Origin of the sequence: Streptomyces sp. NPDC051172 (assembly GCF_040682555.1) — a bacterium.
Classification (GTDB): Bacteria; Actinomycetota; Actinomycetes; order Streptomycetales; family Streptomycetaceae; genus Streptomyces.
Window position 1 is genome coordinate 1 of the sequence record NZ_JBFBBE010000077.1, and the last position, 45,507, is coordinate 45,507.

The 45,507-nt window shown below is 70.1% G+C and carries 45 protein-coding genes and 2 pseudogenes; 32 read left to right on the forward strand and 15 right to left on the reverse strand.

Annotated elements, in window-relative coordinates:
* Positions 1-90 precede the first annotated feature (90 nt).
* Complete coding sequence (locus tag AB0N07_RS34430; protein ID WP_365841917.1) at positions 91-1,206, reverse strand: glycoside hydrolase family 6 protein; 1,116 nt, start codon at positions 1,204-1,206, stop codon at positions 91-93.
* Positions 1,161-2,306 carry a S8 family serine peptidase gene (locus AB0N07_RS34435; RefSeq protein WP_365841919.1) on the reverse strand — a complete coding sequence of 382 codons (1,146 nt, stop codon included), beginning with the start codon at positions 2,304-2,306 and terminating at the stop codon, positions 1,161-1,163. The genes AB0N07_RS34430 and AB0N07_RS34435 overlap by 46 nt, the downstream gene beginning before the upstream one ends.
* Before the next feature lie 484 nt (positions 2,307-2,790).
* Between AB0N07_RS34435 and AB0N07_RS34440 the strand changes: the two genes are divergently transcribed.
* From AB0N07_RS34440 to AB0N07_RS34475, 8 genes are all read left to right on the forward strand, one after another.
* A complete protein-coding gene (locus tag AB0N07_RS34440) occupies positions 2,791-3,123 on the forward strand; it encodes a GtrA family protein (RefSeq protein WP_365841921.1) in 333 nt (110 codons plus the stop codon).
* Positions 3,123-4,415: a glycosyltransferase gene (locus AB0N07_RS34445; RefSeq protein ID WP_365841923.1), complete on the forward strand. Its 1,293-nt coding sequence runs from the start codon at positions 3,123-3,125 to the stop codon at positions 4,413-4,415. The genes AB0N07_RS34440 and AB0N07_RS34445 overlap by 1 nt, the downstream gene beginning before the upstream one ends.
* Entirely contained in the window at positions 4,405-6,075 is a 1,671-nt protein-coding gene (locus AB0N07_RS34450) for a glycosyltransferase family 39 protein (protein ID WP_365841925.1), read from the forward strand. Before AB0N07_RS34445 ends, AB0N07_RS34450 begins: the two co-directional genes overlap by 11 nt.
* Before the next feature lie 24 nt (positions 6,076-6,099).
* The gene (locus AB0N07_RS34455) at positions 6,100-7,560 is read left to right on the forward strand and encodes a hypothetical protein (protein WP_365841927.1); all 1,461 of its coding nucleotides are present in this window, start codon (positions 6,100-6,102) and stop codon (positions 7,558-7,560) included.
* Positions 7,561-7,623: 63 nt separating this feature from the next.
* Positions 7,624-8,061 carry a hypothetical protein gene (locus AB0N07_RS34460; RefSeq protein ID WP_365841929.1) on the forward strand — a complete coding sequence of 146 codons (438 nt, stop codon included), beginning with the start codon at positions 7,624-7,626 and terminating at the stop codon, positions 8,059-8,061.
* Positions 8,058-9,944 carry a PAS domain S-box protein gene (locus AB0N07_RS34465; protein ID WP_365841931.1) on the forward strand — a complete coding sequence of 629 codons (1,887 nt, stop codon included), beginning with the start codon at positions 8,058-8,060 and terminating at the stop codon, positions 9,942-9,944. The genes AB0N07_RS34460 and AB0N07_RS34465 overlap by 4 nt, the downstream gene beginning before the upstream one ends.
* A complete protein-coding gene (locus AB0N07_RS34470) occupies positions 9,941-10,666 on the forward strand; it encodes a response regulator transcription factor (protein WP_365841933.1) in 726 nt (241 codons plus the stop codon). The genes AB0N07_RS34465 and AB0N07_RS34470 overlap by 4 nt, the downstream gene beginning before the upstream one ends.
* Before the next feature lie 18 nt (positions 10,667-10,684).
* Positions 10,685-10,822: a hypothetical protein gene (locus AB0N07_RS34475; RefSeq protein WP_365841935.1), complete on the forward strand. Its 138-nt coding sequence runs from the start codon at positions 10,685-10,687 to the stop codon at positions 10,820-10,822.
* Positions 10,823-10,919: 97 nt separating this feature from the next.
* Here the strand turns inward: AB0N07_RS34475 and AB0N07_RS34480 are convergent, their stop codons facing one another.
* Complete coding sequence (locus AB0N07_RS34480) at positions 10,920-11,147, reverse strand: hypothetical protein (RefSeq protein ID WP_365841936.1); 228 nt, start codon at positions 11,145-11,147, stop codon at positions 10,920-10,922.
* Positions 11,148-11,150: 3 nt separating this feature from the next.
* Positions 11,151-11,369: a hypothetical protein gene (locus tag AB0N07_RS34485; protein WP_365841938.1), complete on the reverse strand. Its 219-nt coding sequence runs from the start codon at positions 11,367-11,369 to the stop codon at positions 11,151-11,153.
* Positions 11,370-11,640: 271 nt separating this feature from the next.
* On the opposite strand from AB0N07_RS34485, the gene AB0N07_RS34490 reads away from it, so the two are divergent.
* The 4 genes from AB0N07_RS34490 to AB0N07_RS34505 all read left to right on the forward strand — a co-directional run bounded on the left by AB0N07_RS34490 (position 11,641) and on the right by AB0N07_RS34505 (position 13,907).
* A complete protein-coding gene (locus AB0N07_RS34490) occupies positions 11,641-12,195 on the forward strand; it encodes a sigma-70 family RNA polymerase sigma factor (protein WP_365841940.1) in 555 nt (184 codons plus the stop codon).
* A 32-nt stretch (positions 12,196-12,227) separates the two neighbouring features.
* A complete protein-coding gene (locus AB0N07_RS34495; RefSeq protein WP_365841942.1) occupies positions 12,228-12,488 on the forward strand; it encodes a zf-HC2 domain-containing protein in 261 nt (86 codons plus the stop codon).
* Between the two features lie 424 nt (positions 12,489-12,912).
* The gene (locus AB0N07_RS34500) at positions 12,913-13,389 is read left to right on the forward strand and encodes an Hsp20/alpha crystallin family protein (protein WP_365841944.1); all 477 of its coding nucleotides are present in this window, start codon (positions 12,913-12,915) and stop codon (positions 13,387-13,389) included.
* Positions 13,390-13,493: 104 nt separating this feature from the next.
* Complete coding sequence (locus AB0N07_RS34505) at positions 13,494-13,907, forward strand: DUF5133 domain-containing protein (RefSeq protein WP_365842005.1); 414 nt, start codon at positions 13,494-13,496, stop codon at positions 13,905-13,907.
* 465 nt (positions 13,908-14,372) lie between these two features.
* On the opposite strand, the gene AB0N07_RS34510 is transcribed toward AB0N07_RS34505, so the two are convergent.
* Together AB0N07_RS34510 and AB0N07_RS34515 are read right to left on the reverse strand one after the other, a co-directional pair.
* Positions 14,373-14,699, reverse strand: coding sequence for a hypothetical protein (locus AB0N07_RS34510; protein WP_365841946.1), 327 nt, complete (start codon positions 14,697-14,699; stop codon positions 14,373-14,375).
* A complete protein-coding gene (locus tag AB0N07_RS34515) occupies positions 14,696-15,247 on the reverse strand; it encodes a sigma-70 family RNA polymerase sigma factor (protein ID WP_365841948.1) in 552 nt (183 codons plus the stop codon). The genes AB0N07_RS34510 and AB0N07_RS34515 overlap by 4 nt, the downstream gene beginning before the upstream one ends.
* A 252-nt stretch (positions 15,248-15,499) precedes the next feature.
* Here AB0N07_RS34515 and AB0N07_RS34520 point away from each other — a divergent pair, with 252 nt between their 5' ends.
* The 12 genes and pseudogenes from AB0N07_RS34520 (at position 15,500) to AB0N07_RS34575 (ending at position 25,529) form a co-directional block, all read left to right on the forward strand.
* A complete protein-coding gene (locus AB0N07_RS34520; protein ID WP_365841950.1) occupies positions 15,500-15,946 on the forward strand; it encodes a sigma factor in 447 nt (148 codons plus the stop codon).
* Positions 15,943-16,245 (forward strand): zf-HC2 domain-containing protein, encoded by a 303-nt coding sequence (locus AB0N07_RS34525; protein ID WP_365841952.1) that lies wholly within the window; start codon positions 15,943-15,945, stop codon positions 16,243-16,245. The genes AB0N07_RS34520 and AB0N07_RS34525 overlap by 4 nt, the downstream gene beginning before the upstream one ends.
* Positions 16,246-16,414: 169 nt before the next feature.
* A complete protein-coding gene (locus tag AB0N07_RS34530) occupies positions 16,415-16,996 on the forward strand; it encodes a hypothetical protein (protein ID WP_365841954.1) in 582 nt (193 codons plus the stop codon).
* 7 nt (positions 16,997-17,003) lie between these two features.
* Positions 17,004-17,148, forward strand: a pseudogene (locus tag AB0N07_RS34535) (class E sortase); the annotation flags it as partial.
* A gap of 425 nt (positions 17,149-17,573) precedes the next feature.
* Positions 17,574-18,047 (forward strand): pentapeptide repeat-containing protein, encoded by a 474-nt coding sequence (locus tag AB0N07_RS34540; protein WP_365841956.1) that lies wholly within the window; start codon positions 17,574-17,576, stop codon positions 18,045-18,047.
* 897 nt (positions 18,048-18,944) lie between these two features.
* Complete coding sequence (locus tag AB0N07_RS34545) at positions 18,945-19,202, forward strand: anti-sigma factor (protein ID WP_365841958.1); 258 nt, start codon at positions 18,945-18,947, stop codon at positions 19,200-19,202.
* A 505-nt stretch (positions 19,203-19,707) separates the two neighbouring features.
* Positions 19,708-21,054 carry an MFS transporter gene (locus AB0N07_RS34550; protein ID WP_365841960.1) on the forward strand — a complete coding sequence of 449 codons (1,347 nt, stop codon included), beginning with the start codon at positions 19,708-19,710 and terminating at the stop codon, positions 21,052-21,054.
* Between the two features lie 26 nt (positions 21,055-21,080).
* Positions 21,081-21,740 carry a response regulator transcription factor gene (locus AB0N07_RS34555; protein WP_365841962.1) on the forward strand — a complete coding sequence of 220 codons (660 nt, stop codon included), beginning with the start codon at positions 21,081-21,083 and terminating at the stop codon, positions 21,738-21,740.
* A gap of 18 nt (positions 21,741-21,758) precedes the next feature.
* Positions 21,759-23,159: a HAMP domain-containing sensor histidine kinase gene (locus tag AB0N07_RS34560; RefSeq protein ID WP_365841964.1), complete on the forward strand. Its 1,401-nt coding sequence runs from the start codon at positions 21,759-21,761 to the stop codon at positions 23,157-23,159.
* Positions 23,156-23,461, forward strand: a complete 306-nt coding sequence (locus AB0N07_RS34565; protein WP_365841966.1) for a hypothetical protein — start codon at positions 23,156-23,158, stop codon at positions 23,459-23,461. Before AB0N07_RS34560 ends, AB0N07_RS34565 begins: the two co-directional genes overlap by 4 nt.
* Positions 23,462-23,476: 15 nt before the next feature.
* Positions 23,477-24,190, forward strand: a complete 714-nt coding sequence (locus tag AB0N07_RS34570; protein ID WP_365841968.1) for a TAXI family TRAP transporter solute-binding subunit — start codon at positions 23,477-23,479, stop codon at positions 24,188-24,190.
* A 214-nt stretch (positions 24,191-24,404) separates the two neighbouring features.
* Positions 24,405-25,529 carry a hypothetical protein gene (locus AB0N07_RS34575; protein ID WP_365841970.1) on the forward strand — a complete coding sequence of 375 codons (1,125 nt, stop codon included), beginning with the start codon at positions 24,405-24,407 and terminating at the stop codon, positions 25,527-25,529.
* Here the strand turns inward: AB0N07_RS34575 and AB0N07_RS34580 are convergent, their stop codons facing one another.
* Together AB0N07_RS34580 and AB0N07_RS34585 are read right to left on the reverse strand one after the other, a co-directional pair.
* Positions 25,530-25,991: a hypothetical protein gene (locus AB0N07_RS34580; RefSeq protein ID WP_365841973.1), complete on the reverse strand. Its 462-nt coding sequence runs from the start codon at positions 25,989-25,991 to the stop codon at positions 25,530-25,532.
* Between the two features lie 107 nt (positions 25,992-26,098).
* Positions 26,099-27,853, reverse strand: coding sequence for a serine hydrolase (locus AB0N07_RS34585; protein WP_365842007.1), 1,755 nt, complete (start codon positions 27,851-27,853; stop codon positions 26,099-26,101).
* 158 nt (positions 27,854-28,011) lie between these two features.
* On the opposite strand from AB0N07_RS34585, the gene AB0N07_RS34590 reads away from it, so the two are divergent.
* The 3 genes from AB0N07_RS34590 to AB0N07_RS34600 all read left to right on the forward strand — a co-directional run bounded on the left by AB0N07_RS34590 (position 28,012) and on the right by AB0N07_RS34600 (position 31,653).
* Positions 28,012-29,121 (forward strand): nitronate monooxygenase family protein, encoded by a 1,110-nt coding sequence (locus AB0N07_RS34590; RefSeq protein WP_365841975.1) that lies wholly within the window; start codon positions 28,012-28,014, stop codon positions 29,119-29,121.
* Positions 29,118-30,671: an acyl-CoA synthetase gene (locus AB0N07_RS34595; protein WP_365841977.1), complete on the forward strand. Its 1,554-nt coding sequence runs from the start codon at positions 29,118-29,120 to the stop codon at positions 30,669-30,671. The genes AB0N07_RS34590 and AB0N07_RS34595 overlap by 4 nt, the downstream gene beginning before the upstream one ends.
* A gap of 91 nt (positions 30,672-30,762) precedes the next feature.
* The gene (locus AB0N07_RS34600; RefSeq protein ID WP_365841979.1) at positions 30,763-31,653 is read left to right on the forward strand and encodes a hypothetical protein; all 891 of its coding nucleotides are present in this window, start codon (positions 30,763-30,765) and stop codon (positions 31,651-31,653) included.
* A 20-nt stretch (positions 31,654-31,673) separates the two neighbouring features.
* On the opposite strand, the pseudogene AB0N07_RS34605 reads toward AB0N07_RS34600, so the two are convergent.
* Positions 31,674-34,081, reverse strand: a pseudogene (locus AB0N07_RS34605) (penicillin acylase family protein).
* Between the two features lie 100 nt (positions 34,082-34,181).
* On the opposite strand from AB0N07_RS34605, the gene AB0N07_RS34610 reads away from it, so the two are divergent.
* Positions 34,182-35,678, forward strand: a complete 1,497-nt coding sequence (locus AB0N07_RS34610; protein ID WP_365841981.1) for an acyl-CoA synthetase — start codon at positions 34,182-34,184, stop codon at positions 35,676-35,678.
* Here the strand turns inward: AB0N07_RS34610 and AB0N07_RS34615 are convergent.
* Positions 35,675-36,379 carry a DinB family protein gene (locus tag AB0N07_RS34615; protein WP_365841983.1) on the reverse strand — a complete coding sequence of 235 codons (705 nt, stop codon included), beginning with the start codon at positions 36,377-36,379 and terminating at the stop codon, positions 35,675-35,677. The genes AB0N07_RS34610 and AB0N07_RS34615 overlap by 4 nt on opposite strands.
* A 198-nt stretch (positions 36,380-36,577) precedes the next feature.
* On the opposite strand from AB0N07_RS34615, the gene AB0N07_RS34620 reads away from it, so the two are divergent.
* Complete coding sequence (locus AB0N07_RS34620; RefSeq protein ID WP_365841986.1) at positions 36,578-37,246, forward strand: Type 1 glutamine amidotransferase-like domain-containing protein; 669 nt, start codon at positions 36,578-36,580, stop codon at positions 37,244-37,246.
* A 23-nt stretch (positions 37,247-37,269) separates the two neighbouring features.
* On the opposite strand, the gene paaK is transcribed toward AB0N07_RS34620, so the two are convergent.
* Positions 37,270-38,559 (reverse strand): phenylacetate--CoA ligase PaaK, encoded by a 1,290-nt coding sequence (paaK, locus tag AB0N07_RS34625; RefSeq protein ID WP_365841988.1) that lies wholly within the window; start codon positions 38,557-38,559, stop codon positions 37,270-37,272.
* Positions 38,560-38,732: 173 nt separating this feature from the next.
* Between paaK and AB0N07_RS34630 the strand changes: the two genes are divergently transcribed.
* Complete coding sequence (locus AB0N07_RS34630) at positions 38,733-39,590, forward strand: alpha/beta hydrolase (protein ID WP_365841990.1); 858 nt, start codon at positions 38,733-38,735, stop codon at positions 39,588-39,590.
* 131 nt (positions 39,591-39,721) lie between these two features.
* On the opposite strand, the gene AB0N07_RS34635 is transcribed toward AB0N07_RS34630, so the two are convergent.
* Positions 39,722-40,099, reverse strand: a complete 378-nt coding sequence (locus AB0N07_RS34635) for a peptidoglycan-binding domain-containing protein (protein ID WP_365841992.1) — start codon at positions 40,097-40,099, stop codon at positions 39,722-39,724.
* 326 nt (positions 40,100-40,425) lie between these two features.
* On the opposite strand from AB0N07_RS34635, the gene AB0N07_RS34640 reads away from it, so the two are divergent.
* Both AB0N07_RS34640 and AB0N07_RS34645 read left to right on the forward strand, forming a co-directional pair.
* Positions 40,426-41,172: a peptidoglycan-binding protein gene (locus AB0N07_RS34640; protein WP_365841994.1), complete on the forward strand. Its 747-nt coding sequence runs from the start codon at positions 40,426-40,428 to the stop codon at positions 41,170-41,172.
* A complete protein-coding gene (locus AB0N07_RS34645; protein ID WP_365841996.1) occupies positions 41,169-41,942 on the forward strand; it encodes a helix-turn-helix domain-containing protein in 774 nt (257 codons plus the stop codon). The genes AB0N07_RS34640 and AB0N07_RS34645 overlap by 4 nt, the downstream gene beginning before the upstream one ends.
* 18 nt (positions 41,943-41,960) lie before the next feature.
* Here the strand turns inward: AB0N07_RS34645 and AB0N07_RS34650 are convergent, their stop codons facing one another.
* The 3 genes from AB0N07_RS34650 to AB0N07_RS34660 form a co-directional block, all read right to left on the reverse strand.
* Positions 41,961-42,131 carry a hypothetical protein gene (locus tag AB0N07_RS34650; protein WP_365841998.1) on the reverse strand — a complete coding sequence of 57 codons (171 nt, stop codon included), beginning with the start codon at positions 42,129-42,131 and terminating at the stop codon, positions 41,961-41,963.
* Between the two features lie 50 nt (positions 42,132-42,181).
* Positions 42,182-44,179: a sulfatase gene (locus AB0N07_RS34655; RefSeq protein ID WP_365842000.1), complete on the reverse strand. Its 1,998-nt coding sequence runs from the start codon at positions 44,177-44,179 to the stop codon at positions 42,182-42,184.
* Between the two features lie 175 nt (positions 44,180-44,354).
* A partial coding sequence (locus tag AB0N07_RS34660) for an AMP-binding protein (protein WP_365842002.1) occupies positions 44,355-45,507 on the reverse strand: 1,153 nt, incomplete at its 5' end.

Consider the following 45,507-nt stretch of genomic DNA (forward strand, 5'->3'; position numbering starts at 1 on the left):
GTCTACCTCCATCGAGGTAGACCGAATTCGGCCGTTTGGTAGGTTATGTCTCTTATATGGAGTGCGTGAAGATATGAGGTTGCAGCGGCGTCATCGGGTCAGACGGTAGGCGTACTGCGCGTCGAAGGTCCCCGCTGTCGCCGCACAGCCGTCGGCCTGGCCGGGCGGCTTCACCCACAGATAGGCATCGACGCCGGAGACGCCCGTGTCGAGGGTCGGGGCGTGTCCCAGCCGACGGCCCGGTGGATCGCAGGCACGGTGGCCCGGGGACGGGCCGGCGCCGTTTCGGCTGGTGTCGATCACCATGCCCAGTCGGGAGTTGCCCAGCCTCCGGATGACGGAGCGGCCGTAGCTGACTTCGTCATGGGTCCTGTTGAAGTTCGACACGTTCAGGGCGATGCCGTCGGCGTACCGGGTGGCACCGGCACGCCGGAGGCGATCGGCCATGGTCCGGGCGGGGTGCCAGCCGGAATTCCCCGCGTCGTAGTAGACCCGGGCATGGGGGGCGTCTCGGCGCAGCACACGGCCCGCGTAGGAGAGGGCGGTGAAGCGGTCGTGCTGCTCCGGGCGGCTGAGGCAGTCGGCGAGCCCGAGGGCGTCCGGTTCGAGGATCACCAGTGCCTGGGCCGGGCCGATGCCCTGGGCGAAGCTCTCGATCCAGGTGCGGTAGGTGGCGAGGTCGCCGGTGCCGCCCGTGCTGTGTCCGGAGCAGTCGCGGCGGGGCACGGCGTATGTGACGAGCACGGGCAGCGTGTGCTGCGCCCGCGCGGCGTCGACCAAAGCGTGCACCTGGCCCGCGACCGTCATGGGATCGGGGTCGGTGAACCAGGACGCCTGCGGCCGCGAGGCGATGCGCCCGGCGATGACCGCTGCCCAGGAGGCCCCGGGGTGTTCGCGTACCCACAGGGCGGCCGGGGCGTCGGGGGCGGTGTAGAGGCGGGTCCTGGCGGGGAAACGTGGCTCCGCCAGGGCCGCGCTGCCGTGATTCACGTCCTGGAGGAACGAGGTGTTCGTCACCACCGTGGCGACAGCCACGAGGAGCCCGAGGGCGGACAGCAGCGCCGCCAGCCGTACTCTCCATGGACGCGGCTGCGCGCGCCCCGGGGCCGGTGTTTCGGGGCGCGCGCGCTCGGGGGCGGGGGCGTTCAAGCGGCCCGCCGTCAGTCGTCGTCCGACGGGGTGATGCGGCGTCGGATCAGGAGCCATGCGATGACGGTCAGCACAAGGAGTGTGCCGGTCACGGCCGCCACCACCAACGCCGGGCCGGTATCCGAGGACCGGGTGGTGATGCGGCTCTGGGTGTCCACCTGCGAGGAAGCGCGGTCGGTCAGTGCCTTCGCCGGGTCGACAACCCCGTAGCCGTGGTGGACGTCGTAGCGGGGCGGTGCCTTTCGGTCCGCCGTGTCGGTCAGTTTCTGGATGACCTCGGCCACGTTCCAGCGAGGATGTTCGGCGCGCACCAGCGCGGCGGAGGCAGCGACCCAGGACGCCGCGTACGCCGTGCTGGAGCCCGTCCAGTAGTCCTCGTTCCGGGCCGTGGTGAGGATGCCGACGCCCGGTGCGGTCAGGGCCACGTCCCGGCCGTAGTGGGAATCCGGCCAGACGTCGCCCTGCTTGTTGCTGGCCGCGACCGCGACCACTCCGGGGTAGGCGGCGGGGTAGGACGCGGCGTTTCCGGTCCGGCCGTCGTCGCCCGCGCCGGCCACTACCAGGGCGTCGCTCTGGGCCGCGTACTCGATCGCCGACCTGAGCTCCTCGCTGGGCCGGGGAAAGGACACGGCGACGTCGATGACCTTCGCTCCCTGGTGGGCCGCGTACCTGATGCCCGCAGCGGTCGCCGCGGCCACGGGGGCGTCGTTCCGGTAGACCCGCACGGGAAGCACCCGAGCCTGAGGAGCCAGGCCGTACAGGCCGTCGCCGCCGTAGTTGCGGCCGGTTCCGGCGATGATGCCGGCCACGTGGGTGCCCTGTACCTCCGCCATGCCCTGATCGCGGGTGCCGTTGCCGGTCGAGTAGTCCGCGAGATCCGCGCCCTTGACGACGCGTCCCTTGAGGTCGGGATGGGAGGCGTCGACTCCGGTGCCGATCACCGCGACGGTCACGCCCTGCCCCTGGCTGGTCTCCCAGGCCTGGTCGGCCCTGAGCGCGGACAGCGCCCACTCCGACCCACGCAGCGCCGAATCGGCAGGAGCCACGCGGTAGCCGGCCGGAGCCGTGGTGACCGACGCCGCGACAGTGAGCGCGAGGGCCGCAGCGCCGACAAGGGCGCGCCCGGCGAACACGCCCGGATTGGTGGGACCTGGCATGGTGACGCCTCCTAACCCCTTGGTTGGATGCGACGTGAGCCGCCTCTACGGGAAGAGGCCCGGACTCCTCATGGTCTGCTGGCCGTGCAGGGCGTAGTACCCGCCAATAGGGGAGAGGAGGATCCCCCCTTCGGGGGAGGCGCTTCGCGCAGCGGCCCAGCGGAGGGGCGCTCCCCCATTTGGGGGAGAAGGGGACTTCCCCCGAAGGTGGGAGCCGCGCTCACGAATTCGTGTGATGTCTGCGGCTACCAACAAGCGCAGGCTGAACGGTGAGGTCCCTGTTGACAGGGCCGGGGGCGTTCTCGCGCTTGGAGGATCCGCGATGCACCGAATTCGGACGGCACCCGTACGCGGCGAGAGCCCGCAGGACCAACCGCAGTCCTCAGGGCATCCTGCCACATTCACAGTGCGAGGTGACTGGGCGAGAGGGCACCTTGTCGGCCGGATGCTGATGTTCGCGGCAGTCGGGGCAACGGGCGTAGTCGTGAACACGGCGGCTCTGTCCGTCCTTCACCTACTCCTGCGGGTGCCGCTCGTCGCGGCCTCGGCCATGGCCGTGGAACTGGCCGTGGTCAACAATTACGTACTCAACGACCGGTTGACCTTCGCCACGCACGCCCTGTCGATGCGGCGGTTCGTGAAGTTCAACGTGTCCATGCTCGGCGGTCTTGCGGTCAACGTGCTGCTGCTGTGGGTCCTGGTGCGCGGCGGAGTCGCCTTCTTGGTGGCGAACCTGCTCGCCATCGCTGCCGCCTTCGCGGTCAACTACGCCTCCAGTGCACTGTGGGTGTGGGGCTGGAACCCGAGGAGCAGCTGATGACGCTCCTCCTGTACGCCGGACTGGTCCTGGTGTCCCTCCTGCTCAGCGCGCAGTCGGCACACGTGCTGTATCTGATGCTCTACACCTGGGACCAGCCGGACGCCGAACAGAAGGCGAAGGCGCCCGACGCCTTCCTGCCGCCGCGGCTGTCCTTCAGCGTGATGCTGCCGGCCCGGCACGAAGAGGACGTCATCCAGACCACCATCGAGCGTGTGGTGCGCGCCGACTATCCCCCCGAGCTGCTGGAGGTCTTCGTGATCTGCTCGGCGGACGATGCCGGCACGATCGCCAAGGCCGAGGAGAAGATCGACGAACTCGAACGTGAGGGCATGCACAACGTCGAGGTCGTCGTCTTCGACGACAGGCCCATCAACAAACCGCACGGGCTGAACGCCGCTCTGCCGCACACCAGTTGTGATGTGGTGACCATCTTCGACGCGGAGGACGACATCCATCCCGCGATCTTTGACCTGGTGAACACGGTGATGACCCAGGACGAGGTCAACGTGGTCCAGTCCGGCGTGCAGTTGATGAACTACCAGTCCACCTGGTATTCCGCGCTGAACGTCCTGGAGTACTTCTTCTGGTTCAAGAGCCGCCTGCACTACCACGCCCTTGAGGGGGCCATCCCGCTCGGCGGCAACACGGTGTTCTTCAAGCGTGAGTTGCTCGTGCGCCTGGGCGGCTGGGACGAGCACAACCTCACCGAGGACGCGGACCTCGGCCTTCGAGTGTCGGTCGCGGGGGAGCGGGTGCGGGTGGTCTACGACGACCGGTACGTGACAAAGGAGGAGACCCCGCCGACGCTCGGCCACTTCATGCGGCAGCGCACCCGCTGGAGCCAGGGGTTCATGCAGACCCTGAGCAAGGGCACATGGAAGCAGATGCCCACCCGCAAGCAGCGGTGGCTGGCCTTCTACGTGCTGGCGTTCCCGCACGGGCAGGCGCTGCTGGGCCTGTATCTTCTGGTCTCCCTGGGCATGATGTTCTTCCTCAAGGTGCCGGTGCTGGTTGCGCTCGTCTCCTGGCTGCCCGTGCTCATGCTGATGGCGCACTTCGTGACACAGGCGGTGGGCCTGTACGAGTTCACCGACGCCCACGGGCTGCAGGCCAGCCCGAAGGCCGTCCTGCGCATGGCCATCGCCTGGTACCCGTACCAACTCGTCCTTGCCTATGCCGCGCTTCGCGCCATGCGGCGTCAGATGACCGGCCGCAACGACTGGGAGAAGACCCAGCACGTCGGCGCCCACCGGACCCAGGCGTCGGAGGCGAACTCCCATGTCGCGTGAGACGAAGCCGCGGCTGGTGGTGGTCCACGACGAGGAGCCGGCCGGACAGTCCCCGTCGCCCGTCGAGCCGAAACCGCAGTCGGCCACCATGGCCGGCGAGTTCTCCGGGCTGGGGCGGGGCGGAGCCAGCGCGCTGGGCGCCGCCGTGCTCACGGGGCTTCTCACGCATGGCTGGCACCTGTTCCAGTACCCGCTGTACCTCACCGACGAAGGCATCTACATGCAGCGGGCCTGGTCGCTGGTACGGCAGACCAGCCTGTCGCCGTACACCTATGACTACGACCACGCGCCGGGCGGCTGGATCCAGCTCGCCGGCTGGGCCTTCCCGCTGCCGAACCAGTTCGAGACCTTCGGCAATGCGGTCAACACCGGCCGGTTTCTGATGCTGCTGGTGCACCTGGCCAGCGTGGCGCTGCTCTTCGAGATCGTGCGGAGGCTGTCCGGCAGCGTCCTGGCCGCCTCGGTGGCGGCGTTCTTCTACAACGTCTCGCCGCTCGCGGTGTACTACCAGCGGCAGGTCCTGCTGGACAACTTGATGATGTTCTGGGTGCTGCTGAGCCTGTACCTGCTGCTCGGCAGCGAGTTGAGGGTCCGTCATGCGCTCGGGGCCGGTGCGGCGTTGGGGGTCGCCCTGATCACCAAGGAGAACGCGCTGTTCTTCGTGCCCAGCCTGGTGTATCTGCTGCAGCGGAGGGTGAAGGGCTCCACCCAGCGCCGGTTCGCCACATCACTGTGGCCGTTTGCGATGGCGACCCCGGTTGGTGCCTATGTCCTGTACGCAGTGCTGAAGAACGAGTTGCTGCCCACTGGCTTCGACTTCGACCTGAGCAACCCTCCGGCCGACCATGTGTCGTTGCTGTACACCCTGTGGTGGCAGCTCAACCGCAACCAGGGCTCCCCGCTCAGCTCGGGCAGCTTCCTGTACACCAGCTGGATCCCCAAGGACGGGCTGTTCCTGCTGCTCGGCCTGTTTGCCATGGTGGCCGCCCTGTACTGGGGTTTCACAGACCGGCAGAAGAATATTGGCTTCCTGGTCGTCGGCACGATGGCGCTCGCCTACGCCTTCTATCTCGTGCGCGGCAGCGTGCTCCTGGACTTCTACATCGCCCCGATGATCCCGCTGCTCGCGATGAGTATCGGCATGGTGGGCGATCGGCTGCTCGACCGGCTGCGGCCCCGGCTGAGGATCGCGGTGCTCGCCACGGCCGGAGCCATGCTCCTGCTCATCCCGGCGACCCACTACCTCCTGACGGTCAACACCGAGGGACACGTGGCGATCGCGGACCAGTACCAGCCCAGGCTGAACCTGACGCGCATGCAGGAGCAGCAGGTCGCCTGGATACGGAAGAACGTCCCGGCCAACGCGCGGATCATCATGGACGACGACTTGTGGAGCGACCTCCACGACGTCCGCCCCTTCTACCCGTTCGCGCACTCCCACTGGAACGCCTCCTCCGACCCGGACGTGCGCGACAAGCTCTTCGGCAAGAACTGGCAGAACGTCGACTACATCATCATGTCGAACAAGATGTTGCAATCCATGGAGGGCAACAACGGCGACGGCCGCGAGAACTGGATCCTGACCGCCCTTAAGCACTCGAAGCAGGTCTGGGAGACCAGCCAGGGCGACATCAAGCTGCAGATCTACCGGGTCGGTTAGTCCCGGGCCAAGGAGGTGACCGACATGCCCGTGAACCCTGAGAAGGGGGGAAAGGACATACCCGAGAGCTCCACGAACACCGGGCAGTCCCGTCCCCAGGGCGAGCAGCAGAAGAGGCGATTCACCTGGAAGAAGGTCCTGATGATCGCCATAGCCTTCGTGGTCGTCGGCTCCCTCGTCCAAGTGATCGCGAAGAGCGGCGGATTCGGCGGCGCGCTGAACACCACCGGCGGCAAGTCCGGGAACAAGAAGAGCGCACCGACGGAAATAGTGACGCCCACGCAGAAGCCGAAGACGGTCCACCTGGGGCAGCAGAAGATCCCTCGCGCGTCCGGGCCGATCATCGTGGTCAACCCCGGCCTGGTCACGCCGGGCGGCCAGGCCACGGTCGAGGGCACGGGCTTCGACGCCAGGTCCGCCGTGGACCTGGTGCTGAAGACCGCGTCGAAGCAGACCACGGGCAAGGCTGTAGGGACGGCGAAGACAGACAAGACCGGGTCGCTCAATGCGCAGATCACCGTGCCGGAGGACGTCAACAAGGGCGCCACTCTGGTCGCGATGCAGCGCGGCGGCGACAAGGCGGCCGAGGCCCAGCTGATCTCGGGTGGCGTGGTCGGCTCCGTGAAGATCAGCAAGACGGTCGGTAAGCCCGGCGCCCCCGTGTCGCTCAGCGTCCAGGGCTTCGGGGCCGGGGAGCGGATCGACGTGTTCTGGGGCCGGGTCGGCGGTACGCCGGACGCCACTTTGACCGCCGACGGCTCCGGCGGCATCGGCCGCGCGGACGTCAAGGTCGGCGTCGCCCCGACCGGCGCCAGCACCCTGATCCTGGTCGGTGAGAAGAGCAAGACCACGGCCACCGCCCCCTTCCAGATCCTGGGCTTGTACCCGTCGATCAAGTCGTCGCCGTATGCCCTGAAAGCGGGGCAGCAGATCAGCGTGTCGGCCGGCGGATTCGCCCCGGACGAGCGCGTACTCTTCTACATCAACACCGCCAGCGGAATACCCGCATTCACCTCGAACGCCGACGCCAACGGCAATGTCGGGTCCGTGTCCTTCAACGTGCCGTTCGGTCTGGAGGGTGAGCAGAGCCTCACCGCGATCGGCGACCGGACCCGGTCCGTGGTCCGTGCGGGCTTCGACGTACTGCCGTACACGCCGACCGCCGAGCCGAGCACGTACTCGGGCAAGGCCGGTACGTCGGTGAGCTTCTACGTCACCGGCTTCGCCCCGAACGAGACCGTGACCCTCTACGCCGGTGGCCCGAACGGCGACGCGAAGAAGATCACGACCTTCCAGGTCAACGACCAGGGCGCGGCGGAGGCTGTCGGCTCCTACCCGATCACCAAGGCGGACGAGGGCGGCGTGGCCTTCATGCTCGTCGGGAACAAGAGCGGCGGCAAGGCCAAGGCGGGCGTCAACCAGACCCAACAGGGACAAGGACAGGGACAAGGACAGGGACAGGGACAACAGGGACAGGGGCAGTAAGGCCGGGCAGAACGGAGCGGTCCTCCGTGCCCCGCACAGTGACGAAGATGCGAGGAGAAGGCCATGAGTGTCGTCTTCGGGCCTAACAGCCGACGAGTCCTGCAGTTTCTCACCCACATCGAGGACCTGACGCCGGAGCAGATCGACCGGGTGGCCGCGGTGTGGCGACAGACCTCCAGCCAGACCCGCGCCGAGGCCTGGGCGGAGGTCCGGCGCACCACCAGCGACGAGGAGCGCTACCGCATCCTCGTGGCGGCGTCAGTGGCCCGCCGGGCCGCCCTGGACGCGGCCCAGACCCACCATCGGCACGACTGGGCGTTCTGGGCGGCGGTGTGGGACGCGGTGATGGCGATAGCGGTCTGTGACCGGATCGGCGGCCACTACGACGTCCTGATCGCCCCCATCGCCGACGTCATGCCGTTCCTGGGAGTGCACCGGCGTGACCAGCTCCGCACCCGCCACCTGCCGGACGCCGTGTTCGGAGGGAGCGGGCAGCCATGAACCACGGTATCCCCGTGATGGTGGCCGACAACGACGCGAGGGTCCGGGAGGCGCTCGCGGACCTGGTCGAGTCGCAGCCGGCCTTCGAGTTGGCGGGTCTGGCCGTCGACCACGCACAGACCGTCTCGGTGGCGGTTCAGACGCGCCCGCGGGTGCTGGTCCTCGATGTGCAGATGCCCAGAGGGGATGCCGCCACGACGGTACGTACCCTCCGTGAACGGGCACCGGAGACAAAAGTTCTGGCACTGTCCGCGTACGCCGACCGGGAGACGGTCACGGGCATTCTGGCCGCCGGGGCCGCAGGCTACCTGGTCAAGGGCGCACCGGCGTCGGAAATCCTGGAGGCGATCACCCGTGCGGCCCGCGGCCAGTTCAGCATGTCGGCCGAGCTTGCCGAAGTCTGCCTGAAGCCCCTGAGACGCCTCCCGCTGCCGCACATGCCGGCGGAGCGTCCGCTCGCACCCGTCGATGAGAACGCATGTCTGCATTTGCTCGAGCAAGCGCCATGCGGTGTGCTGGTCACCGGGATGCAGGACCGCGTCGAACTCGCCAACACCCAGGCCCGGCGCATGTTCGGCTACAGCACCACCGAGCTGCGCGGTAAGCGGCTGCCAGACCTGCTGCCCGAACAGACAGGGCTCATCGAGCAGTTGCTCACTCCGGGCAGGCGGACGCAGGGGCTGCGCAGGGACGGTTCCGAGTTCCCTGTCCAGGTCGGCGGCGGCCGACTGCGCGGTGGTCGCCCGCGCTACGTGGTGTATGTGATGGATCTCAGCGACGCGGGCGCCACCGGGGACCGGCTCCGTCAGCTCGTCGAGTCGTCCCCGGACGCGATGATGGTCGTGGACCCCGAGGGCCGCATCCGTCAGGTCAGCGCTCGCGCCGAGTCCCTGTTCGGCTACAGCCGCGAGCAGTTGCTCAGCCTGCGAGTCGAGACGCTGCTGCCCGACCAGCCGCTGACCGTCTCACTGCGGGACTGGAGCGACCCGCGCCAGGAGCCGTCCGGACACACCATGGAGTTGGTCGGCCGACGTCAGGACGGCAAGCAGTTCCCGGCTGACGTGAGCGTCAGCCCGCTGCGCAGCACCGAAGGCGTGTTCACGGTCCTGACCGTCAGGGACATCACCGAAGTGCAACGCGCCCAATTCGTCCTGGAACGCAGCCTGGAACAGCTGGAGGGCACCGACCGGGACCGGCAGGCTCTGCTCAGCCACCTCATCCACGCCCAGGAAGAAGAACGCAAACGCATCGCCGCCGACATCCACGACGACACCATCCAGGTCATCACCGCCGTGGGACTGCGCCTGCAGCAGCTGCGCAGACGTCTCACGGACCCCAAGGACGTCCAGGTGATGGACAAGCTGGACGAGACTCTCAAGCTCTCCCTCAGCCGTCTGCGTCAGCTCATTTTCGACCTGCGGCCCTCCAGCCTGGAGCACGGCAGCCTGGCCACCGCACTGCAGACCTTCCTCGACCGGATGCGCGCCGAGATCGGCACGCACTACAAGTTCGAGGACCACTTGGAGGAGAGCTTGCCCGTCGAGACCATGGTGCTGGTCTACCGGACGGCGCAGGAAGCCCTGATGAACGTGCGCAAACACGCCCGGGCCAAGATGGTGCGCGTGCAGCTGCTGGGCGTGGAGGACGGCTGCCTGATGCGGATCGTCGACGACGGCGTGGGCTACGACCCCCTGGAGGTGGAGTCCCGCCCGGGCCACCTCGGTCTCACCCTCATCCACGAACGCGCCCAGATGGCGGGAGGCTGGAGCCGCGTCGAGAGTCAACCGGGGGTCGGCACCACCGTCGAGTTCTGGGTCCCGCTCACGGAGTCCGTGGCGCAGGACAACAGCAGTGAGTCCGCATTGAAGGATGCCGAGCCGTGATCAGCCCGCCCGAGCTCATCACGGTGTTGCTCGTCGAGGACCACCGGGCCGTCGCCGAGGGGCTGTGGGCGCTGCTCGACGATTACGACGACCTGACCGTGGTCGGCTGGGCCGACTCGGTCGCCGAAGCCGTGCCGATGACGGTCGAACTGTCCCCGCAGGTGGCACTCATCGACTACCGGCTGCCGGATGGCACGGGAGCCGAGGCGGCGGCCCGCATCCGCGCCCAGGATCCGGCTGTCGTGGTCGTCTTCCTGAGCGCCGACACCAGCGATGCCGCACTGCTGGCCGCCGTCGAGGCGGGTGCGAGTGGATACCTGCTCAAGTCGGCCGGCGGGGACGAGATCGCCACAGCCATCCGCGCGGCGGCCGCGGGCGAGACCTTGATCCCCGCCCGCACCCTCATGGAGGTCCTCGCCCGCCACCGCGAGAGCGCCCGCCGCACAGCGCAGCAGGCGGAGCGGCTGGAGAGCCTCACCGGCCGTGAACAGGAGATCCTCGCCCTGATGACCCAGGGCCTGGACAACCGGGCCATCGCCGACCGTCTCACCATCAGCTACGCCACCGTACGCACCCACGTACGCGGCATTCTCGAGAAGCTCGATGCACGTTCCCAGCTGGAGGCGGTCGCCAAGGCCGCCGACTGGGACTTCCACCCGGTGACGCCCGATCAGGCCGGCCCGCCCGAGCCTGGAGCGGCGTCGGCGGCGGACGTACCGTGAACCGAACCGGGGCCAGGTATGAGGGTGCCGCCGTCGTCGGCGGCCCTGGGCCAGGACGGCATCCCTGCCATCGACAAGGCTCGCTTCCTCTCCGACGACCAGCCGGTCTTCGGCCTGCAGGGGCAGAGTGACGAACGGCCACGCGCCTACCCGTAGTTGGTGCCGGCCTCCGAATCGTCGCCGGTAAACGGCAACTTGCCCTCCTGGTCGGGAGTTGGCGCTTCCGAGATCGACAGTGCTGACGTACCGGCGGCTACGGCACCGAGCCTCTCAGGCTTGGCGGGTCCCATTGCAGGGGGATCACCTCGTAGCTGTCCGCGACGAGTCGGCGGATACGGGGGTGACCTTCGGATCCGTCGAAGACGAGCCGGATGCCGTCGTCGCCCTTGGACTTCATGGCGGCGGCCAGGGCGCTGAAGGCCCTGCCGAGGTCGGCGTGGCTCTCGGTGTCGGCGAGGATGATGAGGGCGACAGCACTCATGGTCTATGCCCTTCCGGAGTTCTGGATGTCCGACGCCTCGGCATCGATGGTCGGATGGATCTGTGCCGACGGGGGACGCACCCGGTCGGCGCTCACCCCCGCGGTACCGAAGAAGAGCCGCTGGATCATCGCCACGATCGCCTCCTTCATGTGCCCCATCACCATCGACATGTCCACCGGAACCGAGACGGCAGCCAGGCCGTGCAGCAGGTCGATGACCACGAAGCCGTAGCATCATGTGTCGCCCCGGGCGGCGTATCCGCACGTCGATCAGCGAGGTGGGTTTCCGGTGCGGATGGAGATCCTCGTCCGCATAGGCTCCGACCGCACGGCACAGCCACAGATGGCGCAGTCACTCGGCGCACTCCGCCTGCCACCGGCACGCCATGGGGAGCGCTCAGCTTCGGCATGTACCGGAAACCCGCGTTAAGACCTGCCTCATTCCGTGGAATGCTCCATTTGTCCGGGGGGCTTCTAGTCCGTGGGAGACGCTGTGGCGCAGCCGCCGAAGACGCGGGACAAGGCGTTCGCGGAGTTCGTGCTGCCCGAGGTGGAGGTCCTGCTGCGGGTAGCGATGACGCTGACCGCGCAGCCCGCCGATGCCGAGGATCTGGTGCAGGACACGCTGCTGCGTGCGTACCGGGCGATCGACCGGTTCGACGGCGAGCATTCACGGGCCTGGCTGCTGACCATCATGCGCCACGCCGAGATCAACCGGCACCGTCGGCGCAGGCCCCACCTCCTGGACGATCCGGACACCGACCTGGAGCGGTTGACCGCGGTCGGCGCGGAGGCCTCGCCGGAGGACGTGGTGGTCGGTGAGAGCTTCGACGAGGTGGTCGCTGCCGCGCTGGCCGCGCTGCCGGACAAGCACTGGGAGGTCGTCCGCCTTGTGGACATCGGCGGGCTGAGCTACGCGGAGGCAGCCGAGGTGCTCGACGTACCGGAGGGAACCGTGATGAGCCGCCTGCACCGGGCCCGTAAGCGCATAAGGACTGAGCTCGCGGCCGCCGGACTCGCACCGAAGCCGAAGAGGAGCATGATGTGATCGGGCACCGGACAGGCGCGGCGCATCGCAGCATGAGCTGCAGGGAAGCGGCAGGGATGCTGCAGGCCTGCCTGGACGGCGAGGCCGACGAGGACACCGCACGCCGGTTCGCCACGCATGTGGAGGACTGCCGCCGCTGTGGTCCGGAGACGGCCGTCTACCAGGAAATCAAGAACTCACTGGCCCGCCAGGAGGTTCCGGACGAGACCAGCCTGGCCCGCCTGCGCGAATTCGGCACCGCCCTGCTTGCGTCGGGACCGCGCGAGGCGGCCCGATTCGGCGGCGCCCGGTGACCGCCCGGCCGATGTCGGTGGCCACTGGAGCAGACCGACTTCACCGGCCTGCTCCAGTGCCCAACCTCGTCCTGGCATTGCAGCCCTAAGCTCGGTCAGAAGCCCAGCCACAGACAAAACGATCGCATTGTTGCCGGTGGGGTTGCGACACCACTCATCCGGCGCACATCGCGCGCCGGGCTCATGCCGTTGTGTTGGCGTGGCAGTGCAACGACCTGTAACAGGTGTGCGGTACGCGGAGTTGCGGGAACAACTGCGGCACGTACTGGCCCTCAGTGAGCCGGCGCTCATGGGGCGACTGGGCCTCGCCGACGACGAAGGCAGCATGAGCCGGCTCGCACGGGCGGCTGAGTCGCCCTGCTCGGCGGGGACGCGCAATATGGAAAGTGACCCGAATGACCCACTCTCGCGGAGGTGAACCGCGATGACGCTGCCTGTACGACGCCGGGCCGGCAGCCTGATGGAGAGGTCGTTTCCCGGCTCCGGATGGGGTGAACCCGTCGCCGCCGAGTTCGACGAGCTGTTCGAGCGCATGAACCGGCTGCTGCAAGGCGTCGCCGCCGGTCCCGCCGCGTCGGCTTGGTCGCCGGCGGCCGATGTGCGGGAGACCGACGACGCCTATCTGATCGAGGCGGAACTGCCCGGGATCAGGCGGGACGACATCGACATCGAGATGAGCGAGCGGGAGATGCACATCACCGGGGAGTACACGGAGCGGGAACGGGAGGGCGTCCTGCGCCGCAGCACCCGGCGAAATGGCCGTTTCGACTACCAGGTCCTCCTGCCCAACGATGTCAGGTCCGACGCGGTCAGCGCGACCCTGCACGACGGGATCCTGACCGTCACCGTGCCCAAGGCGCAGGCCACCAAGCCGCGGCACATCGAGATCACCGAGTCCTGACGAGCACGGTGCTGCGGCGAGGCCGTCGCACGGCAGGCCCGTTCCGGCACTGCCGGGCGGCGGCATACCGGCCGACACCGGGAGGTGTGGACACGAAGATGCTGATGCCCCACGTCAGAACCGTCGCTGCAGCACTTCACGCCTACCGGTCCGCATGGGCCGACCTGCTGCACGATCCGGCATGCCCGCTCAGCTACCGTCGGCTCGACGACGCCGCCTATACACTCAGCGTCCTGATGGGACAACGCAACGCCGCCGACGCCGTGGCAGAGGCAGAGAGCCTTCTCGCCAGGACCTCAGCCGAGGAGCGAAGGCGCCGGGCCGGGCAGGTGAGACCGTCATCCACGGACGTCGATTCCGGGTCTGCGGCCGACGGTTCGGTCGGCTGGTACACAGGTGTCCAGGCCGTACCCCAAACGCCATCTCTCGCTTCGAGTCGGAGACCTCATCCAAGATCGCGAAAACGCGCCTCGATGGGCCGGATGAGATACGGAGAAGACCATCACGACGCTCCTTGACACGAGCACCTGGTACGCAGGGAACCCAGGTCCCGGTACCTGGCCGCAGCGTTCGGTGAATGGTGCCGGCTCGTCGACACGGTCCACGACCTGATCGAAGTGGCGCCTCGGCCTCGTCCTCACGCGCAGGCCGAGCCGGCCACGGCTCGCAAGCGCAGCGCGGAACCGGAGGCGGAGTTGGTCCTCCGCTGCCAGGGACCGCCCAACAGCTTCGGGAGGTTACCTCCCCCAAAGGTGTTCCGAGCCATTCGTGTGATGACCGGTGGGGGGATATTTCGGGTGACCGGCTTGCCGGGTGCCGCAAGTGGCCGAGTCGGGCTACTGTGCCAGGCCCGACCGGGCTGCTTTCGGCCGGCACCATGTGGCACGCCGAGCCCATCGACGTGTACCCGACCGACGCTCCGGGCGAGAAGCTGCCTGACGGGGGCCTGGCCATGGGCCCACGGCCAGGCCCCTGATCAGTTCTCACGCGTCGGCCGGCGCTCCTCCGCCCGGCGGCCCGTCCGGCCATGCCGCCACCGCCCGCAATTCGAAGCGCTCGCTGAGCGAGCAGCCGACCGAGAGGGTGATCAGCAAGCGCACGACGACGGGCGCGGGGTCGGTACTGGCGACGGTCGTCGCGGCCGTGGCAAGCCTCGCGACGCCGCGGCCGAGTGTGACAGGTTTCGTTGCGGTGTTTCGGTCGGAGTGTTGAGGCATCTTGTAGAGCTGTCGGGAGGTGGGTCTTGCCGTCGGCGACTCGGGGGCGACGTACGTCTTCGTCGCAGGATCCGGGTCACCGCTGCGGCTCATCCGGTGCCGGTTGGTCGGTCCGGCGGACGCCAGGATTCGTCGTCGGCCTTCCGCGGAATGGCTCCTTCCGCGGCCAGCCGGGTCCTCATCCGCCTACGGGCACGGTGCACGCGGTGGGCCACGATCCTCTCCGGCACACCGAGCAGCCCGGCGGCCTCCGCGTAGCTGAGCCCGCCCTTGTCCACCAGCTGTGCCACCAGCCGTTGCCTGCCCGGTAGTGAGCTGAGAGCTGAGCCGACCGCCTCGTCGAAGCCCCCACCGGGTACCACGGGCTGTGGTGACGAAGGCCGTGCGGGACCGGTGTCCAGGACAATGCGGGAATGCTGCCGCTCGAGTACGGCTCGACGCATGAGAGTCAGCAGCCAGGCGCGCGGATGCTCACCGTCGAACCGGTCCATGGCGGCATGGGCGCGCAGCAACGTGTCCCGTACCAGGTCCTCGGCGTCGGCGGGCCCCGCGCTCAGCGCCGCTGCGGCCCGCAACAGTAGCTCCACCTCGGGCAGCACGTAGGCCGTGAAGGCCTGCTCCCGCGCCGCTGCCTGATGCATGGCCCGCCACCTCCTTCCGAGCCCGCATCCTTTTCCACACTGACACCACATCGCATGCCGCGCCACTTTCCCCCAAACGCGTTTGCAGCCTGCTGCTTTGCGAGTCATTCCAACGGATTAACGGGGGCTCATGACCGGGAGCCCTCCGTTCCGCCCCGGTTGGCTCCGTGGTGCCACCGGCCCCCAGAGGGCGACCCAGAGGCAGCCCCGGAAGAGCGGAATACGGAGTCGCGGCCGCAGGGTTTCGTGGTCGTGGAAGAGCGACTGCCGTGTGCCGAAGTGGTGCGGGAGACGACCTTCGCGGAGTTGGGGCTGCCCGAGGTGGAGATGCTGCTGAGGGTGGCGAGGACCCTCACGGCGCGGCCCGCGGACGCCGAGGACCTTGTTCGGGACACATTGCTGCGTGCCTACCGGGCGATCGACCGGTGTGACGGAAAGCAGCCGCGTGACTGGCTGCTGACGCTCATGAGCGAGGCCGGGGTCGACCGGCGCCGAGTCGGCGCATCCTCTCGCCTCGGCGGTTCCGGCGCCACCGGCCCAGGCCTGCTGGTCGACATAGACAGCCTGTCGTATACGGAGGCGGCCGGGCTGCTCGGAGTGCCGGAGGGAACCGCGACAGGCGGACTGCACCCGGAGCGCAACCGGATCTGGGTCCGACCGGCGGCGGCCAGGCCGATGCCGGGGCGAGGTGTCCGATGAGCGCATTGTCGTGGCGACGGGACGCGGCCGAGCGCCGGATGAGCTGCATGCGGGTGACCCGGGTCCTGCAGGCGTACCTGGACGGCGCGACCGACGAGGTCACCGCCCGCCGGGTGGCGGCGCACCTCGAGGACTGCCGCCGCTGCGGCCTGAATGCCGAGGCCTATCAGGAGATCAAGAACGCGCTCACCCGCGGGTCGGAACCTGACGCTGACGCAGTCGAGCGGCTGCGGGGGTTCGCCGAGGGACTTTCGTGGCACGGATGCGGAGAAGGACAGGAGCGGCCGCCGGGACCCTGATGTGCCTGCGGTGGAATGCACGCAGGGAGCCGTCGGGTTTCCTCATAGCGCGTGAACGAGCAGCGCAGCGGTCGGTGGTGCGTACGTGGCGGCTGCCGACGAGCAGGGTGGCTCCGAAGCTTTCCTGGAGCGCCGGGACATGACCGGCGCTCGCAGGGGGTGTCGTCCGATGGCGAAGACACACCGCACGGCGATGCGGCCGAGGATGTGGCGGTGGAGGCGCAATCCGCTCCGGCGCGGCAGCGACATCGCCGAGGCCTGGGTCCTGCTTCTTGCCTGGACGCTCGCCGTGCTGGGCGGCCCGGCGGCCGGGCTGGCGACAGGTGGTGCGACCTGGCAGGCACTCGTCCGGGAGAATGCCGGGCGTCATGCCGTTGAGGCCGTGGTCTCCGATTCCGTGACGGTCAGGAGCAGCGGGGCGCACGGCACATGGATGTGGGCGACTGTGCGCTGGAGAGCACCGGACGGGGCGGTGCACAGCGACAGGGCTCTGATGCCGTCCAGTGCTGCGGCGGGGACCCGGGTCAGGGTGTGGACGGACGGGCGGGGCCGTCAGACATCGGCGCCGCTTGCGCCCTCGGCCGTGGCGGCCCAGGCCGCCTCGACGGGTGTGCTGGCGGCGGCGGGCGCAGCCGGCGCCGTGCTGGTCGGCACTGTTGCCGTACGCGTCGCCCTGGACTGCCGCCGCATGCGGCAGTGGACGCAGGAATGGGAGCGAGCCAACCCCTGGCGTGGCCGGAAGACCGGCTGAACAAGGCGGGGATTTCTGGCGCATCACACGAGCCGCGCACTGCGACGGACACGGCGCGAGGTGGCACAACATCCACAAGCTCGACGACGGCGATCCGATCGCACTTCGAGACCAAGGACACCTGGTACGTCTTCAACACGCTGCCGAAGACCCCGATTGCCATGGCCGACGCCCATGAAGCCCGGCGCCTCCAGCGCGAAACCGTCGCCGGCGCCCTGCATCTGCGCTCGATCGCCCCGTCATCGGCAGGTCGGGGCATGCACGAGGTATTCGGCCATGCTCTCCCGCGTGTGCACGAGGCCACCGTTGCGACGGACCGGATCATGGACAAGGCCGATCGTCGTTCGCTTGCGGGCACTCGTGTGCACCGCGATGGATACGTCAGGGGTGGTTCGCGGTGATGTCGGGGTCTCGTGTTCGGTTGTGCGCTGCTGTGCTCGTCCTGTCCGCCACCGCTGTCCTCACGGCCGGCTGCGAGCAGGAAGCACACGGCCGGACCTGTCCCGATGGGAGGGGCAAGGACATCTCCGGGCGTGATGTCGCGGGAGTGGAGCTGTGGCAGAAGACTCTCCGGTGCGTGAACCTGGAGCGCTCGGCAGTGACAGGATCGGTCTCCGAGGCCAACCTGAGCCGGGGCAATCTCTTCGGAGCGCGGCTGGCGGAGGTGTCCTTGGAAAACGTGGATCTCCGGGACGCGGATCTCCGCCGCGCCGGGCTCACCTCCAGCACGCTCGAAGACGTCGACCTGCGCGGCGCGGATCTCGGCACGGCCGTGCTCGACAAGAGCCTGCTCACCAACGTCAGCTTCGCAGGAGCCCGGCTCAAGGGCGCGAGACTACGGTTCGTCTCCCTCACCGACGTCGACCTCAGCCACGCGGACCTGCGGGACGCGGATCTGACGGGTGCCACACTGTCCGGCTCCACGCTGCGCGGGGCGAGGCTGGACGGGGCCGGTCTGTCGCGCACGAGCTGGGAGGACGTCGTGTGCCCCGACGGCACCAAGTCCGTCGGGACCCACTCGTGCACGGAGCATCTCACCCCGGCTTCCTGATCGGACGGGGTCCGGCAAGCGTCCGTCGAGCCGATGGCCCGAAGGTCTCCGCCGCTTGTCGTCGTAGGTCACCGCGTGGCCCGGGCGGCCGCCGTGCGACACAGCCGGGCCGGCGCGCTTCTCGCCGTGCAGTCCGGAAGACCACTGAGAATCGCCTGTGCTCGACGGGTCAGGCGCAGAGCGTCCCGGAGGGCCCGTTCCGGTGCTGGACGTGTCGGCAGGGTCGGCACCGGACCACCCGTTTCCACACAGTGGGGGAGGGGCCGCCGGTACTGGCTGCGAGTGCCTCGTCCGTGAGCCTGAGGGTCGTGCCGCGCCGCTCACCATGGCGGGCGAGGACGTCGCCTCAGTCTGCGCGCGTACGGCGTCGGGACCAAGGCCGGCCAGGATCTGCGAGGCACGGGCGAACAGGAGGTCGCCCGTGAGCAGCGCGACCGACGTGTGCCCGAGGTCGCAGGGAGCCGGTGCGGTGTGCCCGGGTGCTTCGGCGTCGCGCACACTGTCGTGGCCGAATGCAGCGAGGTGCGTCAACTGGACGGCGACCACCGCGGGCACGACTCCGGAGGCCTGCGGATCACCGAACCGGGCGGCCCGGCGGTACAAGCAGGGGCCGCAGCCGCCAGATCTCCCCTGTGCGCAGGAGCCAGCCGGTCCATCCCGTGGGAGCGCCCCTGCCGTTCGGAAGCGGGCCAAAGGGAATGCGGAGGCGCCGCCGACGGGTCCCCTAGTGCGGAAAGACGGCTACCGAGTGACGACGTCACCTGTCGATTGGCGGGCCTGGTGCCCCGACAGCCCAGGCGTACGGGATGGAAGCCTCCTAGACCCGAGGCGAGGTGGACGATGAGGCTCTGGCCGAGACGAAGGAACGCTGCGCAGCAGAAGACGGGCTGCGCAGCGGTGATACGTGTCCTGCAGGCGCATCTCGACGGAGAGGTGGACGACGCCACCGCCCGGAGAGTGGTCGAACACCTTGCCGACTGTCGTGCCTGTGGCCTGGAGGCCGACCTGTACCGCGAGATCAAGAAGTCACTGGTCCGACAGCAGCGGCCCGACGACTGGGCGGTGGCAGGGCTACGCGCGTTCGGTGAGGCTTTGCTGCAGACCGGCCCGGCGGGCGGGCGCGATCGCCACCCGGCGAGTGACGGCCGACGCTGACAGCCGCGGGACCAGTGGTCCCCGTCGTACCCGCCGCGCCTCGTCGCGACTGTCGCCGCAGCACACGCCGTGGGCAAGGGTGGAGCACCTGAGCAGGCCTTTCTTTCACATCGTGCGTGGTCATGGAGCCGCGTGACCCCATGGTCAGGGACGTGACACAGCACGGTTGTCAGGACCTCACCACGGGAGTCGAGGATCTCGGTGGCGTGCAGGCGTGCTAAGCGGAGCACGGGCGTTTTCTCCTGCCTCGTGGGATGTGGACCGGCGATCAGCTGTGGCCGCCGGTGACGCGTTCGCGAAAGGCGCCGATCCGGCGGGCGGGAGCGGGGCGGCCACGGCGCAAGCGGGTGGGCACAGGCGAGGGTGCGTAGCCGTTGCCGACGCACTGTGGGCGCAGGCCGCCGCCTCAGTCCTAAGGGACTGTTAGGAGTTGGCCCCCGATCTTGAGCGGCCCTGTGTTGCCGTCGACTCTGTGAGCTCCCGGGCCGCAGACAAGGGAGTTCCGATGGCCACACAGAGCATGTCCGAGCGCGCGCGAAAGACGCGCCGTGACGAACGCAGGGTCGTCAGCAACATCCTGCGCGGATCGATCGGCAACCTGATCGAGTGGTACGACTGGTATGCGTACACCGCGTTCAGCGTCTACTTCGCCGCCGTCTTCTTTCCCGCGGGCGACCAGACCGCCCAGCTGCTGAACACCGCCGCGGTGTTCGCCGTCGGATTCCTGATGCGGCCGATCGGCGGCTGGGTGCTCGGCCGCTACGCCGACCGCCGCGGCCGGCGCGCGGCCCTGACCCTGTCGGTGACCCTCATGGCCGCCGGTTCGCTGATCGTCGCACTGACGCCGTCGTACGGCTCGATCGGGGCCGTCGCGCCGGTGTTGCTGGTGACCGCGCGGCTGCTGCAGGGCCTCTCGGTCGGCGGTGAGTACTCGACCTCGGCCACCTACATGTCCGAGGTGGCCTCGCCCGGCCGCCGCGGCTACTACTCCAGCTTCCAGTACGTCACCCTCATCGCCGGCCAGCTGACGGCCCTCGGCCTGCAGATCGTCCTGCAGCAGGTGCTCAGCACCGCGCAGCTGGAGGCCTGGGGCTGGCGGGTCGCGTTCGTCGTCGGCGCCGCGGGAGCAGTCGTCGTGCTCTGGCTGCGGCGCGGCATGGACGAGTCGGAGAGCTTCGAGCGCGCCGCTGCCGGGGGCGAGGAGAAGGAGAACGGCGGTCCGGCGCGGGGCACCGTGCGGCTGCTGCTGTCCTACCCGCGGCAGTGCCTGGTCGTCGTCGGGCTGACCATGGGCGGCACGCTGTTCTTCTACACGTACACCACGTACCTGCAGAAGTTCATGGTGAACACCAGTGGCATCGCCAAGCCGACGGCGGCCTGGATCAACTTCTTCGCGCTGCTCGTGTTCGTCGTGCTGCAGCCGGTCGTGGGTCTGCTGTCCGACCGGGTGGGACGCCGTCCGATGCTGATCGCCTTCGGGGTGCTGGGCGCCGCCGTGGTGGTGCCCTCGCTCACCCTCCTCTCCCATACCAGCGATCCCGTGTACGCGTTCCTGCTCATGGTGGTTCCGCTGGCCGTCAGTTCGCTGTACACCTCGATCAGCGCGGTGGTGAAGGCCGAGCTGTTCCCGACCTCGATCCGGGCGCTCGGTGTCGGACTGCCCTACGCGCTGACGGTGGCCGTGTTCGGCGGGAGCGCCGAGTACGTCGCCCTCTGGTTCAAGAACGCCGGGCACGAGAGCTGGTACTTCTACTACGTCACCGCCTGCGTCCTGATCTCGCTGCTCGTCTACATTCGGATGCGCGAGACGTCGGACGGATCGCCGCTGGACGAGGATGTCTCCCGGTCGTAGGGCCGACGGGACGAACGGAGGTGACCGTGCGCGTGCTGCTGGCCGAGGACGACGACGGTGTGGCCGGTGCGCTGACCGAGGTCCTGTACGAGCACGGTCACCTGCCCGCCCGGGTGCGGCGCGGAGAGGAGGTCCTCGTCCGCCACCGCCAGGCCGACCTGCTGCTGCTCGACCTCGGCCTGCCCGATCTCGACGGCCTGGAGGTGCTGCGCAGGCTGCGCACCGTGAGCGGCCTCCCGGTCGTGGTCCTCACCGCGCGCGGCGACGAGCGGTCGGTGGTGCGCGGCCTGCGGCTGGGCGCCGACGACTACCTGGTCAAGCCGGTACGGCTCGCCGAGCTGCTGGCCCGTATCGAGGCCGTCACCCGTCGCGCTGCGACACCGGCCGTTCCGGCGCCGCGCACGGTCCGCGCCGCCGACGTCGAGGTCGACCTCGACGCGCGCCGGGTGACGGTCGGCGGCGCCGAGGTGCGGCTGACCACGAAGGAGTTCGCGGTCCTCGCCGCGCTGGCGGCCCGGCCCGGTACCGCGGTCAGCCGTCAGCAGCTGCTGGACGAGGTGTGGGGTGACGCCTACCTCGCCGTGTCCCGCTCCCTCGACGTCCACCTCACCCAGCTGCGGGGCAAACTCGGCCGTCCCGAGGTGCTCACCACCATCCGGGGTTTCGGCTACCGGTTCGGCGGCTGAGCCGGCCGGGACCCTGCCATGCGTACCCGGGTGCTGACCGTCGTCCTGGCCTTCGCCGTGCTCGCGGTGGCCGGCTTTGCCCTGCCGCTGCTGGCCGCGACGGCGTCCCAGCGCACCCAGCAGCTCGTCGCGGCGCGCACCGCCGATCTCGACCGCTTCGCCTCGCTGGCCGAACAGGCCGCCGAGGCCGGCGACACCGGCACGCTGACCGCCGAGGTGACCCGCTACACCGAGCTGTACGGCGAGGCGGTGGTGGTCGTCGACGCCCGCCGCGCCCCGGTGGTGCAGACCGGCGGTATGCGCGCGGCCGACCCCGAAGTGGCCCACCTGGTCGACGCGGCGCTGCGCAACCAGCGCGTCTCGCCGGGGCGCACGCTGCGCCCCTGGTCCCGCGGCCCGGACCTGCTGGCTCGCCCGGTGGGCACCGGCACCCGGGTGTCCGGGGCCGTCGTCCTGCGCGCCTCGGTCCGGGCCGCCGCCGACGACATCGCACTGCGCTGGGCGCTGGTCCTCGCGGGCGCGGGTCTGTTCGCCGCGGCCTGTGTGCTGCTCGCCCGCGCTGCCACGCGGTGGGTCGTACGCCCCCTGCACCGCCTCGACCGCACGGTAGGCGTGCTGGCGGCAGGCCTCCCTGCCGAGCATGCACGGACCGGTGGGCCACCGGAACTGCGCCAACTGGCCACCGGCTTCAACCGCATGGCCGACGCCGTGACCACGGCACTGGAACAGCAGCGCCGTCTGGTGGCCGACACCTCGCACCAGCTACGGAATCCGCTCGCCGCACTACGCCTGCGCATCGACTCGCTCCAGTCCCGCCTGCCCGCCTCCGCCACCCGCACCTACAGTGGAGTCACGGCCGAACTCGAACGCATGGAGCACCTCCTCGACGACCTGCTGGCGCTCGCGAACGCCGAACACCGCGCCGGCGAACTGTCCGTCACGGACGTGCGGGGAGCGAGCTGCGACGCGACGGTGGTCGCTGCGGCGCAGGCCGGGCTGTGGCAGCCGGTGGCCGAACAGGTCGGAGTCCGCCTGGAGTTCACCCCCGGGCCGTCCGTCCTCATGGCCTGCACGGAGGGCGAACTGGCCCAGGTGGCCGACATCCTCCTCGACAACGCGATCAAGTACGCCGGCGACGGCGCCCGCGTCGAGACGCGCTGTTTCACCCGGGGCGCGTACGCGGTGTTCGAGGTGCGGGACGACGGGCCGGGCCTCACCGACGCGGAATTCGCCCTGGCGGGCACCCGCTTCTGGCGCTCGGAGCGGCACCGCGACGTACGCGGCAGCGGCCTCGGCCTGGCGATCGCCGGGCAACTGGTGAGCGGCCGCGGCGGACACGTCGAGTGCTCGGCGGCCGAGCCGCACGGCCTGCTGGTCCGGGTCGTGGTCCCCAAGGAGCAGAAGGGGGCCACGACATGAGCGGAGAGCGAGCAAACGGCACACCCGGCGCGCAGGCATATGGCCGCTCCGCTCGCCGCACCGCTCTGCGGGCCGCGCTCGGCACGGCATGCACCGGACTCCTGGCAGGCGCCGCGGCGGCCGACGCACGGCACGCCGACCGCGGCGCGGAAGGCGTTCTGCGGATCGCGACCGGCGAGGCGGACGGGTTCTACGCGGCCTTCGGCCGACTGCTCGGTGAGCAGGTCACGGCGGTCTTTCCCCGGCTGTCCTGCGAGGTGATCCAGAGCCAGGGCAGTGTCGCCAACGTGCGGCTGCTCTAGGCGCGCCGCGCCGAAGTGGCGCCGGCCCTGGCCGACATCGCGTGGGCCGCGTACGGCGGCTCCGCTCCGTTCGGCCGCCGTGTCCCGCTGCGCGCGATCGGCCGGGTCTACGAGAACTACGTCCAGCTGGCCGTGCGCGCCGACGCGAGCGTCCGCAGCGTCGCCGAGCTGGCGGGGCGCACCGTCTCCCTGGGCGCGCCCGCATCGGGCGGTGCCGTGCTCGGCGACCGCCTGCTGCGCGCGGCGGGCCTCGTGCCGGGCACTGACGTACAGGTCCGCCACCTGCTGATGCCGCAGGCGGCGCGCGCGATGCGGGCCGGCGTCGTCGACGCCCTGCTGGTCGCAGGCGGCGTACCACTGCCCGTGCTGACCCGCCTCGGCACACTCCCCGGTATCCGGCTGCTGCCGCTGGCCGACCTGCTGCCCCGACTGCGCACCGGCCCGGTACGGGCCGGCTCGGGGCTGGAAGCGGTGACAGTGCCGACGGGGGCGTATCGGGGAACGCCCGAAGTCGCCACCATCGGCGTGGCCAATCTGCTTCTGTGCCGCCCCGACCTGCCCGAGCCCGTCGCCGCCGCCCTCACCGGCGTACTGGTCCAGCGCGCCACGCGCCTCGTCCCCACCACGGCGCTCGGCACCCAGTTCCTCGACGTCCGCAGCCTGATCTCCACCGGCGGGATTCCCCTGCACCCCGGGGCCGTCGCCGCCTATCGGGAACTGCACGGTTAGCACCTCCTGACCGGCAGCGACCGCGTCGGCCCCGACGGGCTGTCGATCATGAGCGTGTGAGTGAGATCTCGTTGTCCGTGGACAGCGGATCTGCCTAGGCTCCGGAGGTCCGTCCCGGGTGGCCGTCGCCGCCGGAACGCCGAGTCCTGCGAAACACAACAGCCGTCCGTCCAGGACAGCTCACCTCGCAGGCGCCGTCGAGGAAGCCCCCACCATGCGCCAAACCAACTCTCCTGCCCGTCTGGGCATAGCCGGAGCAGCAGCGGCGCTGTTGCTCCTGCCGGTCGCCCCCCAGGCCTTCGCGGCCTCCTCCGTCACCCAGGACAGTCTGACGCCGTCCACCATGACCGCGGGCGTCGCCGCGTCGGCCGAGCTGACCGTGCACTCCTCCGGCTGCTTCACGGCCAAGACCCTCGGTGTCGGCGTCCGGGATGCGGCCGGAAACAACCTGGACTTCCCAGGGAACGCCTCGAATGTCCGAATATGCCCGAGCGGTGTGAAGTTCACCAGCGGCTCGCGCACCCTTCCCGCAGGCACGTACACGATCTTCGGCTTCTGGCAGGAGTCCGGCGGGGCCTGGCACGACCTGCCCTCGCACAAGCTGACCGTCAACAAGGCCACGTCCGCGACGTCGAGCAGCGGTGGCTCGCCGGTCTCCGGTCAGTCCGTGATCTGGTCCGACGACTTCTCGGGCGGCATCGCCTGGGGCTCGAAGTGGGTCGGCGACAAGAGCACGTCCTACGCGTACGGCGACCACAACCCGGACGACAACAAGCTCGACTGGCTGGACCAGAGCAAGGTCACCACCTCGGGCGGCATCGCGACCTTCACCGCCCAGCCCTCCTCGCACACCCTGGAGAACGGCAAGCAGGCCTGGAACACGGGCCTGCTCACCACCGAGGGCTCCAGCGGCGGCTTCCAGGTGAAGACCGGTGACTACGCGGAGACCCGGGTCAAAATGCCCTCCGGCTCCGGCGCCTGGCCGGCCCTGTGGACCTGGAAGGACGGCAACGGCGAGATCGACTCCTTCGAGTACCACCCGGACAACCCGAACCTGCTGGAGCTGACCAACCACGTCACCTCCGGCTCCAAGTACTACACCGACTCCGCAGCGGTCGCGCCCGGCCAGTGGGTCACCATCGGCACCCACTACGGCGCCGGCTCGGTGGACTGGTACGTCAACGGCAAGAAGGTCTATTCGGACGGCCACGGCGTGGGCAGCAACTTCTCCGCGTACCTGATCCTCAACCTGTCGGTCAGCGCCGGCGAGTACCATCCCGCGCCCTCGGGTTCGACGCCGCTGACCATGCAGGCGGACTACGTGAAGGTGTACCGCTGATCAGCAGTCGACGGACAGAGTGAACGGTGTGCGGTCGTTGCGCGGATCGCGGTCGTCGACGCTCGCCACCTGGACGTGCCCCTCGGCCCTGGTGCCGGGGGGCACATCCGCGTCCACCCGGACCGGAACCAGGGCTGTGGCCGTCCGCAGCCGTGCCAGACCGGCGCCGAAGGTGCAGCGCAGCAGGCGTCCGCGGGCCTCGGCGCGGCAGTCCTCGGGGAAGTACGGCCCCTGAGCGGTGAAGCCCGCCGGCAGCCTCACGACCACGGTGAACGGCGAGGTGGTCTGCTCCGGCCCCCTGTTGGCCACGAAGGCGTGCACCACGGTACGGCCGCCGGGCGGCGCGGCGGCCGGGTCGAGCCGGGCCACCTCCAGGTCGGAGTCCGAGGGCGCGACCGCCAGGCCGGTCACGCACATCACTGCCACGCCCACCGCGAGCGCGGTCGCCGCCCTTCTGGCCATCCGACGCCTCCCACGTTCCGTGCGCTCATCAACGCTCACGGTAGCGGGACAGTCCGGGATTCCCGGTGAGCACGCCGTCGCGACGCGCGTTGTGCAGGGGAACGCCGTCAGTCGGCCGACTGAACCCATCCCGCCGCGACGATCCGCGCCGAGTCCGCCGGGCGCGCCTCGTCGAACAGCACGGTGTCCGGCGTCCCGACGCGGATCCCGTCGACGTACACACCGCGGCCGACGTAGAGCTTGTCGGTCGTGTACCGCCAGCGCAGGGTCAGCTGCGTGTGCGCCGGCAGATCGGCCGCCATCCGGTGCCAGACGCGGCCCGACCAGCCGGTGACCGATCCCGAAGGGTGCCCCTGCGGTTCCTCGCCGTGGCGCCCGGTGGTGAAGGGGAGCGGCTGCCAGCTCGTGCCGCCGTCCGTCGTGGCCTCCAGGACGAGGACGTCCGATGCGGGTTCGGTGTCCCACCACAGGGCGGAGGTCAGTCGGACCCTGCCGTCCGTCGTGTCGAGTCGGGGCAGTGTGAGCGTGGCGGTCGTGGCGTTCGCCATGCCCGCGAACCACGCCGTGCGTCCGTGCGCCGGACGTACCGGTACGGCGCGTGCCAGGTTGTTGCCGGCGGCGACCCGGGGAGCGGATCCCGAGCGCCAACTGCGCACCGGGTGCACCGAGTTGCCGAGCACGACAAGGAAGGAGTCGGTGGTCGGGTCGAGCACCAGGGAGGTGCCGGTGAAACCGGTGTGCCCGGCGGTGCGCGGGGTGGCCATGGCGCCCATGTACCAGTGCTGGTAGAGCTCGAAGCCCAGGCCGTGCTCGTGACCGGGAAAGGCGGTGTTGAAGTCGGTGAACATCAGCTCCACGGACTCCGGCCGCAGGATGCGCGCCCGGCCGTAGCGGCCACCGTTGAGCAGTGTCCGGCCGAGCACGGCCAGGTCCCAGGCGCAGGAGAACACCCCGGCGTGTCCGGCGACCCCGCCGAGGCTGTAGGCGTTCTCGTCGTGCACCTCGCCCCACACGAGCCCCCGCTCAAGACCGGACCAGGGTCCGCGCTCGTCCTCCGTGGCGGCGATCTTCGGCTTCCAGGAGGCGGGCGGGTTGTAGCGGGTGCGGTCGAGACCGAGCGGCTCTGTGATCTCGTCGTGGAGGAGGGTGTCGAGCGTGCGGCCGGTGATCCTCTCCAACACCAACTGGAGCGAGATCAGATTCAGATCGGAGTAGAGGTACCTGGTGCCGGGAGGATTGACCGGGGCTTCATTGAAGACGAGTCGAAGTCTCGCCTCGTGCGTCGGCGCCTTGTACAGCGGGATCCAGTCACGGAACCCGGAAGTGTGGGTGAGGAGCTGCCGGATGGTGATGTCCTGCTTGCCCGCCGCGCCGAACTCCGGGAGGTACGAGGCGACCGTCCCCGCCAGCTCCAGTGCACCCCGTTCCAGCTGCTGCACCGCCAGGAGCGAGGTGAACAGCTTGGACACCGAGGCCAGGTCGAAGACGGTGTCCTCGGCCATGGGGATCTGCCGGTCGGGCGGGAACTCGACGCCGGTGTCGGTCTTCTCGTCGTACGCCGCATAGCGCACCGCCATGCCGATGGGCCGGTGCAGCGCCACGGTGCCGCCCCGCCCGGCGAGCAGCACGGCGCCCGCGTACCAGGGGTGCTTGGGGGAGGGGCCGAGGAACGACTCGGCGTCCACGACCAGTTGACGCAGGTGGGAGGGGAGCAGGCCGGCCTGCTCCGGGCTGCCGTGGCGCAGTGCGGGGTGGTGCCTGGAGGTCGTGGCCGCCGTGGCCGGTCCCGCGGGGAAGGGGGCGATGGCCAGGGCGCCGCCCAGGGCCAGTGCGGCTCGTCCGATCTGGCGACGCGTCGGCATCCGGCGGTCGCTCGCGTCTCTTTCCGCTGCGTCGTCGGTCACCCGGGAAACACTCGTGTCGGTGGTGAAGCATGTCAACAAGGCCTGCCGCCCAATAAATCTGACGGTGTATCAGAAAAGCTCTTCCGTCGGCCGGAGGACTGCGGCATTCTGCGCCCATGCAGACGGAGCTGAGCAAGAAACTGGGAGTCGAGCACGCCATTTTCGGCTTCACGCCGTTCCCCGCCGTCGCCGCGGCCATCAGCCGGGCCGGCGGGTTCGGAGTGCTCGGCGCGGTCCGCTACACCGCCCCCGACGAGCTCAAGCGCGATCTCGACTGGGTCGAGGCCCACGTCGACGGCAGGCCGTACGGCCTCGATGTCGTCATGCCCGCGAAGAAGGTGGAGGGCGTGACGGAGGCCGACGTCGAGGCGATGATCCCCGAGGGACACCGGCAGTATGTGAAGGACACCCTCGCCAAGTACGGCGTCCCGGAGCTGGCCGACGGCGAGGCCTCCGGCTGGCGCATCACCGGGTGGATGGAGCAGGTCGCCCGGGGCCAGCTCGACGTCGCCTTCGACTACCCGATCCGGCTGCTCGCCAACGCCCTCGGCTCCCCACCCGCCGACGTGGTCGCCCGCGCCCACGAGCACAACGTGCTCGTCGCGGCCCTCGCGGGCAGTGCCCGGCACGCCGTCAAGCACCAGGAGGCCGACATCGACATCGTGGTCGCACAGGGCTACGAGGCGGGTGGCCACACCGGCGAGATCGCCTCCATGGTGCTCACCCCGGAGGTCGTCGAGGCCGTCGATCCACTACCCGTCCTCGCAGCCGGAGGCATCGGCAGCGGGCAGCAGGTGGCCGCCGCGCTGGCCCTGGGTGCCCAGGGCGTCTGGCTGGGCTCCCTCTGGCTGACCTGCACCGAGGCCGACATGTCCTCGCCCGCGGTGACGCGGAAACTGCTCGCCGCCGGCTCCGGCGACACCGTCCGCTCCCGCGCGCTGACCGGGAAACCCGCACGCCAGCTCCGTACCGAATGGACCGACGCGTGGGACGACCCGGCGGGACCCGGCACCCTCCCCATGCCCCTGCAGGGCCTGTTGGTCGCCGAGGCCCTCACCCGCATCCAGAAGTACGAGGTCGAACCCCTGCTCGGCACCCCGGTCGGCCAGATCGTCGGCCGCATGAAGAGCGAACGCTCCGTCCAGGCCGTCTTCGACGACCTCACGCGCGGCTTCGAGCAGACCGTCGACCGCATCAACCGCATCACCGGAAGGATCGGCAAGTGACGAGTACGCCCCCCGCCGGATTCTGGGCCCAGGCCGCCGCCGATCCCGACCGCACGGTCCTCGTCGCACCCGACGGCGAGCAGTGGACCGCCGGACGCCTCCACTCCGCCGCCAACCGCCTGGTGCACGGACTGCGCGCCGCCGGGCTGGAACGCGGGGACGCCTTCGCGGTCGTCCTGCCCAACGGCGTCGAGTTCTTCACCGCGTATCTGGCCGCCAGCCAGGCCGGCTTCTATCTCGTCCCGGTCAACCACCACTTCGTCGGCCCCGAGATCGGCTGGATCGTCGCCGACTCCGGAGCCAAGGTGCTCATCTCCCACGAACGGTTCGCGGGGCCCGCCCGCCACGCGGCCGACGAGGCCGGTCTGCCGGGCACCCACCGGTACGCCGTCGGTGCGGTCGAGGGTTTCCGCCCGTACGCCGAACTCCTCGACGGACAACCGGAGTCGGCGCCCTCGGACCGCGAGCTGGGGTGGGTCATGAACTACACGTCGGGCACCACCGGCCGCCCCCGTGGCATCCGCCGGCCGTTGCCCGGCAAGACCCCCGAGGAGGCCTATCTCGGCGGCTTCCTCGGCATCTTCGGCATCAAACCGTACGACGGCAACGTCCACCTCGTCTGCTCCCCGCTCTACCACACGGCCGTACTCCAGTTCGCGGGCGCGTCCCTGCACATAGGCCACCGCCTCGTGCTCATGGACAAGTGGACGCCCGAGGAGATGCTCCGGCTGATCGACCGCGAGAAATGCACGCACACCCACATGGTCCCGACCCAGTTCCACCGCCTGCTCGCGCTCCCGGAGGACGTGCGTCGCTCCTACGACGTCTCGTCCATGCGGCACGCCATCCACGGCGCCGCCCCCTGCCCCGACCACGTGAAGCGGGCCATGATCGACTGGTGGGGCCACAGCGTGGAGGAGTACTACGCGGCCAGCGAGGGCGGCGGGGCCTTCGCCACCGCAGAGGACTGGCTCAAGAAGCCCGGGACCGTCGGCAAGGCCTGGCCCATCAGTGAGCTCGCGGTCTTCGACGACGAGGGAAACCGGCTGCCGCCCGGCGAACTCGGCACCGTCTACATGAAGATGCACACCGGAGGCTTCGCCTACCACAAGGACGAGGCCAAGACGGAGAAGAACCGCATCGGCGACTACTTCACCGTCGGCGACCTCGGCTACCTCGACGAGGACGGCTATCTCTTCCTCCGCGACCGCAAGATCGACATGATCATCTCGGGCGGGGTCAACATCTATCCGGCCGAGATCGAGTCGGCCCTGCTCGCCCACCCCGCCGTCGCCGACGCGGCCGTCTTCGGCATCCCGCACGACGACTGGGGCGAGGAGGTCAAGGCCGTCGTCGAACCGGCCCCGGGCCACGAGCCGGGCCCGGCCCTCGCCGCCTCGATCCTCGACCACTGCGCCGAGCAACTCGCCGGCTACAAGCGGCCCAAGAGCGTCGACTTCATCGCCGAGATGCCCCGCGACCCCAACGGGAAGCTGTACAAGCGGCGGCTGCGGGACCCGTACTGGGAGGGCCGCACCCGTCCCGTGTGACCCCGGGACGGACTGGCGGATCGAACGCGACGCGGTGCCGACGCGTCACAGGAACGGCACCGCGTCCGTCACCGTCAGCCCTGGGGGATCCTTGCGCAGGCACACCGCACGCGCCGTCGAACTGCTGGCCGCACTCGCCCTGTGCACCGTGGGAGGAGCCGTCGCCGTCGGCTGCGGCAGCGAGCAGGCCGTCGGCCACGGCGGCTCGCGGGCTCGCGCGGTCGCCGACGCCTGGCACGGTTCCCAGGCCGCCGAGGTGTGGGCCAAGGGCTACCACCCCATGGGCGATGCGGTCCAGCTGCCCGCCGGCGCCTTCCACACCGCGGCGGACAAACGCGCGTACACGACCCGGAACTTCGTGCTGCGCACCTCCCTCCCCGACACCCCGGACCGCAGCGGCGTGGTGCAGTGGGACGACGGCCGTTCGCTCACCCTGCCGCTGATGGACGCACAAGAGGCGTACGACAGTGTGGCCCGCGGCTCCGACGACGGACCGCACCTCACCGTGACCGGCGCCAGGCTGGGCGAGACGACCATGGCCACCAGCCGCGGCCCCGCGACCGTCCCGGCCTGGCTGTTCACGCTCGACGGCCATGACACTCCGCTGAAGGTGGTGGCTCTCAGCCCGTCCGAGCCGCCCAAGTCCCCGATCGCACCGGCAGCTCAGTCTCCCGGCGACGAACTGTGGCCGATCCAGGGGCTGGTGGGGATGGGCGATGACGGCCGAGCCGTCACCGTGCTCATCGTGCACGGAGCCTGCGACGACGGTCCGGCGGTGGACGTCCTGGAGACACACGACAGCGTCGTGCTGTCCGCGTCGGTTGTCGGGACCAAGGACGGCCCCTGCACTGCCCAACTGCTGGGCGAGGAGAAGACGGTGAAGCTGGGCCGGCCGCTGGGCGGGCGGATACTCCTGGACGCGTTCACGGGCGGGCCGCTGTCCTCCGGGGGCGTGCGCCGGACCCTGTCCCACGTGGGATGACGCGGGACAGGGCCGCGCGGTCAGCTGTGCTCGCCGATCCGGATGACCCGCAGTGCGGGCGAGGACAGGATGTCCTTCTCGCAGAAGCGGGCGGTCACCCACTGCTCACCGGACAGCAACCGGGTCTGGTCGCTGTAGTGCGGCGAGTTCGGGTTCGACGACTGGGAGTACGTCAGCAGGGTGCGGGCCACCGGGCAGCCGCTGCCGTCCCAGCCCACGGCCTGCAGATGGCTCGAACCGGACGGCACCTGCGTGTACGCCCCGCTCGCCGCGTCCCACGTCGCCTCGATCACGTTCCACACGCCGAGCCGGTTCGAGCCGCCCGGTATCGCGAGGCGTTCGCCGCCACGCACGACGTACTGGTGGTCGCCGAGCCGGGCGTCCAGCGGTGTACCCGAGCCGCGCAGTTCCGCCACCGTGTCGGCGAGAGCCGTGGCGAAGCCGGGCGCGGCGGTGTCGAGCGTGTTCGGCGTACGGACCGGGTCCGCGGCCGAGAACGGCACCTTCCAGAGCCGGCCCGCGGGCACCGCGGCGGTCAGCTTCCGCCAGAAGCGGTCGAAGAAGAGGGCACCGCGGCTGTCGGTGTCCATGGTCCGGTCCCAGGCTGCGAGCACCTTGCAGGCCTCGGTGACGTCGACCGACTTTCCGTTGCTCGCGGTCGCCGTGCCACCGGGCAGCGCGGCACATGCCTTCGCCGCGTCGGCCGCGGCCAGCGCACCGGCGGGCACCCGGTTGGCGAACTGCTGCTTCTGCAGGTCGTGGACGGTCAGTCCGCCGCGCTCGGCCATCGCCGCCACGTCCTCGATCGCGCCCCTGGTCCGCAGCGAGCGCGGCGTCCCGACGTCGCCGAAGATCCGCTGGTAGCCGGTGAGCGGCGGTCGGTGTTGGCCAGCCAGGCGCTGCCGTTGGAGTTCTCCGCATACGGGGCGTCCTTGAGCGTGGGCATGCGAGCGGGCCCGAAGATGCCTGCCTGCACGGCGTCGGCGTCGCTGCCGATCGCGCAGCCGCCACGTGAGTCGTCGAGGACCGCCAGACCCGCCTGAGGGTAGGTGAGTCTGCCGAGGTCGGTGGAGCAGCGGGCCGCCAGGTCGTCGGTGATCCGGGGCAGCACCTGCGACTGGGTGTAGAGGGAGTGCCCGGCGGAGTCCGCGGCGATGGTGTTCACCCACGGCAGGCCCTGGTGCCGGGCCAGGGAGGTCAGGATGTCCGCCGTGGAGTGCGCCTTCGCGAAGCCGAGCGAGGTGTCGGCGAAGCGGAAGTTGACGGCGTTCGGGTCGTTGAGCGCGTAGGCCGTCGTGGCCGTCCACGGCAGCGGCGGATCACCGTTGGGGTCGGCCACGACCGGGCCGTGGCGCGTCCACCACTGGGTGCGCGTCACCGGCGCGCCGTCCTGGACCGCCACGGTCACGGTCCGCTTCGTCATCCGCTCCCGCTTGCCGTCCACCAGGTAGACGGTGGGGTCTGCGGGGTCGAGGGTCAGCCGGGTCAGGCTGAACGGGACGCCGGTCGCGACGGTGTGGCTCCATGCCACACGGGAGTTGTAGCCGATCGAGACGATCGGCGAGCCGAGGAGTGAGCCGCCCGCGACGTCCAACTCGCCCGGGATGGTCTGCTGCGACTGCCAGAAGCGGCGCCCGCCCTGCCACGGGTAGTGCGGGTTGCCCAGCAGCAGACCGCGGCCGTTCGCCGTCGTGGCGCCGCTGAAGGCGACCGCGTTGGAGCCCATGTCCGCGCTCGCGGACCGCTCCCGCACCGCCCTGATCAGAGCCTTGGCGTCGACCTGCTTGCCCGGTGCCGTGGAGCCGGTGGGCGGCTGCGCCCCGGTGATCTCGTCCACGGAGCCGCCCTGGCCGCCGAGAATCACGATGGCGTAGAAGCGAGCGGCCACGTCCGTCGCGGAGACCGGCCGCACCCAGGCCTTGCCCTGGCACGCCGGGTCGGTGATCCGGTTCTGCGCCAGCCACGCGTTGTACCCGGCCGCGAAGCCCCGCATCATGTCCTTCACTGGGCGGCTCGGGCCCCGCGGCGCCGGTTCGGCGAGGAGCTTCTCCACGGTCCGGGTCTGCCGTATGCCGCGGAAGTACAGGTCGCTGGAGAGATTGTCGGAGGCCGACGACAGCGAGCGGTCGGTCGCCGCGTGCGGGCCGAAGAATCGCGAGCGTTCGCCGCGCACGGTCACGAAACCGTCGGCGAGCAGACACACCTGGTCGGCGGCCTGGGCCCAGCCGGTGCCGAAGCCGAGGTCCGCGTAGTTCTTCGCGACGATGTGCGGGATTCCGTACTCGGTGTAGCGGATGACGGCGGACAGCCCGCCGTTTGGGGGATCGTCCTGGCGGCTCGGGCGCTCGGCCGCGGTGGCCTGCAGCGCGGACGAGGCGGTGAGTAACGCGACGGCCGCGACGACCAGTCGTCTGACACGGGTGCGCAAAGGTGCCTCCCAACATGACAAGGGGAAGGAGTGGTTGGGCGGGTGCGTGAGCCTCCCGGGTGCTTGACCTGCCCCGGCCACGCACCGAGGATCATCAGTCATGACGCAGGGACACGGCAGCACGGTTGACGGGGTGCTGCGGCGCAGTGCCCGACGCACCCCCGCGCGCATCGCGGTGCAGTACGGCGACCGCAGGTGGACGTACGAGGAACTGGACGAGGCCGTCTCCCGCGCGGCGAGCGTCCTGCTCGAGCAGGGGCTCGCCCCCGGCGACCGCGTCGGTGCCTACGGCCACAACTCGGACGCCTATCTGATCGGCTTCCTCGCCTGCGCCCGCGCGGGCCTGGTCCATGTGCCGGTCAACCAGAACCTGACCGGCGACGACCTCGCCTACATCGTCGGCCAGTCCGGCAGTTCGCTGGTCCTCACCGACCCCGACCTGACCGGTCGACTCGCCGACGACGTAAGGACGTTGCCCCTGCGGGACGCCGACGATTCCCTGCTGGCCCGCCTGGTTGCGGCCCCCGCCCATGACGGGCCCGAGCCGCGCACCGAGGACCTGGTGCAGCTGCTGTACACATCGGGCACGACGGCCCTGCCGAAGGGCGCAATGATGACGCACCGCGCCCTGGTTCACGAGTACCTGAGCGCGATCACCGCCCTCGACCTCAGCGCCGGCGACCGCCCCGTGCACTCCCTCCCGCTCTACCACTCCGCGCAGATGCATGTGTTCCTGCTGCCCTACCTCGCGGTCGGCGCCACCAACATCATCCTCGACGCCCCCGACGGCGACCGGCTCTTCGACCTCATCGAAAACGGAGGCGTGGACAGCCTGTTCGCCCCGCCCACGGTGTGGATCGGCCTGTCCAACCGCCCCGACTTCACCACCCGAGACCTCGGCGGACTCCGCAAGGCCTACTACGGCGCCTCGATCATGCCGGTGCCCGTCCTGGAACGGCTGCGCGAGCGACTGCCGAAGCTCGCCTTCTACAACTGCTTCGGCCAGAGCGAGATCGGCCCCCTGGCCACCGTCCTGGCACCCGAGGAACACAAGGGGCGCATGGACTCCTGCGGCCGCCCCGTCCTCTTCGTCGACGCCCGTGTGGTCGACGAGGACGGCAAGGACGTCCCCGACGGCACACCCGGCGAAATCGTCTACCGCTCCCCGCAGTTGTGCGAGGGCTACTGGGACAAGCCCGAGGAGACCGCCGACGCCTTCCGCGACGGCTGGTTCCACTCCGGTGACCTGGCGGTACGGGACGCCCACGGCTACTACACGATCGTCGACCGCGTGAAGGACGTCATCAACTCCGGTGGCGTACTGGTCGCTTCACGTCAGGTCGAGGACGCCCTCTACGGCCACGAGTCCGTCGCCGAGGTGGCCGTGATCGGCCTGCCCGACGAACACTGGATCGAGGCAGTCACCGCGGTCGTCGTCCCGCGCGGCGAGGTGACCGAGGACCAGCTGATCGCCCACGCCCGCGAGAAGCTCCCCCACTTCAAGGCACCGAAGCGGGTGGAGTTCGTCACGGAGCTGCCACGCAACGCCAGCGGGAAGATCCTCAAGAGGGAACTGCGGGACCGCTTCTCCGGCTAGCGCGACCGCCACAGGTCACGCAGCAGGGCGATCTCGGCCATGTGGTGGATGAACTCGAGATTGGACCCCCACAGCACCCTGATGAACGGTTCGTCGGGGTCGGAGCCGTACGGATACTGCGAGAAGCCGACCGTGTCGAGTTGCTCGTCGGTCATCGCGGCGACGCTGTCCCGCCAGCGGTCGATCAGCGCCCAGAACCGTTCCAGGGCCCGCGAGGCGGAAGGAGTGAAGTCGACCAGCAGCTTGGGCTCCTGCCGCCGCTCACCGAAGGTCCACTCCCATTGGCCCGCGAAACCGAAGTGCAGATGCCCCAGCCGCCACGCGATGGTGGGGACCGGCACCTCGTCGGGCTCCGCCGGCCCGGTGTGGTCGAGGACCTCCTGGACCCGCTCGACGCTCACACTCCAGTCCTCGGCTATCTTGGCGACGGACATGCCGGAGGCGGCCTGCCGGGCCACCTCGGCGTACTCGTTCGACGGGATGTCCGGGGCACCCTGGTCGAGCACCCACTCGCCGGGCCCGAACGCGCTGGGTGTCGTCGCCTCGCCCCGGCGCCGGATCGACCAGCCGCCGGGCGCGGGCTCCCACAGGTACTCCTCGTCGCCGAGCCCCGTCAGCCGCACCTGAGCCATCTCCCTGGCGCGGTCGAACTGGTCGATGAGCAAGCCCAAACGGTCGGTCCGCACACCCGGGATCTGCACACCGGCTCCCCTCGCGGTCGCATGTGGCGCCTTCGTCGTGCGGCCGGATCCTAACGGCGCGGCTCATGGCGGGCGAGCGATTTACGCTGAGGTCCGGCAGCGTCCCTTCAGCGCCTCTCCCCGATGCGGCATGCCAGGACGGCATGGGTGGATCCCGGGTTCGTTGCGCGCGACCGTCAGTCGTGCTTGGCTCGCCCGATGAACCTTCTGCTGACGGCGAGCGGCCTGCGCAACGAGACACTGCGGGACGCGCTGCGGGACATGCTGGGAAAGCCGTTCGGATCGGCGAACATCGTGTACGTTCCCACGGCATCAGTCGCCGAGCCCGGGGACCACGGGTGGTTCGTCGAGGGCATGAACCGGCTGTACGGCCTCGGCTGGCGGGAGTTCGACGTCCTGGAGCTGAACGGCCTGCCCCGGCAGCTGGTCCTCGACCGGCTGCTCCACGCCGACGTCATCCATGTCGAGGGCGGCAGCCACTACCACCTCGCGCGCAGCATCACCGGCAACGGCCTGGCCGACGGCTTCCTGGAGGCGCTGGAGAGCCGGGTCTATGTGGGGGTCAGCGCCGGATCGATGATCTTCAGCCGCAATCTCACCGCACACTCCGCCGACGTCATCGGGGACACCCCGGACCTCCACGTGCTCGGCGCGACGACGGTGGAGCCGCCGTTCGGTCTCTTCGACTGGTACCTCAAGCCCCACCTGTACTCGCCGGATTTCCCGGAGCGGGACGACGCCTGGGCTGATCGCATCGCTGCGCGGGCGGACTTCCCGATCTACTTCATCGACGACGAGACGGCTGTCCGCGTCAGCGACAGCAAGGTGGATGTCATCTCTGAAGGCCGGTGGCGGTTCCATCCCTGACGCAACACACAACCGGCGGCGCGCTACCGCAGGTCCACGATCCGCCGGATCTTCCCCACCGACCGCTCCAGCGACTCCGGCTCGACGATCTCCACCGCGACCGACACCCCGATACCGTCCTTCACCGACGTCGCGATCGCCTGCGCGGCGGCCTCCCGCAGTTCGGGTCCGGCGTCGGGCCGGGCCTCCGCCCGCACGGTGAGGGCGTCGAGACGGCCCTCCCGGGTCAGGCGCAGCTGGAAGTGCGGCGCGACACCGGGCGTGCGCAGCACGATCTCCTCGATCTGTGTCGGGAAGAGATTGACGCCCCGGAGGATCACCATGTCGTCGCTGCGCCCGGCGACCTTCTCCATCCGCCGGAACACCCGCGCCGTGCCCGGCAGGAGCCGTGTCAGGTCACGCGTGCGGTACCGCACGATCGGCATCGCCTCCTTGGTCAGCGAGGTGAAGACGAGCTCGCCCTCCTCGCCGTCCGGGAGCACCTCACCGGTGATCGGATCGACGACCTCCGGGAAGAAGTGGTCCTCCCAGATGTGCAGCCCGTCCTTGGTCTCCACGCACTCCTGCGCAACCCCGGGGCCGATCACCTCGGACAGCCCGTATATGTCCACCGCGTCGATCGCGAACCGCTCCTCGATCTCCCGCCGCATCTCCTCGGTCCACGGCTCGGCCCCGAAGATCCCCACGCGCAGGGAGGTGCCGCGCGGATCGACGCCCTGGCGCTCGAACTCGTCGAGGAGCGTGAGCATGTACGACGGCGTCACCATGATGATCTGCGGTTCGAGGTCCTGGATCAGCTGGACCTGGCGGGCCGTCATACCGCCGGAGGCGGGGATGACCGTACAGCCGAGCCGTTCGGCCCCGTAATGTGCGCCGAGGCCGCCGGTGAACAGCCCGTAGCCGTATGCCACATGCACCTTGTCGCCGGGCCTGCCCCCCGCCGCACGGATCGAGCGGGCCACCATGTCGGCCCACAGGGAGAGGTCGTTGTCCGTGTAGCCGACGACCGTGGGGCGCCCGGTGGTGCCGCTGGAGGCGTGGATGCGGCGGATGCGGTCCTGCTCCACGGCGAACATGCCGTACGGGTAGTTCTCGCGCAGGTCCGCCTTCGTGGTGAACGGGAAACGGGCCAGGTCGGCCAGGGACCGGCAGTCGTCCGGGTGGACGCCGGCCTTGTCGAAGGACTCCCCGTAGAAGGAGACGTGCTCGTACGCGTGCCGCAGCGAGGCCCGCAGCCGCTCCAGCTGCAGCGCCCGCAGCGCCCCGGCGTCGAGCCGTTCCCCCGGGTCCAGCAGCTCCGTCGCATCCACCATGGGGCCGTCTCCCTCGCCAATCATATCAATTCGGGCGACCGATCATTCGGTCGAGCTGTTCGGGATCAGTAATTCAGGCCACGTCGGGGCAGGCAAGAGGTCGGCCCGTATTTTCTGCGGCGCCCCCCACAACTGCGTTGCGTCATCGGACCCTGGGACAGGAAGATCGGCGCATGCCGATCTTCACCGCAGCCGACGGGACCCAGGTCGCCTACCACCTCCGGGGTGAGGGCGAGCCGCTCGTCGTCCTGCCGGGAGGCCCGATGCAGGCCTCCTCCTACCTCGGAGACCTGGGCGGGCTCGCGGCGCACCGCCGGCTGGTCCTGCTCGACCTGCGCGGCACCGGCGACTCCGCGGCACCGGCGGATCCGGCCACCTACCGGTGCGACCGGCTCGTGGGCGACGTGGAGGCGCTCCGTGCCCACCTGGGGCTTGAGCGGATGGACCTGCTCGCCCATTCGGCCGGTGGCAGTCTGGCGATGCTGTACGCCGCCCGGCACCCGGAGCGGGTGGCGCGGCTGGTTCTGGTCACCTGCACCCCCTGGGCACTGGGGAGGCAGCCCAGTGCCGAGGACCGGCTGGCCGCGGCCCGCCTGAGGAGCGGTGAGCCGTGGTTCGAGGACGTGTTCCCGGCGTTCGAGGAGTGGCTGGCGGGGAAGACGGACTTCGACCCGGCGTTCGCGCCCTTCTTCTACGGCCGCTGGGACGACGCGGCGGCGGAGCACGATGCCCGCGCCGAGTTCAACGACGACGCAGCCGACGTCTACGGCTCCGACGGCGCCTACGACCCGCCGGCGACCACCGCCGCACTCACCCGAGTGGCCGCACCGGTCCTCGTCCTCGCCGGCGAGCTCGACGGCGGCCCCCGCCCCGAGCTGGCGCGCGCCGCGGCCGATGCATTCCCGCACGCCGAATTCACCGTCCAGCCAGGTGCGGGGCACTATCCGTGGGTGGACGACCCCGAGTGGTTCGCACGGCGGGTCGCCCAGTTCTTGGACCGGGACGAGGCCAAGGTGTCGCAGACCGAGTAGGAGATCGGCTCGCAAGCGCGCCGCTCGAGTTGCGGGATGCGCCGGCTGCCGTGACATTCGAGGTGGAGTGAAGAGTGCGAGGGGCCCTGTCCTCCCCCGAGAGGACAGGGCCCCACGCACGTCCGCTCCGCTCAGCGGTGCGAGCTCGGCAGGTGCTCGTAGCAGCCGGAGCGCCAGCCGCCGTCGCCCTGGAGGTTGTCCAGGAGGCTGTTGCCGGTGTCCTTGCCGACGACGCCGTCGACGTGCAGGCCGGACTTCTCCTGGAACAGCCGGACCGCGCTGTAGGTGCCGGAGCCGAAGATCCGGTCCTCGCCGACCGTGTGGTGATGGGTCCGCTTGGCCCAGTCGTTGTACCCGTGCTGGACGCACAGCACGGGTACACCCGTGTCGCCACGGCTGATGTTCGGCACGTCGGGCCGCGCGGAGGCGCTGCCGACCGAGCCCAGCACCAGGCCGGCGCCGAGCGCTCCGGTGACGGTCGCGAGTGCGAGGGTCCTGCGCATGGTCATGGCCGATTCCTTTCCGGTGAGTTGAGGGGCCGTCTCGCTTCCGGTGGAATGCGAGGGCACGGGAGGAGGCTCCCGGGCCGTGCCCCTCGGTGGCACCACCGACGTTGCCCGGCCGGATCCGGCAGGGGCCAGGGGAAGCGGCAGGCCCGGTGGCACGTGGCACGGCCCACGCGCTGACCTGCTGGGACGCCGTGTCCCCTGACAAAACCGTGGGACGGTGGGCGGGGTCGGGAAGCGGTCACAGTGGACGGGACCCGCAACCGCAGCTCCGGAGGAACCGCGTCCTCCTCCACAACGGCGACCGCGCACGCGTACGGGGAAGTGACATGACGCGCTGGAAGGTACTGCCCGCCGGGCTGGACGACGCGGAGCGGCAACTCGTCGCACAGCTGCGGCGGTTGAAGGACCGCGCGGGCCTCAGCCTGGCCGCGCTCGCGGCCAGGACGTCGTACAGCTCCTCGTCCTGGGAGCGCTACCTCAACGGGAAGAAGCCGGTGCCGCGCGCCGCCGCCGAGGAACTCGCCGAAGTCTGCGGGGCACCGGCGGAGCGGCTGCTGGTGCTGCACGAGGTCGCCGAGACGGCACGGGCACAGCGAACGGCGGCCGTCGACGACGAGCCCCGGCCCCCACACCGCACACCCCGATCACGGCGGCCCGCTCACGCGCTGCCGGCCGTCGCGGTCGCAGCCGTCCTGGTGGCGTTCGGCGCCGGATTCCTGAGCGGAGCCGCCTGGCACCGGGACGACGGCAGCGGGGCGACGCAGAACACCGCGTCCGGTGCCTCCGCCTTCCCCAGCGGTCCCACGTACGGCTGCGACCGGGTCCGGCGCGAGCACGGCGTCGTCACCGCGGGCTACTCCACCAGCAGCGAGGTGCTCCTGGACCGGGGCAGCACCGGCTGGGACGTGGTGGAGGCGCAGTGCCTGCTGAGACGGCACGGGTTCGACGGCGGAAGGGTCGACGGGGTGTACGGCGAGAAGACCGGGCGTGCCGCGCTCGCCTTCCAGAAACGGTACGGACTCGCGCCGGACGGCATCGTCGGCCCCGACACCTGGAAGAAGCTGCGCACATGAGCCCGGAGACGGCACAACTGGCCGGGAGTATGCGCGAGGTGCGCGCCGCGGCCGGGCTGAGCCTGGCCCAGCTGGCCCGGCGAACCCCGTACAGCAAGTCCTCCTGGGCGCGCTATCTGGCAGGTACGCAGCCGGTGCCCCGCCGCGCGGTGGAGGCCCTGTGCGAGGTGGCGGGCGTACGGCCCGAACGGCTGCTGGCGTTGTGGGAGCTGGCCGACGCCCGCTGGAGCGGGCGGGCCCGGGCGACACCCGAGCCGCCTGCCGAGCGCCGGAGCGTCCATCGCTTCCCTTACGTGTGGGGCGCGGTGGCCGGGTTGGCGGCGGCCACCGTGACAGCCCTACTGCTCACCGGGCCGTACGGGTCTTCAGCGGCGACACCGCGCACCGCCCCGGCGACGTTCACGCCCGGCCCCGGCTGCTCGGGCCGTACCTGCGAGGGGAAGAACCCCATCGACATGGGATGCAGCGGCCAGCAGATGGTCAGGACCCTGGCGGCACGCACCGCCGCCGACGGACGCAGAGTGCAGCTGCGCAACGGCACCGCATGCCACGCCATCTGGGCCCGCGCCAGCCGTCTCCACCTCGGCGACCGGGTCGAACTCACCCTGCCAGGCGCACCCCGCAAGGAGATCCACGTCGACACCGAGAAGGAGAGCAACGCCTACCTGGCAACCCCGATGACGGCTCTGACACCGCCGCACGACCCGGGCGACGCCCGCGTCTGCCTGATCCCGGCCGACGGTCGGCCCATGTGTTTCACCGGCAGGTGAGCAGCGCGGCGGCCGGTGTCACCGCTTGCGCACTCCGGCCGCGGCAGCGCTTCGACGCGGCCGCAGCACCACATGACCGCCCATCAGGCTCTGCGCGAGGACGGTGAGTCCGACACCACCCGCCACCTCGAAGCCGGCCGGCCCCGTTCCGCCACCGACGCCCGCGTCCAGGCGGAACGCTGTGTGCATGTGGGGTCCCCTTCAGGGCCGGTGATCCGAACCGTCCCCGGCCGGTCGGCTCACCCGCCCTGCGGTCCGTATGCCGTCATGAAGCGGTCCCGGAACTTGTTCATGGTCCACTCCGGGGCGTTGTCCGCGGGCTTGATCCCGTCCGTCCAGCCCCAGTTCGAGACGCGGTCCAGGACCTTCGGGTCGCGGGCGACGATCGTCACCGGCACATCACGGTTGCTGGTGCCCCCGGTCACCGTCGGGACGGGCTGGTGGTCGCCGAGGAAGACGAGAACGGTCTTGTCGTCGCCGTAGCGCTGCATCCACTCGGTGAGGCTGTCCAGGGAGTACTGGATGGCCTTGCGGTACTCGGTGCGGACACGCGAGGCGCTCTTCCAGACCTCCGTCGGGTTCGTGCCCTCCTTCTTGATCTTGTAGAAGACCTTGCCGTCCCCGAGGTCCTTCCAGTCGATCATGTGGGCGATGGGCGACCAGGGGTTGTGGCTGGAGGCCAGGATGATCTCCGCCATGATCGGGTCGCGGTTCTTCTTGCCGTGCTCCAGCTTCTGGAAGGCCTCCAGGCTGAACTGGTCCGGCACCGGCGTCCAGCTGAAGTACGGGCCCTGGTAGCCGAGGTGCGTGGAGTCGTAGATGTGGTCGAGGCCGAAGTACTTGCCCTCGGGCCAGGCCTTGCGGACGCCCGGCACGATGCCGACCGTGCGCCACGCGCCGGTCTTCTGGAAGTAGCTGGTCAGGGTGGCGCGGTCGCTGGTGGTCAGGGTCCGGTACCGCTGCTGGTTCTTGATCCACAGTCCGGACAGGAACGTCGAGTGGGCGAGCCAGCTGCCGGCGCCCGTCACGGGTGACCTGAGCCAGCCGCTGCGCGCCGCGAAACCGGCCGCCTTGAGCCGGGCGTCGCCCGCCTTGAGCGTCGCGTCGACCTCCGGTCCCATCGTCGGGTCGTCGATCGCTACCCGGCCGTAGCTCTCGATGAAGGTGAACATGACGTCCTTGCCGCGCAGCCCGGTCAGCAGCTGGCCGGCCGGGGTTTTCGCGTAGGCGTCGACCGCCATCTGCTTCTTGAAGACGTCGGCGTCACCGAGGCCGTCCCGGACGTACTGCACACGGTTGGCGAGGTACTGGGCGTAGCCATTGGTGGCGAGCGTGACACCACCGAACTGCACGCCCAGGGTGAAGCAGAGGATCCACACGACGCCGAGGACCAGCGTGGAGCGTACGGCGACGGGACGGTGCCGGGCCAGCACATTGGCAAGCCGCACCATGGCCAGTGCGCTCAACGTGAGCACGGCGATGACCAGGAGGATCACCCCGACCACCGCGAGCACCTCGCCCGAGCGCCCGAACGAGTCCTTCACCCAGTCCGCCCCGTCGCTCAGCAGCACCCAGTCGAAGACCAGGTCGAACGGCCGGGCCAGGGTCTGACGGAAGCCCATGTCGAGGCACTTCAGAACGGCGGACAGCCCGACGAACGCCCCCAGGGCCACGGCCGTGATCCGCCGCCCCTTCGACGGCAGCACGAGCAGGACGGCCGCGAGGAAGATCGCCTCGACGGGGAGACGGAAGAACGACTGGACAGTGATCCAGTCGAGGCGGTTGGGCACGAGGAGCACGACGAACACCAGCGCAGCGGCCAGGACGGTCGTGCCCACGTGTACGGCAATCGCCGTACGGGGGTAACGACGGCGCCAGCCGAACCAGCCGGGGCGGGTGGGGGAGGCGGCGGCGCCCGTGGGATCGGGCTCGTCGGTGGTCGGGGACGTGGCGGCGTCCGCTTTCTTGCCGGCGGAACCTTCGCCGGGCGAAGCCGCGTCCGGGACGGCGGCCTCGGTCGGCTCCCTCCCGTCGCCGCCGCCCGTCTCCTCCGTTGCAGAGTCTCCGCCAGACTCGTCGGCCTCCTTCGCCACCACCTCCGCCCGCTCCCCGTCCCCTGAGGTGCCCGGGTCCGGGGCGGACGCCACAGGAGCGGTCGAGGCCTCCTCGGCTCTGGTGCTGTCCGGTGCGTCCGCGTCCGTCTCCGGCAGTTGACGAGGGGGCGTGAGGTGCGACACCCGTGGGTCCTTCCGTGCGAAACCGCTGCTGGCACGGCGGACCGGGCCCGCAGGGCCGAGCCGCCAACCTCGCGTACGGCCCTACGCCACCTTCCGTTCAAACACTGGGGTCAACCGCGCGCAAAGAGTACGCCCGCCGCCCCGGCCGACCCACCGCGGGGCCCCGGGCTTCCGCCTAGCGGTCCGCCGCGATCGCCACCTCCCGGGCCCACCGGTAGTCGGCCTTGCCGCTGGGCGACCGCCGTATCGCCTCGGCGATCACCAGTTGCCGCGGGATCTTGTAACCGGCGAGATGGGTACGGCAGTAGGACTGCACGTCCTGAAGCGAAGGCCGTGGCGCGCCCTCGCGCAGTTGCACCACCGCCGCCACGTGATGGCCCCACTTCGCGTCCGGCACCCCGGCCACCAGCGCGTCGTACACGTCGGGGTGGGACTTCAGGGCCTGTTCGACCTCCTCCGGGTACACCTTCTCGCCCCCGGTGTTGATGCACTGCGAGCCACGGCCGAGGACCGTTACCACGCCCTGCTCGTCCACCGTGCCCATGTCGCCGAGCAGCACCCACCGCTCGCCGTCCTTCTCGAAGAAGGTCTCGGCGGTCTTCTTCGGGTCGTTGTAGTAGCCGAGCGGCACATGGCCGCACTGCGCGACCCGGCCCACCTCGCCCGCGGCGACCGGCTCGCGGGTGGCCGGGTCGACCACCTGTGTACGGGAGTTGACGCGGATGCGGAAGGACTGCCCGGCCCCGGAATCGGCCGTCGCCGTGCCGTTGAAGCCGGATTCGGACGAGCCGTAGTTGTTGAGCAGCATCGCGTTCGGAAGCAGTTCCTGGAACTGCCGGCGTACCGTCTCGGAGAGCACCGCGCCGGACGAGGACACGCTGAACACCGACGAGCAGTCCGTGCCCTTCATGGGTCCGGCCAGGGTGTCGATCAGCGGTCGCAGCATCGCGTCGCCGACCAGCGAGATGCTGGTGACCTTCTCCTTCTCGATCGTCCGCAGCACTTCCTCGGGCACGAACTTACGGTGGATCACGACTCGTTGCCCGAAGTTGAAGCCGATCAAGGAGGTGAGGGTGGAGGTGCCGTGCATCAGCGGGGGAGTGGGGAAGAAGGTGATCCCGGAGCCGCCGGCCGCGACGCGCTCGGCGAGCTCCTGCGGCTTCCTGACCGGCTCACCGGTGGGCGCGCCCCCGCCCAGACCGGAGAAGAACAGGTCCTCCTGACGCCACATCACGCCCTTGGGCATCCCGGTGGTGCCGCCGGTGTAGATGATGAACTGGTCGTCGCCGGAGCGCGCCAGCCATCGCCTCCGTGGCGACCCCGACCGC

What these genes read in the sequence shown, in the direction of transcription:
- AB0N07_RS34460 (WP_365841929.1), top strand. Translation starts at nt 7,624, where the DNA reads ATGAGTGTCGTCTTCGGGCCTAACAGCCGACGAGTCCTGCAGTTTCTC.
- AB0N07_RS34450 (WP_365841925.1), top strand. Translation starts at nt 4,405, where the DNA reads ATGTCGCGTGAGACGAAGCCGCGGCTGGTGGTGGTCCACGACGAGGAG.
- AB0N07_RS34640 (WP_365841994.1), top strand. Translation starts at nt 40,426, where the DNA reads ATGACGCGCTGGAAGGTACTGCCCGCCGGGCTGGACGACGCGGAGCGG.
- AB0N07_RS34500 (WP_365841944.1), top strand. Translation starts at nt 12,913, where the DNA reads ATGACGCTGCCTGTACGACGCCGGGCCGGCAGCCTGATGGAGAGGTCG.
- AB0N07_RS34465 (WP_365841931.1), top strand. Translation starts at nt 8,058, where the DNA reads ATGAACCACGGTATCCCCGTGATGGTGGCCGACAACGACGCGAGGGTC.
- AB0N07_RS34630 (WP_365841990.1), top strand. Translation starts at nt 38,733, where the DNA reads ATGCCGATCTTCACCGCAGCCGACGGGACCCAGGTCGCCTACCACCTC.
- paaK (WP_365841988.1), bottom strand. Translation starts at nt 38,559, where the DNA reads ATGGTGGATGCGACGGAGCTGCTGGACCCGGGGGAACGGCTCGACGCC.
- AB0N07_RS34430 (WP_365841917.1), bottom strand. Translation starts at nt 1,206, where the DNA reads ATGGCTCCTGATCCGACGCCGCATCACCCCGTCGGACGACGACTGACG.
- AB0N07_RS34515 (WP_365841948.1), bottom strand. Translation starts at nt 15,247, where the DNA reads ATGCATCAGGCAGCGGCGCGGGAGCAGGCCTTCACGGCCTACGTGCTG.
- AB0N07_RS34525 (WP_365841952.1), top strand. Translation starts at nt 15,943, where the DNA reads ATGAGCGCATTGTCGTGGCGACGGGACGCGGCCGAGCGCCGGATGAGC.
- AB0N07_RS34475 (WP_365841935.1), top strand. Translation starts at nt 10,685, where the DNA reads ATGAGGGTGCCGCCGTCGTCGGCGGCCCTGGGCCAGGACGGCATCCCT.
- AB0N07_RS34585 (WP_365842007.1), bottom strand. Translation starts at nt 27,853, where the DNA reads ATGCCGACGCGTCGCCAGATCGGACGAGCCGCACTGGCCCTGGGCGGC.
- AB0N07_RS34445 (WP_365841923.1), top strand. Translation starts at nt 3,123, where the DNA reads ATGACGCTCCTCCTGTACGCCGGACTGGTCCTGGTGTCCCTCCTGCTC.
- AB0N07_RS34575 (WP_365841970.1), top strand. Translation starts at nt 24,405, where the DNA reads ATGCGCCAAACCAACTCTCCTGCCCGTCTGGGCATAGCCGGAGCAGCA.
- AB0N07_RS34635 (WP_365841992.1), bottom strand. Translation starts at nt 40,099, where the DNA reads ATGACCATGCGCAGGACCCTCGCACTCGCGACCGTCACCGGAGCGCTC.
- AB0N07_RS34480 (WP_365841936.1), bottom strand. Translation starts at nt 11,147, where the DNA reads ATGAGTGCTGTCGCCCTCATCATCCTCGCCGACACCGAGAGCCACGCC.
- AB0N07_RS34505 (WP_365842005.1), top strand. Translation starts at nt 13,494, where the DNA reads ATGCCCCACGTCAGAACCGTCGCTGCAGCACTTCACGCCTACCGGTCC.
- AB0N07_RS34510 (WP_365841946.1), bottom strand. Translation starts at nt 14,699, where the DNA reads ATGAGCCGCAGCGGTGACCCGGATCCTGCGACGAAGACGTACGTCGCC.
- AB0N07_RS34620 (WP_365841986.1), top strand. Translation starts at nt 36,578, where the DNA reads ATGAACCTTCTGCTGACGGCGAGCGGCCTGCGCAACGAGACACTGCGG.
- AB0N07_RS34530 (WP_365841954.1), top strand. Translation starts at nt 16,415, where the DNA reads ATGGCGAAGACACACCGCACGGCGATGCGGCCGAGGATGTGGCGGTGG.
- AB0N07_RS34435 (WP_365841919.1), bottom strand. Translation starts at nt 2,306, where the DNA reads ATGCCAGGTCCCACCAATCCGGGCGTGTTCGCCGGGCGCGCCCTTGTC.
- AB0N07_RS34610 (WP_365841981.1), top strand. Translation starts at nt 34,182, where the DNA reads ATGACGCAGGGACACGGCAGCACGGTTGACGGGGTGCTGCGGCGCAGT.
- AB0N07_RS34580 (WP_365841973.1), bottom strand. Translation starts at nt 25,991, where the DNA reads ATGGCCAGAAGGGCGGCGACCGCGCTCGCGGTGGGCGTGGCAGTGATG.
- AB0N07_RS34565 (WP_365841966.1), top strand. Translation starts at nt 23,156, where the DNA reads ATGAGCGGAGAGCGAGCAAACGGCACACCCGGCGCGCAGGCATATGGC.
- AB0N07_RS34495 (WP_365841942.1), top strand. Translation starts at nt 12,228, where the DNA reads ATGAGCTGCAGGGAAGCGGCAGGGATGCTGCAGGCCTGCCTGGACGGC.
- AB0N07_RS34590 (WP_365841975.1), top strand. Translation starts at nt 28,012, where the DNA reads ATGCAGACGGAGCTGAGCAAGAAACTGGGAGTCGAGCACGCCATTTTC.
- AB0N07_RS34550 (WP_365841960.1), top strand. Translation starts at nt 19,708, where the DNA reads ATGGCCACACAGAGCATGTCCGAGCGCGCGCGAAAGACGCGCCGTGAC.
- AB0N07_RS34650 (WP_365841998.1), bottom strand. Translation starts at nt 42,131, where the DNA reads ATGCACACAGCGTTCCGCCTGGACGCGGGCGTCGGTGGCGGAACGGGG.
- AB0N07_RS34645 (WP_365841996.1), top strand. Translation starts at nt 41,169, where the DNA reads ATGAGCCCGGAGACGGCACAACTGGCCGGGAGTATGCGCGAGGTGCGC.
- AB0N07_RS34560 (WP_365841964.1), top strand. Translation starts at nt 21,759, where the DNA reads ATGCGTACCCGGGTGCTGACCGTCGTCCTGGCCTTCGCCGTGCTCGCG.
- AB0N07_RS34455 (WP_365841927.1), top strand. Translation starts at nt 6,100, where the DNA reads ATGCCCGTGAACCCTGAGAAGGGGGGAAAGGACATACCCGAGAGCTCC.